The sequence below is a fragment of the Plastoroseomonas hellenica genome (genome assembly GCF_018129085.1).
GTDB lineage: Bacteria > Pseudomonadota > Alphaproteobacteria > Acetobacterales > Acetobacteraceae > Plastoroseomonas > Plastoroseomonas hellenica.
Map to the genome: position 1 here is coordinate 1 of NZ_JAAGBB010000021.1, position 56215 is coordinate 56215.

48 protein-coding genes and 1 pseudogene are annotated in these 56215 nt (G+C 69.8%); 17 read left to right on the forward strand and 32 right to left on the reverse strand.

What is annotated here, in order from left to right; genetic code table 11:
- Positions 1-254 precede the first annotated feature (254 nt).
- The 11 genes from phnE (GXW71_RS17560) to GXW71_RS17610 form a co-directional block, all read right to left on the reverse strand.
- Positions 255-1085, reverse strand: coding sequence for a phosphonate ABC transporter, permease protein PhnE (phnE, locus tag GXW71_RS17560; RefSeq protein ID WP_211853851.1), 831 nt, complete (start codon positions 1083-1085; stop codon positions 255-257).
- Positions 1082-1990 carry a phosphonate ABC transporter, permease protein PhnE gene (gene phnE / locus GXW71_RS17565; RefSeq protein WP_367617324.1) on the reverse strand — a complete coding sequence of 303 codons (909 nt, stop codon included), beginning with the start codon at positions 1988-1990 and terminating at the stop codon, positions 1082-1084. Before phnE (GXW71_RS17565) ends, phnE (GXW71_RS17560) begins: the two co-directional genes overlap by 4 nt.
- Entirely contained in the window at positions 1987-2973 is a 987-nt protein-coding gene (gene phnD, locus GXW71_RS17570) for a phosphate/phosphite/phosphonate ABC transporter substrate-binding protein (RefSeq protein ID WP_211853852.1), read from the reverse strand. The genes phnE (GXW71_RS17565) and phnD overlap by 4 nt, the downstream gene beginning before the upstream one ends.
- 25 nt (positions 2974-2998) lie before the next feature.
- Positions 2999-3778 (reverse strand): phosphonate ABC transporter ATP-binding protein, encoded by a 780-nt coding sequence (gene phnC / locus GXW71_RS17575; RefSeq protein WP_211853853.1) that lies wholly within the window; start codon positions 3776-3778, stop codon positions 2999-3001.
- 86 nt (positions 3779-3864) lie between these two features.
- Entirely contained in the window at positions 3865-4524 is a 660-nt protein-coding gene (locus tag GXW71_RS17580) for a DUF1028 domain-containing protein (RefSeq protein ID WP_211853854.1), read from the reverse strand.
- A gap of 169 nt (positions 4525-4693) precedes the next feature.
- A complete protein-coding gene (locus GXW71_RS17585; RefSeq protein ID WP_211853855.1) occupies positions 4694-5704 on the reverse strand; it encodes a dimethylarginine dimethylaminohydrolase family protein in 1011 nt (336 codons plus the stop codon).
- Positions 5705-5717: 13 nt separating this feature from the next.
- Positions 5718-6506 (reverse strand): ABC transporter permease, encoded by a 789-nt coding sequence (locus tag GXW71_RS17590; RefSeq protein ID WP_211853856.1) that lies wholly within the window; start codon positions 6504-6506, stop codon positions 5718-5720.
- Between the two features lie 223 nt (positions 6507-6729).
- Positions 6730-7659: an ABC transporter permease gene (locus GXW71_RS17595; protein ID WP_211853857.1), complete on the reverse strand. Its 930-nt coding sequence runs from the start codon at positions 7657-7659 to the stop codon at positions 6730-6732.
- Positions 7652-8749, reverse strand: a complete 1098-nt coding sequence (locus GXW71_RS17600; RefSeq protein WP_211853858.1) for an ABC transporter ATP-binding protein — start codon at positions 8747-8749, stop codon at positions 7652-7654. The genes GXW71_RS17595 and GXW71_RS17600 overlap by 8 nt, the downstream gene beginning before the upstream one ends.
- Positions 8746-9516 (reverse strand): class II aldolase/adducin family protein, encoded by a 771-nt coding sequence (locus GXW71_RS17605; RefSeq protein ID WP_211853859.1) that lies wholly within the window; start codon positions 9514-9516, stop codon positions 8746-8748. Before GXW71_RS17605 ends, GXW71_RS17600 begins: the two co-directional genes overlap by 4 nt.
- A gap of 82 nt (positions 9517-9598) precedes the next feature.
- Positions 9599-10720: an extracellular solute-binding protein gene (locus tag GXW71_RS17610; protein ID WP_211853860.1), complete on the reverse strand. Its 1122-nt coding sequence runs from the start codon at positions 10718-10720 to the stop codon at positions 9599-9601.
- Between the two features lie 110 nt (positions 10721-10830).
- Between GXW71_RS17610 and GXW71_RS17615 the strand changes: the two genes are divergently transcribed.
- A complete protein-coding gene (locus GXW71_RS17615; protein WP_211853861.1) occupies positions 10831-12153 on the forward strand; it encodes an NAD(P)/FAD-dependent oxidoreductase in 1323 nt (440 codons plus the stop codon).
- A gap of 11 nt (positions 12154-12164) precedes the next feature.
- Here the strand turns inward: GXW71_RS17615 and GXW71_RS17620 are convergent, their stop codons facing one another.
- Positions 12165-12626, reverse strand: a complete 462-nt coding sequence (locus tag GXW71_RS17620; RefSeq protein ID WP_211853862.1) for a hypothetical protein — start codon at positions 12624-12626, stop codon at positions 12165-12167.
- Positions 12627-12751: 125 nt separating this feature from the next.
- On the opposite strand from GXW71_RS17620, the gene GXW71_RS17625 reads away from it, so the two are divergent.
- Positions 12752-14359 carry an amidohydrolase gene (locus GXW71_RS17625; protein WP_246526670.1) on the forward strand — a complete coding sequence of 536 codons (1608 nt, stop codon included), beginning with the start codon at positions 12752-12754 and terminating at the stop codon, positions 14357-14359.
- Here the strand turns inward: GXW71_RS17625 and GXW71_RS17630 are convergent.
- The 11 genes from GXW71_RS17630 to panC all read right to left on the reverse strand — a co-directional run bounded on the left by GXW71_RS17630 (position 14356) and on the right by panC (position 32201).
- Complete coding sequence (locus GXW71_RS17630; RefSeq protein ID WP_211853864.1) at positions 14356-16596, reverse strand: N,N-dimethylformamidase beta subunit family domain-containing protein; 2241 nt, start codon at positions 16594-16596, stop codon at positions 14356-14358. The genes GXW71_RS17625 and GXW71_RS17630 overlap by 4 nt on opposite strands.
- A 3-nt stretch (positions 16597-16599) precedes the next feature.
- Positions 16600-18189, reverse strand: coding sequence for an ABC transporter substrate-binding protein (locus GXW71_RS17635; protein WP_211853865.1), 1590 nt, complete (start codon positions 18187-18189; stop codon positions 16600-16602).
- A gap of 88 nt (positions 18190-18277) precedes the next feature.
- Entirely contained in the window at positions 18278-18766 is a 489-nt protein-coding gene (locus tag GXW71_RS17640) for a hypothetical protein (protein ID WP_211853866.1), read from the reverse strand.
- Between the two features lie 59 nt (positions 18767-18825).
- Positions 18826-20676 carry a monovalent cation:proton antiporter-2 (CPA2) family protein gene (locus GXW71_RS17645; protein WP_211853867.1) on the reverse strand — a complete coding sequence of 617 codons (1851 nt, stop codon included), beginning with the start codon at positions 20674-20676 and terminating at the stop codon, positions 18826-18828.
- 59 nt (positions 20677-20735) lie between these two features.
- On the reverse strand, positions 20736-21494 hold the full coding sequence (locus GXW71_RS17650) for an SDR family NAD(P)-dependent oxidoreductase (RefSeq protein ID WP_211853868.1): 759 nt from the start codon (positions 21492-21494) through the stop codon (positions 20736-20738).
- Entirely contained in the window at positions 21491-23827 is a 2337-nt protein-coding gene (locus GXW71_RS17655) for a xanthine dehydrogenase family protein molybdopterin-binding subunit (protein ID WP_211853869.1), read from the reverse strand. Before GXW71_RS17655 ends, GXW71_RS17650 begins: the two co-directional genes overlap by 4 nt.
- Positions 23828-23833: 6 nt before the next feature.
- Positions 23834-24817, reverse strand: a complete 984-nt coding sequence (locus GXW71_RS17660; RefSeq protein ID WP_211853870.1) for a tripartite tricarboxylate transporter substrate binding protein — start codon at positions 24815-24817, stop codon at positions 23834-23836.
- Positions 24818-24823: 6 nt separating this feature from the next.
- Entirely contained in the window at positions 24824-25387 is a 564-nt protein-coding gene (locus tag GXW71_RS17665; protein WP_211853871.1) for a cupin domain-containing protein, read from the reverse strand.
- Positions 25388-25477: 90 nt separating this feature from the next.
- Positions 25478-30370: an error-prone DNA polymerase gene (locus tag GXW71_RS17670; protein WP_367617328.1), complete on the reverse strand. Its 4893-nt coding sequence runs from the start codon at positions 30368-30370 to the stop codon at positions 25478-25480.
- Between the two features lie 194 nt (positions 30371-30564).
- Positions 30565-31308, reverse strand: coding sequence for an ImuA family protein (locus tag GXW71_RS17675; RefSeq protein ID WP_211853873.1), 744 nt, complete (start codon positions 31306-31308; stop codon positions 30565-30567).
- A gap of 62 nt (positions 31309-31370) precedes the next feature.
- Entirely contained in the window at positions 31371-32201 is an 831-nt protein-coding gene (gene panC / locus GXW71_RS17680; RefSeq protein WP_211853874.1) for a pantoate--beta-alanine ligase, read from the reverse strand.
- Between the two features lie 64 nt (positions 32202-32265).
- Here panC and GXW71_RS17685 point away from each other — a divergent pair, with 64 nt between their 5' ends.
- Together GXW71_RS17685 and GXW71_RS17690 are read left to right on the forward strand one after the other, a co-directional pair.
- Positions 32266-33450 (forward strand): class I SAM-dependent rRNA methyltransferase, encoded by a 1185-nt coding sequence (locus tag GXW71_RS17685; protein ID WP_211853875.1) that lies wholly within the window; start codon positions 32266-32268, stop codon positions 33448-33450.
- Positions 33447-33854: a DUF3293 domain-containing protein gene (locus tag GXW71_RS17690; protein WP_211853876.1), complete on the forward strand. Its 408-nt coding sequence runs from the start codon at positions 33447-33449 to the stop codon at positions 33852-33854. Before GXW71_RS17685 ends, GXW71_RS17690 begins: the two co-directional genes overlap by 4 nt.
- On the opposite strand, the gene GXW71_RS17695 is transcribed toward GXW71_RS17690, so the two are convergent.
- Positions 33805-34614, reverse strand: a complete 810-nt coding sequence (locus GXW71_RS17695; RefSeq protein ID WP_211853877.1) for an AraC family transcriptional regulator — start codon at positions 34612-34614, stop codon at positions 33805-33807. The two genes, GXW71_RS17690 and GXW71_RS17695, sit on opposite strands and share 50 nt — an antisense overlap.
- 368 nt (positions 34615-34982) lie before the next feature.
- Here GXW71_RS17695 and GXW71_RS17700 point away from each other — a divergent pair, with 368 nt between their 5' ends.
- Entirely contained in the window at positions 34983-35753 is a 771-nt protein-coding gene (locus GXW71_RS17700; RefSeq protein WP_211853878.1) for a siderophore-interacting protein, read from the forward strand.
- A 10-nt stretch (positions 35754-35763) separates the two neighbouring features.
- Here the strand turns inward: GXW71_RS17700 and GXW71_RS17705 are convergent, their stop codons facing one another.
- From GXW71_RS17705 to GXW71_RS17715, 3 genes are all read right to left on the reverse strand, one after another.
- A complete protein-coding gene (locus GXW71_RS17705; RefSeq protein WP_367617325.1) occupies positions 35764-36813 on the reverse strand; it encodes a patatin-like phospholipase family protein in 1050 nt (349 codons plus the stop codon).
- A complete protein-coding gene (locus GXW71_RS17710; protein WP_211853879.1) occupies positions 36810-37604 on the reverse strand; it encodes a 3-hydroxybutyrate dehydrogenase in 795 nt (264 codons plus the stop codon). Before GXW71_RS17710 ends, GXW71_RS17705 begins: the two co-directional genes overlap by 4 nt.
- Positions 37605-37794: 190 nt before the next feature.
- Positions 37795-39225 (reverse strand): dihydrolipoyl dehydrogenase family protein, encoded by a 1431-nt coding sequence (locus GXW71_RS17715; RefSeq protein WP_211853880.1) that lies wholly within the window; start codon positions 39223-39225, stop codon positions 37795-37797.
- A 235-nt stretch (positions 39226-39460) separates the two neighbouring features.
- On the opposite strand from GXW71_RS17715, the gene rpmH reads away from it, so the two are divergent.
- The 10 genes and pseudogenes from rpmH (at position 39461) to ppdK (ending at position 49430) form a co-directional block, all read left to right on the forward strand.
- Complete coding sequence (rpmH, locus tag GXW71_RS17720) at positions 39461-39595, forward strand: 50S ribosomal protein L34 (protein ID WP_211853881.1); 135 nt, start codon at positions 39461-39463, stop codon at positions 39593-39595.
- A 28-nt stretch (positions 39596-39623) separates the two neighbouring features.
- Positions 39624-39998 (forward strand): annotated as a pseudogene (gene rnpA / locus GXW71_RS17725) (ribonuclease P protein component); the annotation flags it as partial.
- 209 nt (positions 39999-40207) lie between these two features.
- A complete protein-coding gene (yidD, locus tag GXW71_RS17730) occupies positions 40208-40468 on the forward strand; it encodes a membrane protein insertion efficiency factor YidD (RefSeq protein ID WP_211853883.1) in 261 nt (86 codons plus the stop codon).
- Positions 40469-40478: 10 nt separating this feature from the next.
- Positions 40479-42260, forward strand: a complete 1782-nt coding sequence (yidC, locus tag GXW71_RS17735; RefSeq protein WP_211853884.1) for a membrane protein insertase YidC — start codon at positions 40479-40481, stop codon at positions 42258-42260.
- Positions 42261-42289: 29 nt separating this feature from the next.
- Entirely contained in the window at positions 42290-42937 is a 648-nt protein-coding gene (gene yihA / locus GXW71_RS17740) for a ribosome biogenesis GTP-binding protein YihA/YsxC (protein ID WP_211853966.1), read from the forward strand.
- 71 nt (positions 42938-43008) lie between these two features.
- Entirely contained in the window at positions 43009-43878 is an 870-nt protein-coding gene (locus tag GXW71_RS17745; RefSeq protein WP_211853885.1) for a glycine--tRNA ligase subunit alpha, read from the forward strand.
- Positions 43868-44197 (forward strand): type II toxin-antitoxin system VapB family antitoxin, encoded by a 330-nt coding sequence (locus GXW71_RS17750; protein ID WP_211853886.1) that lies wholly within the window; start codon positions 43868-43870, stop codon positions 44195-44197. The genes GXW71_RS17745 and GXW71_RS17750 overlap by 11 nt, the downstream gene beginning before the upstream one ends.
- On the forward strand, positions 44194-44583 hold the full coding sequence (locus tag GXW71_RS17755; protein ID WP_211853887.1) for a type II toxin-antitoxin system VapC family toxin: 390 nt from the start codon (positions 44194-44196) through the stop codon (positions 44581-44583). Before GXW71_RS17750 ends, GXW71_RS17755 begins: the two co-directional genes overlap by 4 nt.
- A gap of 3 nt (positions 44584-44586) precedes the next feature.
- A complete protein-coding gene (gene glyS, locus GXW71_RS17760; protein WP_211853888.1) occupies positions 44587-46746 on the forward strand; it encodes a glycine--tRNA ligase subunit beta in 2160 nt (719 codons plus the stop codon).
- A gap of 11 nt (positions 46747-46757) precedes the next feature.
- Positions 46758-49430: a pyruvate, phosphate dikinase gene (gene ppdK, locus GXW71_RS17765; protein ID WP_211853889.1), complete on the forward strand. Its 2673-nt coding sequence runs from the start codon at positions 46758-46760 to the stop codon at positions 49428-49430.
- A gap of 365 nt (positions 49431-49795) precedes the next feature.
- On the opposite strand, the gene GXW71_RS17770 is transcribed toward ppdK, so the two are convergent.
- The 3 genes from GXW71_RS17770 to dapD are packed head-to-tail and all read right to left on the reverse strand — an operon-like array spanning position 49796 to position 52333.
- Complete coding sequence (locus GXW71_RS17770; RefSeq protein WP_211853890.1) at positions 49796-50317, reverse strand: hypothetical protein; 522 nt, start codon at positions 50315-50317, stop codon at positions 49796-49798.
- 38 nt (positions 50318-50355) lie between these two features.
- Positions 50356-51492, reverse strand: coding sequence for a succinyl-diaminopimelate desuccinylase (gene dapE / locus GXW71_RS17775; protein WP_211853891.1), 1137 nt, complete (start codon positions 51490-51492; stop codon positions 50356-50358).
- A gap of 1 nt (position 51493) precedes the next feature.
- Positions 51494-52333, reverse strand: a complete 840-nt coding sequence (gene dapD, locus GXW71_RS17780) for a 2,3,4,5-tetrahydropyridine-2,6-dicarboxylate N-succinyltransferase (RefSeq protein WP_211853892.1) — start codon at positions 52331-52333, stop codon at positions 51494-51496.
- A 258-nt stretch (positions 52334-52591) separates the two neighbouring features.
- Between dapD and GXW71_RS17785 the strand changes: the two genes are divergently transcribed.
- The gene (locus GXW71_RS17785; RefSeq protein WP_211853893.1) at positions 52592-53767 is read left to right on the forward strand and encodes a DUF2336 domain-containing protein; all 1176 of its coding nucleotides are present in this window, start codon (positions 52592-52594) and stop codon (positions 53765-53767) included.
- A gap of 153 nt (positions 53768-53920) precedes the next feature.
- Here the strand turns inward: GXW71_RS17785 and argB are convergent, their stop codons facing one another.
- Positions 53921-54805: an acetylglutamate kinase gene (argB, locus tag GXW71_RS17790; protein WP_211853894.1), complete on the reverse strand. Its 885-nt coding sequence runs from the start codon at positions 54803-54805 to the stop codon at positions 53921-53923.
- Between the two features lie 67 nt (positions 54806-54872).
- The gene (locus GXW71_RS17795) at positions 54873-55682 is read right to left on the reverse strand and encodes a S49 family peptidase (RefSeq protein ID WP_211853895.1); all 810 of its coding nucleotides are present in this window, start codon (positions 55680-55682) and stop codon (positions 54873-54875) included.
- A 53-nt stretch (positions 55683-55735) separates the two neighbouring features.
- Here GXW71_RS17795 and GXW71_RS17800 point away from each other — a divergent pair, with 53 nt between their 5' ends.
- A complete protein-coding gene (locus GXW71_RS17800) occupies positions 55736-56089 on the forward strand; it encodes a hypothetical protein (RefSeq protein ID WP_211853896.1) in 354 nt (117 codons plus the stop codon).
- Positions 56090-56215 lie beyond the last annotated feature (126 nt).

Here is a 56215-nt window from a genome sequence, read left to right on the forward strand (position 1 = left end):
GGCCGCCGCAAACGGCAGGAACAAAACAAGGAGACTGTCAGCCATGTCTCCGGTCCAAACTGTCAGTGATGTCCCCGGCTAGACAGGGGCTTTGCCCCTCCCGAACCCACCCCACCAGGAGGATAGATCCTCCTGGACCTGCTTCACTTGGTGCCCTGCCTCCCCTTGGCAATCAGGGCTCCAAAAGTGATCGGGGTGCAGGGGCCCTAGGCTCCTGCCGGGTGGGGTCCGGGGAGGGCAGCGCCCTCCCCGGGTCACCGCCCGATCAGGCGCTGCCGCAGGGCTGCGCTCACGCGGTCGATGACGGCGACGGTCACGATCATCACGATGATGATGAAGGCGACTTCGTCCCAGTGGCGCACCCGGATGCGTTCGGAGATCTGCAGCCCAATGCCGCCGGCGCCGACCACGCCGAGGATGGTGGCGGAGCGGGTGTTGCTCTCGAAGAAATAGAGCGCCTGGGCGAGCATCAGCGGCAGCACCTGGGGCAGCACGCCGAAGCGCAACGCGGCAAGGCGGCTGCCGCCCGCGGCGGTGACACCTTCGACCTGGCGGCGCTCGGCGGTCTCGATCGCCTCGGCGTAGAGCTTGGCGAGAACGGCGATGTCGGCGGTGAAGATCGCCAGCACCCCGGCGAGCGGGCCGAGGCCGACGGCACGCACATAGGCCAGCGCCCAGATGAGCTGGTCGACGCCGCGCATGCCGTCGAAGACGCGGCGGATCGAGAAGCGCAGCAGCGTCGCGGTCACGACGTTGCTGGCGCCCATGAAGCCGAGCGGCACCGCGACCAGCGCGGCGGCGAAGGTGCCGAGGAAGGCCATGGCGACGCTTTCCGCCATACCCTGCAAGATATCGAGCCAGAGCTCGCCCGGCGCAGGCGGGATCATCAGCCGCAGGATCACGCCGAGGCCGGACAGCCCGTTCCAGATCCGCTGCGGCGTGACGTCCAACCACCAGAGCGAGAAGCCGAACCAGGTGAAGAAGACCGCGGCACCCAGAATGCGCAGCGCACGGCCGAGCGGGGAAGGCGCGAAGGCACGCGGCAGCCGGGCGCGCCAGATGTTGGGATCGATGGTGGCGCTCATAGCGCACCCGCCAGGCGATGACGGATCTGCTCGGAGGTGAGATCGATCGCCATCACGGCCAGCATGATCAGCACGATGATCGCGCTGATCTCCTCATAGTAGTTGAAGGAGATCACCTTGTAGAGTTCCTCACCGATGCCGCCGGCGCCGACGAAACCGATGACGCTGGCCGAACGCAGGTTCTCCTCGAAGCGGAGCAGCGAATAGGAGAGGATGGAGGGCAGCGCCTGCGGCAGCGCGCCGAAGCGGCAGCATTCCATCCAATTGGCGCCGGCCGCGACCATGCCGTCCCAGGGGCGGTGATCGCCGTTCTCGATCGCTTCGGCGAAGAGCTTGCCAAGGGCGCCGGTGGTGTGCAGCGCGATCGCCAGCACGCCGGCCAGCGCGCCGACGCCGAAGGCCCAGACGAAGATCAGCGCATAGACGACGCTCGGCACCGTGCGCAGCGCTTCCAGGAAGCGGCGCGCAAGCGTCGCGGTCCAGGGCGTCGGCGCGGTGTTGCGCGCGGCCAGGAACGCGAGCGGCAGCGCCGCGACGATGCCGCCGAGGGTCGCGACCGCGGCCATATTGGCGGTTTCCGCCAGCAGCAGCAGCCAATCATCGATGCGGTAGAACCAGAAGGCGAGGCTGCCTTCGGTCTCGGTCCCCGCGAACAGCGTGCTCCAGTGCAGCGTCGGCAGGATGCGGGCGAAATACTCGCCGATGCGCGGCAAGCCTTCGGCGAGGCGCACGGGATGCGCCTCGCTCATCCAGGCCGAGACCAGCAGGCAGAGCGCCAGCACCGCCATGGCGAAAAGCGTCGCCCTGCGGCGGCTGCGGCGGGCGGCGTGGAACGCCTCCTCGCCACGGATGACCGCCGGGCGCGCGCTGCGCCAGGCGGCGGTGTCGGCGCCCGTTACGCTCACGAGCGGCGACGGCGCTCGGTGGCTTCCTCGCGGCGGAGGTCGACGATCATCTGGAACATCGCGTGGGTCGCCTCACGGTAGCCGGTGCCGCCGCCGCGCTCGACCTGCTGGTAGATCTCCGGATGGGTCTTCGGCAGCGCCAGGTGGAAGAGCTTCATGTCCTCCTTGAAGGACGCCGGCAGGGCCGTGCGCACCGCGAGCGGGCCGTTCGGGATCGGGTCGGAGGTCCAGAGGATGCGGATGTCGCTCATGTTGAGCATGCCTTTCTCGACCATCGCGCGCAGGTTGCCGCGCGAATAGCCCTGCGCGACATCGCCCTGGCCCGAGGCCCAGGTCACAGCCGCGTCGTACTGGCGCTGCAGCACCGCGACCACCGCCTGCTCATGCCCACCGGCGAAGCCGGTGCGGGAGAAGTAGGGGCCGCTCTCCGGATTGATGCCGGCGCGGCGCAGTGCGAAGCGCGGGATCAGGTAGCCGGAGGTTGAGTTCGGGTCGGCCCAGGCGAGGGTCTTGCCGCGCATCTGCTCCAGGTTGGTGATGCCGCTGTCAGTGCGGGTCACCATGACAGAGACGTAGGCGATGGAGCCGTCATTCTCCTCCGGCACCACCAGCGGCTCGATGCCGCCATTGGTGTCGAGCCAGGCGCCGGCATAGCCGGAGGCGCCGAGCGAGGACATCTCGATTTGCGCAGCGCTGAAGGCCTGCAGCACGCCGGCATAGTCGCTGGCCGGGAACAGGCGCACCGGCACCTTGAAGGTGTCTTCGAGGAGCTGGCGATAGGCGCCGAAGCGGCCGAGACGGTCGCTCTCATTCTCGCCGCCCAGCAGGCCGATGCGAAGCTGCGGGATCTGCGCCTTCCAGGCGCGGTCGCCGGCGGGCGGCATCGCGGTGGCGGCGTCGAGGGTGCGGCGCTGGGCGATGGCGGCGGCGGGCAGCAGCGCAGCGCCGGCGGCGAGCGCCGCGAAGTGACGACGGGTCAGCATGACGATGTCTCCTGTCAGGGGAACTTCAGGCAACCAGGGCGGGTTCGTCCGCGCTCTCGTGGAATTCCTCCTCCGCGACGCCATAAAGGGTGCGCACGCGGTCGGAGGTGAGCTCGGCAGGCGTGCCGTCGAAGACGACGCGGCCCTGCGACATGCCGATGATGCGGCCGCAATAGCGGCGCGCGATGTCGAGGTGATGCAGGTTGACCATGACGGTCAGCCCGTCCTCCCGGTTCACCCGGGCGAGCGCGTCCATGACGACCGTCGCGTTGCGCGGGTCGAGGCTCGCGACCGGCTCGTCCGCGAGGATCAGGCGCGGGCGCTGCATCAGGGCGCGGGCGATCGCGACCCGCTGCTGCTGCCCGCCGGAGAGGGTATCGGCGCGCTGCAACGCGGCCTCGGCCAGGTCGAAGCGGTCGAGTGTCGTCAATGCCTCCGCCCGCTCCTCGGCCGAAAAGCGCTTCAGCAGGGAGGAGACGGTGCCGCGGTGATAGAGGCGGCCGATCAGGACATTGGTCAGCACGTCGAGGCGCTGCACCAGGTTGAACTGCTGGAAGATCATGGCGCATTCGGCGCGCCATCCGCGCAGCGCATGGCCGCGCATGGTGGTGACGTCGCGGCCGGCGGCCAGGATGCGCCCCTCGCTCGGCTCGGTCAGGCGGTTCAGCATGCGCAGCAGCGTGGATTTGCCGGCACCCGAGCGGCCGATCACCCCCACCATCTGCCCGGCGGGGACGACCAGCGACACGCCATCCACCGCCGTCCGGGCGCCGAAGCGCCGCGTCAGGCCCTGCAGTTCCAGCATCCCTGCGCCTCTCTTTGCAGCGCAGCGATTAGACCTCGGTCCGTGACAGTGGGATGACGGATCAAGGACGTTGATGTTTCGTCGCCCTAGGCGACCGGTTTGGCCGCCTCCGGATCGGTGGCACGCACAACATACTCACGCATCTCCGGGCGATAGCGGTCCCAGAGTGCACGCAATGCGGGAATCGGTGCGTCCGCCCAGTCGACTCGCAGGTCGACCAGAGGGAAGATCTCCTGCTCCACCACGATGAGCACGGCCGAGCGCACCTCTCCATGCTCGCCGCCCGCGGCTTCCCCAGCTTCGAGGCCGCGCAGCAGGCGTTCGGCGAGCGGTTCGTCGAGCGCGGCGAGGAAGGCATCGGCCATCGCGCGCGGCACCAAGTCATTGGCCAGGATATTGCCGATCGCGACCACGTCCTTGCCATGGGCGTCGTTGTGGAAGGGCTTCACCGCGGCGCCGTGGAAATGCGCGGTGCGGCCGGCCGCGTCGATCGCTGCAAGCTGGCGCCAACGGTGATGCGGGGTGGAGGCGGCGAGGGCAGCCACCGTTTCCGCCGCCGTGCAACCGGAGCGCAGCAGGGCGATGCCGCGCGGCCCGAGCCGCGGGTCGGTGCGGTGCTGGGTCAGCACCGCACCGATGCCAGGTGCGCAGAAAGGCACCCGGCTGCCGACGGCAATGGAGGAGGTGGTGACGGCGGCGCCGAAGGCGCCGGTCTTCGCGCAGCGGCCGATCAGGGAGAAGGTCATGGTGTCAGAGCCCGTTTGAGAATGGTGCGGAGGAGGAGCCGGCGAGGGATTTTTCGTCCCTGGTACGGCGGAAGACGCAGCCGATGCTGGTTGCATCGGCGAGGAGGCCGGCGTGCCGGGGGCGGAAAAGACCAGCCGGGCCGACCCGCAGCCATTCTCAATCGGGCTCTCATTCCGGGTCCCGTATGAGCGGGCTGGTCGAGCAATGGATGCCGCCGCCGCCGAGGCACACCTTGTCATAGGGCACCAGCCGCACCGTAACGCCGGCTTTGTCCAGTGCCTCCTGCGTGCGGGGACTGACCTTGTCGCTCATCAGCACGCGGCCGGGCGCGACGGCGAGGCAGTTCACCGCCCAGGACGGATCCTCATGATTCACCGGGACCATCCGGATGCCGAGGCGCTTCAGCTCCTCCATGAAGACGAAGGGCAGCGTCGCCGGATTCACGATGGCGACGTCGCGATGGACCATGACGAAGCCGCCGTCGATATGCAGGCGATAGCCCGGGATCTGCACGCGGATCAGCCGCGTGCCCTGCACCGCCAGCACCTCCTCCAACTGACGCGCGCCTTCCTCGTTGACGCGGGAAGAGACGCCGACAACGGCGACGTCGGGCCGGATATAGGCGAAGCTGCCGCCTTCCATCAGCCCGCTGCCATGGATGGTGCGCAGGATCGGCGCGCCGAGTGCGGCCAGCGTCTCCGTCACCGGTGCCTCCTCGCCGCGGCGGATGCGCGGGCCCATGCGGGTGACGACCATGCCGCCCTTCACGCCGATGCAGGAATCCCGGGTGTAGACCGATTTGTGCCGGCCGGGCGCCGCGCGTCTGAGATAGACGACCTCGACGCCCTCGTCCCGCAGCGCGCCGGCCAGCGCATCATGCTGGGCCTGCTGCTCGGCAAGGCTCGGGATCACCTCGCCCCGCCAATAGGCGCCGGTCTTCGGGTCGCCATAGGCGCCGAGCTCCGGGATCAGCGGCAGGTCTTTCAGGATCTGCTGCTCCTCGCCGGGCCGGTGCATCAGCACCACCCGCAACCGGCCGACATCGCTGTTGCAGCCCCAGGCGCGGCCCCAGATGAAGCGCTGCTGCTCCTCCGTCTCGAAAGCCGGCTCGGGCTCCGAGGCGAAGCGTTCGATCAGCATGTTGTAGCGATGGTCGAACTCGCTCATGGCTTTGGCCATGGTTCGTTTCCTCCTAGGATTCGCGGCGCCTTCTAAATGCGCCGTCGAGGAACAGCAGCAGTACGGTGAAGAGTATCAAGAGCACAGCGACCGCCGCCATCGTGGGATCGAGATTCTCGTTGATCCCGTCCCAGATCTTGCGCGGCAGGGTAAAGACCTGGCGGCTGGCGATGAAGAGCACGATCACCAGCTCATCCCAGGAATGAATGAAGGCGAAGATCGCACCGGAGGCGATCCCCGGCATGATGCGCGGCAGGATCACCCAGCGCAGCGTCTGCGAGAGCGAGGCGCCCATGCCGCGCGCCGCCTGTTCCAGCCGCGGATCGAAGGCGGCGAGTGCTGCGGAGACCGTGATCACCACATAGGGGATGCCGGTGACGCCATGCGCGATGGTGGCGCCAAGGAAACGGTCTAACAGCCCGAGCGGTCCGAAATAGCGGTAGAGCCCGATCGCGTAGACGATGGAGGGAATGATCAGCGGCAGCAGCATCAGCGCCCGCAGCAGCTCCGTGCTGCGCCGCCCGATGCGCCAGCAGCCGATGGCGCAGAGTGTTCCCGCCACCACCGCGAGCAGGGTGGAGGCGACCGCGATCATCGCACTCTGCCCGATCGCCGAGAGCCAGGCCTCGGAGCCGAAGAGGTTGGCATAGTGGCGGAGGCTGAGCGTCTCCTGCGGGAGCGAAAGGAAGCGCTGGTCGGTGAAGGAGACCGGGATCACGATGGTGATCGGCAGCACGAGGTACAGCACCGTCGCCCAGGCGAGCGATCGTGCGAAGGGACCAGGCCCATACCCGCCGGTCATGGCGTCGGCCCTTCGGGCCGCGCCGGCCGATTCAGATTTCCGCGCACCAGTGCGCTCCAATCATCGGATACAGTCGTGCCGGCCCTCCGGGCCGGAGCCGGCCGATTCAGATTTCCGCGCACCAGTGCGCTCCAATCATCGGACACAGTCGTGCCGGCCCTCCGGGCCGGAGCCGGCCGATTCAGATTTCCGCGCACCAGTGCGCTCCAATCATCGGACGGCATCACGCCCCTGCCCCGAACACGCGCTTCAGATTCACGACGCGTGAGAAGATCGCGAGCGTCACCAGGATCGCCACCACCAGCACGGTCGCCAGCATGGTGCCCATGCCCCAGCGCACGATGTCGAGGATCTGGATCTTGATCCACTCCGCCGCCATCAGCGTCTTGCCGCCGCCGAGGATCGCCGGCGTGATGTAGAAGCCGAGCGAGAAGATGAAGACCAGCACCCCGGCCGCGATCAGCCCAGGCGTCGAGAGCGGCAGGAAGATGCGGCTGAAGGCGGTGAAGCGGGAGGCGCCCAAGCCGCGCGCCGCGGCCAGCAGGCGCGGGTCGATCTCCCGCATCGAGGCCAGCATCGGCAGCACGGCATAGGGCACCATGTAATGCACCATGCCGACGACGATGCCGAACTCGTTCCATACCAGCTCGAGCGGCGCGTCGATCGCACCCAGCGAACGCAGCCCTTCATTCACCAGCCCCTGCCGGCGCAGCAGGGTCACCCAGGCGAAGGCCCGCACCAGCACGCTGATCCAGAGCGGCACCAGGACGCCGAGCAGCCACCAGCGCTGCGCGCGCGGCGAGGCCAGCGCGATCACGTATGACAACGCATAGCCGAGGAAGAGCGCGATCGCGGTGGTGATGATCCCGATGCGCAGCGTCGTGACGATCGCCCGCTGCACGCCGGCATTGGTCAGCAGCCGCTCATAATTGTCGAGGCCGACTGTGGGCTCGGTCACCGAGATCGCCAGCACCTGCAGGATCGGCGCGATGTAGAAGCCGGTCATCAACAGGAAAGCAGGCAGGATCAGCATCCACCAGCCGGCGTTGCCGGAGGCGCGCGCGGCCTTGGAAGATGGCGCGGCCGATTCACGCCTCCGGTGCTCGGTGGCTTCGCCACCTCCGCCCTCCGGCGATCGGACGCGCTCACGCATCTTCGTCATCCGCGACCGGGGCGGCGGCGTCGGCGGACCAGCCGAGACGGAGCGGCACCCCTTCCTCCGGCGCCACCGATGCCTGCCAGGTGGGTATGGTGACCCGGAGCCGGCCGAGATCGGCGGTCTCCACGGTCACCGAATGCCCTGCGCCGAGGAAGGCAGCGGAGGCGATCCGCCCATCCACGACATTCTCCGCCGTCTCGCCGGCGGTGAGCACGGTAATGCGCTCGGGGCGGAGCGAGAGCAGCACGGCCTCGCCGGCGCGCGCGCCGTCCATCGCCTGCACCAGCCGCGTGCCGCCCGCGGTGAGCACGGCGCCACCCTGGCGCGCCTCGGCGACCCGCGCCGAGATCATGTTCGACTTGCCGAGGAAGTCGGCCACGAAGCGGGTGCGCGGCCGCTCATAGAGTTCGACCGGCCCGCCCATCTGCACCAGCTTGCCGTGGTTCAGGATGGCGACCCGGTCGGAGAGCGACATCGCCTCCTCCTGGTCATGGGTCACATTGACGAAGGTGCGGCCGATGCGCCGGTGCAGGGTCTTCAGCTCCTCCTGCAACTCGGCGCGCAGCTTCTTGTCGAGGGCGGAGAGCGGCTCGTCCAGCAGCAGCAACGCCGGGTCGAAGACCAGCGCGCGGGCCAGCGCCACGCGCTGCTGCTGGCCACCCGAGAGCTGCGTCGGGCGCCGTTCCGCGAATTGCGTGAGCTGCACGAGGTCGAGCGTGGCGCGCACCCTGGCGTCGCGATCGGCCCGCGCCAGGCCGCGCACCCTGAGCGGGAAGGCGATATTCTCGGCGACCGTCATGTGTGGGAACAGCGCATAGCCCTGGAAGACCATGCCGAATTCGCGCTTCTCCGGCGGCAGCACGGTGATGTCGCGCCCATCGAGCAGGATGCGCCCTTCACTCGGCGCCACGAAGCCCGCGATCATCATCAGGATCGTCGTCTTGCCGCTGCCCGAAGGGCCGAGCAGGGTCAGGAACTGACCCTGCTCCACCGTCAGGGAAGCATCCACGACCGCGGTGAAGCCGCCATAGCGCTTGGTCAGCCGCTCCAGCGTCAGGGCATGGCCCGGAACCGCACCGTTCACGCGCGGTAGCCCGGCTGCTCGCGGTCGAGCTTGCGGCGCAGCGCCTGCCAGGGCAGCCAGCCCTTGGTCGCCCCGGTGTCGAACTGCACGCGGGTGCGCGCGACCACCGCAGGTGGCGGCAGGTCGAGCGGGGCGCCGGAGGATTGCGCGGCGATCTGGATGCGGCAGGCCTGCTCCAGATAGTACATCCAGTAGAAGGCCTCCGCGACGGTGCGGCCGACCGTCAGCAGCCCGTGATGCTTCAGGATCATGCAGGGGGCGTCGCCGAGGTCGCGCACCAGCCGCTCCCGCTCCGACAGGTTGTCGTCGGCGGCGACGCCTTCGTAGTCATGCGTCACCACACGGCCATCGAATTCCATGGACATCTGGTTGAGCGGCAGCAGCCCGCCCTTCTGCGCCGCGACCGCCATGCCGGCGAGCGTATGGGTGTGCATCACGCAGGCCGCGTTTGGCTGCCCGCGATGCACGGCGGAATGGATGACGAAGCCCGCCGGATTCACCGGCCAGGTGGTCTCCTGCAGCGGTTCCCCCTCGGCGTCCACGATGACGAGAGAGGAGGCGGTGATCTCCTCGAACAGCATGCCGTAGGGATTGACCAGGAAACGATGGTCCTCGCCCGGCAGCCGCAGCGAGAGATGGGTGAAGACCAGGTCGGTCATGCCGAATAGGGCGATCAGCCGGTAGGCGGCGGCGAGATCCTCGCGCAGCTCCTGCTCGGTCGGGATGCGATCCGGGTCCGGGCGTTGCGGCGGGGGCGGCAGGGCCATGTCATATCCTCCACGCGCGGATATCCTCCGCGCGGTCCAGAGCAGATCCCGTTCGGGTGCGATCACCCGAACGGGCATCGCGTCAGCCGGTGATGGTGTCGATGTAGTCGGCGTTGACGCTCTGGTAGTTCTCGCCCCACCAGACGCCGTCCATCGGCACCTGGACCCGCGCATTGGCGGGGTCGGTCGGGTTGAAGCGCTTCAGCGCCTCCGGCACCAAGGCCGCGGCACGCGGGTTGGTGGGACCGTTGCCGAGGAATTCCAGCAGCTTTACCTGCGGCTCCGGCTTGCCCAGCATGCTGGCGAGCAGCCGCTGCACCATGGCGCCGCCGGGATTGCCGCGCGGGATCACGAAGATGCCGGGCTGCAGCAGCGCCTGGTTCCAGATGAACTTGAGGCGGCCGTTGCTCTCCTGCTCCAGCACCTTGGCGCGGGTGTGCCAGATCATGCCCATCACCGCCTCGCCGGTGCGGAGATACTGCTCGCTCTCGCTGCCATTGGTCCAATAGACGCAGTTGCGGCGCAGCTCCGCGACGCGGCGCAGACTGGCGCGGACGTCAAGCGGGTAGAGATTCGTGATCTCCTTGCCGAGCGACATCTGCGCGGCGTCGAGCGAGGCGGTCGCATCCCGCCGCAGCAGGCGGGTGCCGGGAAAGCGGCGCAGGTCCCAGAAATCCGCCCAGTTCTGCGGCGGCGTCGGGAACTTGCTGCTGTCATAGACAAGGACGGAGCTGAAGGAATAGGGCGCCGCGCCATGGTCCATGGTGAAGACCGGGGCGATCACGTCATCCCGCTTCACGACGCTGTAGTCGACGCGCTCCAACAGGTTCTGTCGCCCGAGCAGGATCGCCGAGGTCGCGGAGCTGTCGCAGAGATCCCAGGTCACGCGGCCGCTTTCGACCATGCTGCGGATGCGGCCGGCCGAGGGCCCGGTACTGTCCTGGGAGACGCGCCAGCCCGGATTCTCGGCGAGGAAGGGGGCGCCGTAATTGTCACCGAAGCCCTGGTTGGCGACGCCGCCCCAGTTCACCATCACCAACTCACGCGTGCCCTGCGCCCGGGCCTCCTGCGCGAGCAGCGGCGCGGCGCCAAGGGCCATCAGCGCCTGCAGCATCGCGCGGCGGCTGATCTCGCCGCGCGCCAGCTTCTCCTGCGCAAGCGCGACGCAGTCTTCTTGAAATGATTGAATCCCGGTCTGGCGCATAAGCGCACTCTCCCCCTTGCAGCTTGTGCCGCAGGCGTGAACCTTCCCTGCAGCGGATTGAAGCGCGCCGCGCCCGGCAGGTGAAGGCAAAATCGCGCAGGAGGACGATCTTGGCGGGATCCATCTTCGCAGCGGGGTTTCAATCCAGGCCCTGGTGGTGGGAAGCGGCCGAGCCGGCGGCGCGAGGACATGACCTGCCGGGCACCGCCGATGTCGCGATCGTCGGCGGCGGCTATGCCGGGCTTTCCGCCGCGCTGACCTTGCGCCGCCTGGGCCACACACCGGTCGTGCTGGATGCGGAACGCATCGGCTGGGGCGCATCGTCACGCAATGGCGGCATGGTCTCCGGCGGGCTCAAGGTGGCGTCCGGCGCGCTGGAGCAGACCCATGGCAGGGAAGGCGCGCGCCGTATCGCCGATGCCGCCGCCGCCAGCTTCCCCTTCATCGAGGAGACGATCGCGCGCGAGGGCATCGACTGCGACTACGTCCGCTGCGGCCGCTTCGTGCCGGCCTGGACGCCGAAGCACTACGCGGCGCTGGAGGCGAAGGCCGGCTTCCTCGCGGAGATCACCGGCCTGCCCACCGCCATGCTGCCGCGCGCGCGCCAGCGGGAGGCGCTGGGCAGCGATCTCTATCATGGCGGCATGACGGCCGCGGCCTCCGGCAGCCTGCATCCGGGCAAATACGCGCGCGGCCTGGCTGCCGCCGCCGAACGCGCCGGGGCGGCCCTGGTCGATGGCGTGCGCGTGCAGCGCATCGCGCGGGAGGGTGACGGCTTCCGCCTGGTCACCGATCGCGGCGAGATCCGTGCCCGCGCGGTGCTGGTCGCGACCAATGGCTACAGCCTGGACAAGGAGAAGGGCGCCGCCATGCCCTGGCTGGCCCGGCGGCTGGTGCCGCTCGCCTCCTACATCATCGCGACTGAGGAATTGCCGGAACAGACCATCGACCGGCTTTTCCCCGGGCGGCGCATGATCTCCGACACCAAGCGAGTGCTGAACTACTTCCGCCCCTCGCCGGACGGCACGCGCGTGCTCTGGGGCGGCCGCGCCTCCTTCCGGACAGTCAGTGCGGAGCAGGCGGCGCCGGCGCTGCGCGCCGCGATGGTGGAATGCTTCCCGGAACTCGCGCCGGTGAAGATCACCCATGCCTGGACCGGCAATGTCGCCTTCACCTTCGATTACCTGCCGCATATCGGCGTGCAGGAGGGCATCCACTATGCGGCCGGTTGCCAGGGCAGCGGCGTCGCGATGGCGACCTGGCTCGGCCATCAGGCGGCGCTGAAGATGGCCGGCGCCTCCAACGAGGCCTTCGCGCTGGACGGGCTGCATTTCCCGACCCGCCCGTTCTATCGCGGCGATCCGTCGCTGGTGTTGCCGGTGATCGGCGAATGGTACCGGCTGCGCGACCGGCTCGACCGGATGGCCGCGTAAAGCCGGCGCGGCTATCGCCGGCGCTGGAAACGGCGGTCGAAGCGCTGCGCGATATCGAGCGGATAGGATGCGGCGACCGCGAGGCCGGCGCCCTGCATGGGCCGCCGTAGGTAGAGAACCCACTCCTGCCCGGCGGCGGGCCGCGCCACCGGCTCCGCATGTGCGCAGGGATGGAAGGGCCCTATCCTCTCGAAGCTGTAGTTCGGGGCATCGGCGCGGCCGGCCACGGCGCTGCCCGCCCGGGCCGTCGCGCGCCATGGACGCCAGTCCGGGTGCTCGACGCAGCCGCGTTGATCGACGCAGTCCGGCCCTCCGACGTCCTCGGCGCTCTCGATAACCGCGATGATGATCGCATCATATTGGCGGGCCACGACGTTGTTCTCGTGCGAGACGGCGCAGGCGACGGCCCTCGCTGACGATAGCGAGCAGGCGGCGGCGATGCCGGCAATGGCAAGTACGCTGCGTCGCATCATGGCAGAGGATGGCTCCATTCGATATCCATCCGCTTCCTAGCACGCCGTGGACGATGGCCATGTGCTGCCTGGTCTGAGATGATCGCCTCGTGATCGCGAAGGGCCAGAGGATGTCAGCACCCGAGATGATCCTGCTCAACGCCCACATCGCCACCATGGCGGCACCAGGCGCAGAGCAGCAGGCCCTCGCCGTGCAGGGCGGCCGCATCGTCGCGATGGGCGACAACGCCGCGATGCGCGACCTCGCCGGCGCTGGCACCCGCGTGGTCGATGCCGCAGGGCAGCGCGTCATCCCCGGCATCGTCGACAGCCACGCGCATCCGGATGCCTATGCGGTCAGACTGCAGGGCTGGGTGCTGCTCTCGCCCGACCACGTGCGGACGCGGGACGAGGTGCTGAGCGCGATCCGCGCGCGCTGCGCGGCGCTGCCGCCGGGACGCTGGGGCAGCTTCTACCGGCTGAACGAGCGCGCCTCCGGCGGCTATCCGACGCTGGTCGAGCTGGATGCGGCCTCCGGCGGCCGGCCGATCTTCATCCTGCGCACCGACGGGCATCTCGGCCTCGCCAATTCCGCCGCTTTCGCGGCCTGCGGCATCGGGCCGGGCGCCACCGACCCGCCCTTCGGCCGCTTCGACCGCGACCCTGTCACCGGCGGCTTCACCGGCCTGGTGCGGGAGACTGCGGCGCATGTCTTCCTGGGCGCGATCCACGGCGCCGACACCGAGGCCGACATCATCGCCGGCATGGAAAAGGTGCAGGACGAGTGCCTCTCCCACGGCATCACCTCGGTCGCCAATTCGCTCTGCCCCTCGGTCGCGATCCGTGCCTATCAGCGCATGCGGCGGGAGGGGCTCTGGCGCATGCGCATGGGCATCATCGCGAGCGGGCGAGAGGAAGCGCTGATCCCGCATCTGATCGGCGCCGGCATCCAGTCCGGCTTCGGCGATGAATGGCTGCGGCTCATCGGCGTGGAATGGTGCCCGGACTGCTCCACCTCCGGCCGCACCGCCGCCTATTGGGAGCCCTATCGCGGCACGCCGGTTCCCGGTGAGCCAGTGCCGAACACCGGCATGCTGCTCTACGACAAGGACGACCTGACGGCGCGCGCGACCGCCGCGCACAAGGCCGGGCTGCAGGTCATGATCGAAGGTGTCGGCGACCGCGGCATCGACTTCGCGCTCGATGTCATGGAGGCGGCACTGACCGCGCATCCCGTCACCGATCACCGGATGCGGGTCGAGCATTGCTGCCACGTGACGCCATCGATCCTGGCGCGGCTCAAGGCCGGCGGCTTCGTCGACAGCTCGGCGACCGGCTTCATGGACGAGTTGGGCGAGGCCTACGTCGCCAATCGCGGGCAGGAGGCGATGCAGCACATGTGGCCGCACCGCAGCCTGATCGATGCCGGCATCCCCGCCCCCGGCCATTCCGATTTCGCGGTCTGCCGGGTGAACCCCTTCACGGCACTCGCCGCCATGGTCGGCCGCCGCAGCGGCAGCGGCGCCGACCTCGATGCGCGGGAGGCGGTGACGCCCTACGAGGCGCTGACCGCCTATACCCGCCTCGGCGCCTGGGCGCAGCGGGAGGAGATGGAGAAGGGCACGCTGGAGATCGGCAAGCTCGCCGATTTCGTCATCCTCGACCGCGACATCCTGGCAGCACACGCCGAGAGCATCCGCGAGACCCGGGCACTCGCGACCTATGTCGGCGGGCGGGAGGCGTTCAGCGCCTAGCCTCGCCCCGGCGGCGGAAAGGGCGTCGGGTCGGCGAAGCGTCGCACGAGATTCTCGACCAGCCGCGCCACCGGATTGGCGTAGCCGTCTACCGGCAAGGCGCCGATGAAGTTCATCGAGCCCACCGAGAAGACCGCGCCCTCATTCGGCGTCTCGAAGAAGGTCAGGTCCGAGCGGATGATCTCCTCCCGTGGGCCCGGCCAAGTGTGGTCACGCCGCTCCTCGTTCACCGGCTGGTAGCTCGGGTCCTCCACGACGGCGCTGGCGATGACGAGGGCATGGCGCGGCGTGCCGAGCGTCACATCGGCCCGGTCCAGCTCATGCCCCGCCGCGCCGCCGCCCATGAGGCCACGCTCGCCGAAGACCCCGCCGGGCACCGCGACGCCCTCGAGCCCCTCTCGCAGGAAGGCGACGCGGGGATCGAGAACCGCGTCGGCGAAGGTATAGGGGAAACCCTTGTAGACACCCTGGCTGCTGAAGCCGACGCCGACCAGCGCCTGCGGCGGCCGCCCGAGCCGCCGCCACAAGCCGCCATAGCTGCCGTCGAAGGCGTGATAGCTTTCGCCCGGCAGCGCTTCCCAAAGCCGGATGCCGCCTTCCGCGCGGCGGACCTCGAGCGCCCAGGGACCGTCGGGATGCGGCGCCACGCGCCAGTAGAAGCCGTTGCCGCCGAAATAGACGAAGCGTCCGCCGGTTTCGAGATAGGTGGCGATCGCGTCCAGAGTCTCGACGCTGTGGTATTCGGGGTGCTGCCCGGTCAGCACGACGTCGTAGCGTGACAGCAGCGCCGCCCCTTCCGCGTGGACATCGTGGTCGGTGATCACCTCGAAGCCGATGCCGCGGCGGTCCAGCAGATCCGTGATGTAGCTGTCGGCGGCGATCCAGTAAGTGCCGGAGCCCGCGGGGTCCGGGTCCATCAGGTGGAACTGGCCGACGCGCTTGTCGATCATCGGGCGGCGCATGCTGGCCATGGCGACGCCGCTGCCATCGGCATGGAAATTGTAGGTCGACAGGCCGTATTCCGGATGCCCGTCCGGCGCCTGCGGCAGGGAACCCCAGGCGGCGGCCCGGGCTGCGATCTCCCGCTGCCGCCCCGGCCGCACAAACTGGCCATAGATGGTGTAGCTGAAGGTCGGGGCCAGGAAGGCGACGCGCGCCTGGCGCCCCGGTACCCGAGCGCGGACGTAGAAGACGATGTTGTCGCGGCCCGCATCCGTCTCCAGGTGCAGCGCATAGACGCCGCTCGGCCAATCCTCCGGCACCGCGAGCGTCAGCGACGGCGTCCAGCCGGCATCACCGATATCGTCGGCATGGAAGTGGATAGCGTCGTATTCGCGGGGCGACTCGGTCCAGCGATGGACGGCGCCGCTCCAGCCCGGGCCGGTCATGGCGCGCATTGGCAGGTTCACGCAGCGCCCATGCCAGCGCCCCGGGCCGATGTCGGCCACGGTATCGGTCGGGATGCCCAGGCTGAAATCCCAGTCCGCGACGGTTTCGGCCGGCACCGGAGCGGCACCGGATGCCTGCAGGTGGAGCAGGGACAGAAGGCCGGCCTGGCTGCACAGGATCCGCGGGCGCGCGATCTTGCCGTCGAAGTGCCGGTCCACCTGACCGCCATGGCGGCGGGCGGCGATCGTGGCGGCGCCGAGCCCGGCCGGCATGCTGTCAGCCGGGATGGCGACGGCACGCTCCGCCCGCTCCTCGCGGTCGAGACGCGGCCGCCGCGGCGCCTGCGCCAGCTCGAGCATGCCGCGCGCCGGGTCGATGCGGCAGGCGATGTCGTGCCAGCAGCGTTCGGTCAGCGGCGTCTCCGCCGTGAGCGACACCGTGCGGCCCGCGGCTTCGAGGCGGCAGGTGGCGCCCTCTGGGCCGAAGCCAAGGGTCAGCGTCACGCCGCCCCCGCTCCAGGACAGCACCGCCTGCTCTCCCGCGTCGGGGCGCGTCGGCCAGATCGTCGCCAGCAGCGCGACTGGCGCAGCACCTGCCCCGAGGTCGAGCGCCGGCACATCGACGCAGGAGCCGAGCCGGATCGGTTGCTCCACTCCGGCATGCTCGCCCTCGGCAGCGCAGGGCACCGGCACCTCACGGTAACCCGGTCCCGCGGGATTCGGATCGCCGCAGAGGATGCGGGCGACGCGGGCGCGGTAGGCGCCGCCGCCCGCGACGCTGATCATGAAGCGGATCGTCTCGCCCTGGCGGACGCTCCAGCGGTCGGCATAGCCGGTGACGGGCAGCATGGTTCAGCCCCGCCGGACATTCCAGAAGAGCGCGAGGCCCTTCAGGACACCGGACAGGTCCTCGCGATAGGCGGTCGGTTGGTAGAACTGCCCGAGCGGCACATAAGGGACATCGGCGAAGGCCTGGCGCTGCATGTCGCGCCCGATGCGGCGGCGCGTCTCGTCATCGCCGGATTGCAGCCATTCATTGCGCAACTCCTCGAGCCGCGCGCTGGTGGACCAGCCGAAGGTCGCGGTCAGGCCGCTGCCGCGGATGAAGTTATGCGCCGCCGGGTTGAACTGGTTGATGCCCGCCGTATAGGTGCAGAAGGCGCTGTAGCCGCCACGCTCGACCGGCTCGCGATTGGCCTGGCGCGTCAGCGCGCTGCCCCAGTCCATCGCCGCATAGTCGAGATTCAAGCCGAGCCGGCGGAACACGTCGCCCACCACCTCGCTCATCGCGTTGATCGCGGGGAAATCGGTCGGCGCCATTAGCAGGACCTTCTCGCCCTTGTAGCCCGCCTGTTCCAGGGCGCGCCGGGACGCGGCGAGGTCACGCGGCCCGGTGAGTGCCTGCATGCCCTCGTCGCTGGCCATGATCGATCCCGGCGCGAAGAAGCCGACGCCGTCCTGCCACAGGGCGCGGTCGGTGCCGGCGACCGCGGTCATCACATCGGCCTGGGACACCGCCCCCAGCACCGCTCGGCGGATGCCGACATTGTCGAAGGGCGGGTGCAGGTGGTTGAAACGCAGCATACCGATAGCCCCGGTCGGGTCGAGGGTCTCGATCTTCAGCCCGCGCCCGCGCCGCAGGACGGGCAGCAGATCGACGGTCGGTTGTTCCCACCAATCGATCTCCCCGCGCTGCAAGGCTGCCGCGGCGGTGCTGGCATCGGGGATCGTGAGCCATTCCACCCGGTCGAAATGCGCGAGCTTGGGGCCGGCGAGCAGGCTCGCTGCCCCCTGGGCGCGCGGCACATAGCCTTCGAAGCGCGCATAGACGTTGCGCGAGCCCGCGACCCGCTCCTGCGCCACGAAGCGGTAGGGCCCGCTGCCGACCATCTCGCTGATCGGCTGCGCGGCATCCGTATCCGCCAGCCGCTCCGGCATGATGAAGGCGACATTCGCGCCCACCTTCGCGAGCGCGTCGGGCAGCAACGGAAAGGGCTGCTTCAGCCGCCAGCGCAGGACGCGGTCGGATGTGGCGGTGACCTCCTCCACCACGGCCATCAGGGCCAGCCCGAACTGGTCCCTGCGGCCCCAGCGCCTGAGGCTGGCGACGACATCGCGGGCCCGCACCGGCTCCCCATCATGGAAGCGCAGCCCTTCGCGCAGCGTCATCGTCCAGGTGCGCCCGTCATCCTCGACGGCATGACCTTCCACCATCTGCGGCTGCGCCCGGTATTGCTCGTCCCAGCCATAGAGGGTGTCGAACACCAGGAAGGCATGGTTCCGCGTGACGAAGCCGGTCGTGGTGATCGGGTCGAGGATCGCGAGGTCGGCCTGGGGCGCGAAGCGAAGCACCCGCTGCCCCTGCGATGCCGCGAGGTGCGGTGCACCCAGGATGCCGGCGCCTGCTGCGGCCGAAGCTTTCAGGAAGTCGCGTCGCTGCATGAGCCATCCCCTCCCGCGCATCTTCGCGCCGCCGGAGGACTGTGCCGCGCAGCGCAGCGCAGTGACAAGATGGCTGCCGCCGGGCCGATCAGGCCGCGGCGGGAATGGCGGGCCGGAAGCGCCGCGAGGCCAGTACGCCCAGCACCACGAAGACCAGCAGCGCGATCCCCTGCGCGATGGCGAAGGGCGGCTCGGACTGGGTGGGAGCGAGGGCGTTCAGCGCCGGCACCTTCCCGAAGAGCTGCGCGATCAGGACGAAGATCAGCAGGTAATGGCTGATCACCATGCCGATCGCATAGACCCCGCGCCAGGCGCCAGCGAGGCGGTAGCCGTAGCGTGCGATCAGCACCAGCGCGAGCACGACGAGCGCGATGGCGCCGACGATATGGGAGGGCAGCAGGCGGTGGAACGGGAAACCGTAGCCCGTCACGCTGGTCAGGATGGCGGTGACCAGGAACAGCGCGGTCGGCAGGGCCCGCACCCGGCCCGCGACCAGATCGGCGATCACGGGAATGCCGACCACGATCGCGATCAGGCTGAGCGCCGTGTGCAACGAGGTGAAGGGGTCGACGAACATGGTCCGGCTTCAGCTCCGTTGCGATGGCGCAAGACCATCCCGCAACGCAGCAGGCGCCGTCAAGCACCTTCCCGTGCCGCGGCGCGGTCCAGCAGATCGGCGGTCTCGACGCTCAGCGGGCGCGCCTCGCGGCTCGGCCTGGCGAGCGGGGTCGGTTGCGGCGTCTCCATATTGCCGCGGATGAAGGACCGGCCGGCCGTGATCCCGCCGACGATCTGCTCCTCCAGCCGCTGCTCGTCCCGGCGGCGCACATCGGCGACGAGCTCATCGGCCTCGCTCTCCTCGACACCGAGCCCGACCAGCGTCGCCCGGCTGAACACCAGGGCGGATTCCAGGGTCTCCCGGATCTGGTAGTCGACGCCAGCCTGCACTAGGCGCAGCACATGGCCGCGGTCGAAGGCGCGGACATAGAGCTTGGCCAGGGGAAACTCGGATTTGCAGAGTGCGACGATGCGGTCCGTCACCTCCGGTTTGTCGACGCAGACGAGGATCGCCTCCGCGGTCTCGGCGCCCGAGGCGCGCAGCACATCGAGCCTGGTGCCGTCGCCATAATAGACCTTGAAGCCGAACTGGCCGGCCGCCTGGATCATCTCCACATCGGGGTCGATCAGGGAGACGTCGCAGCCGCGCAGCAGCAGGGGCTGGCTCACGAGCTGGGCGAAGCGCCCGAAGCCGATGATCAGGACGCGCCCGGCGAGGTTCACCGGCGCTTCCACCCCATCCAGCGATTCCGCTTCGGGCGGCGGCAGCATCCGCTCCGCGGCCATCGCCAGCAGCGGCGTCAGCGCCATGGAGAGGATGACGATCGCGGCCATGGCGGCACCGGTGCGTGCATCGAAGATCCCCGCCGTGAGTGCCGCCGTGTAGAGCACGAAGGCGAATTCGCCGCCCTGCGCGAAGAGCGCCGCGCGCTTCCAGGCCTCGCGATGATCCGCGCCGAAGAGGCGGGCGACGCCGTAGATGCCGATCGCCTTCACCAGCATGAAGGCGATGACGCCGGCCGCGACCAGGCGCCATTCCGCGGCCACGACGGCGAGGTCGAGCGACATGCCGACGCTCAGGAAGAAGAGCCCGAGCAGGATGCCGCGGAAGGGTTCCACATCGGCTTCGAGCTGATGGCGGAAGGTCGATTCCGAGAGCAGCACGCCGGCGAGGAAGGCACCCATAGCCATCGACAGCCCACCCCATTGCAGGAAGAGCGCGGCGCCGAGCACCACCAGCAGGGCAGCCGCCGTCATCACTTCCCGCGCGCCGCTCTGCGCCAGGATGCGGAACATCGGGTTCAGCAGCCAGCGCCCGGCCGCGACCAGCAGAGCGATGGAGCCGAGGCCGAGGCCGATCGCCAGCCAGGCGGGGCGCTGCTCCCCGGTCGCGGTACCGGCGAGGGATGCGAGGACGGCCACCAGCGCCAGCAGCGGCACGATGGCGAGGTCCTCCAGCAGCAGCACCGCGACCGCGCGCTGGCCACCAGGGGTTGCGATCTCCCCCCGCTCCTCCAGCATCTGCATGATGACGGCGGTCGAGGAGAGCACGAAGCCCATGGCGCCGATCATCGCAGCCGCCGGCGGCAACCCGCCCAGCAAGGCCACACCCGACAGCAGCGCGCCGCAGGTCAGCACCTGGACGACGCCGAGGCCGAAGATCGCGCCCCGCATCGCCCAGAGGCGCGATGGCCGCATCTCCAGCCCGATGAGGAAGAGGAAGAGCACGACGCCGAGTTCGGCCACATGCAGGATCGCGACCGGATCGTCGACGACGCCGATGCCGAAGGGGCCGATCGCCAGGCCCGCGGCGAGGTAGCCGAGCACGGAGCCGAGGCCCGCCTTGCGGAACAGCGGCACCGCCACCACCCCCGCCGCCAGCAGCGCCACCGCCTGGCCCAGACCCAATCCTGCCGATTCCGCCGCCATCGCCATACCCTTCCCGATTCTGCCCCCGTTCTACAGGGGCGGCGGCAAGGGGGCAGCCTTCAGGCTGCGGTCAGGCCGCCATCGACCGCCAGAATCTGCCCGGTCACCGAGGCAGCCTCGGCGCTGCCAAGATAGCGCACCGCCGCCGCCACCTCCTCCGGCAGCGGGAAACGCCGCTGCGGAATGCGGGCCAACATGCCATCACGCCGTGCCGGGTCGGCCAGCATGGCGGCGCGGGACGGGGTGATGATGGTGCTGGGCGCCACCGCATTCACCCGCAGCCCCTGTTCCGCCCATTCGATCGCCAGCATGCGCGTCATCTGCACGATGCCGCCCTTGGCGATGCCATAGACCGAGCGCCCGGCGAGGCCGGTCAGGCCATGCGTGGAGGCCATCATCACCACCGCCCCCTGGCGCCCTGCCGCGAAGCAGCGGCGAGCGTAGTGCGTGGTGAGGAAATAGGTCCCCTTCAGGTTGACGTTCATCACCGCGTCCCATTCCCCCCACGCAAAGTCGGTCGCCGGGCGGTTCAGGGTGAAGGCAGCATTGTTCACCAGCAGGTCGATCGGGCCGAGCGCTGCTTCCGTCGCTTCCAGCGCTGCCGCGATCGAGGGCTCCTCCCGCAGGTCGAGCGCCACCGCCAGGCCGCGGGCACTGGCGGCTTCGATGCCGGCGATGGTGGCCGCCAGCGGCGATGGCGACAGCTCCGTCACGGCGATGTCGTAGCCATGCTGGGCCAGGTCAAAGGCGACGGCCTGGCCGAGGCCTTCCGTGGCGCCGGTGACAAGCGCGACGCGGCGTGCAGCGGTGCCGCTCATGCCACGCGCGCCTGGCGGATGGCGCGCCAGAGGCGCTCCGGCGTCGCCGGCATATCGACATGGTCGATACCGAGCGGCGCCAAGGCGTCGGCCAGCGCATTCACGACGACGACCAGCGCGCCGACCGTACCGGCCTCGCCAGCGCCTTTCGCACCCAGGGGATTCATGGTGGTCGGCACCTCGTTGCTCTTGCAGGCGATGAAAGGAAGATCGGCGGCGCGCGGCATCTGGTAGTCCAGGAAGGAGCCGCTGAGGCACTGCCCGGCCGCGTCATAGCGGATCGCCTCGCCCAGGATCTGGCCGACGCCCTGCGCGACGCCACCATGGATCTGGCCCTTGACCAGCTTCGGATTGATGACCCGCCCCACATCGTCCACGACCGTGTAGCGCGTGATCTCCCAGAGGCCGGTTTCCGGATCGATCTCGACCTCGCAGACATGGCATCCGTTCGGGAAGCTGGGGCCATCGGGTGCGACGATCGCCTTCTCGGACAGGCCGAGGCCGCCTATGGCGCCGGGCGGCAGGCGGAAGGCCAGCCGCGCCACGTCCCGCGTCGATAGCCGACGATCAGTGCCGATCACGTGGAAGCCGTCCGCGTCGAAGCCGACATCATTCTCCGCGCATTCGAACGCCACCGCCGCGATACGCCGGCCGCGCGCGACGATCCCCTCCGCCGCGCGCGCCAGCGCCGCGCCACCGGCGACAACGGAACGGGAGCCAAAGGTGCCGGTGCCGTGCTCGATCTGCTCGGTGTCACCGAAGCGCACCCGGATCTCCTCCGGCGCCAGGCTGAGCAGGTCGGCGGCGATCTGCGCGAAGGTGATCAGGTGCCCCTGCCCTTGCGAATGCACGCCGAGCGTGACGGTCGCGGCGCCCGTCGCGTCGAAGCTGACATCGGCACTTTCGGTAAAAGGACCAGTGACCGGGCCGTTGGCGATTTCGATCGCATTCGCGACACCAATGCCGAGCAGCTTGCCGCGCGCCTGCGCATCGGCACGCCGCGCCTCGACCCCGCGCCAGTCGGCGAGCGCCAGCGCGTCGTCCATGTTGCGCTCGAACTCGCCGGAATCGTAGGTGAAGACGAAGCCGGTAGCCCACGGCATCTGCTCCGGCGCGATCAGGTTGCGCCGGCGCAGCTCAACCCGGTCGATGCCGAGCCGAACCGCTGCCAGGTCGATGGCGCGTTCGATGGCATAGGTCGCTTCCGGCCGGCCAGCCCCGCGATAGGGGGAGGTCGGCGGCGTATGGGTAAAGACGCCCCGGACCCGAGCATGGATGCGCCGGCAACGATAGACGCCGGAGAGACCGCCCAGGTTGTTGGTCGGCACATGCACGCCATTCCAGGAGAGATACGCGCCGAGATTGGCGAGCGTTTCGATCCGCAGCGCCTGGAAAATGCCGTCCTCGTCGAGCGCGAGGGTGACGCTCGAATGCATGTCGCGGGCATGGTGGTCGGCGATGAAGCTTTCGCTGCGTTCACCGACCCAGAGCACGTCGCGCCAGATGCGCCGCGCCGCGATCAGCGCCAGGCCGTATTCCGGGAAAGGCGATTCCTTCAGGCCGAAGGCGCCGCCGACATCGGGGGCGATCACCCGCAGCCGGTGGCCGGGAATGCCGAGCACGCGCTCCGCATATTCCTCGCGAATGAAATGAGGGTTCTGCAGCGGGGCGGTCAGCGTGAACCGCTCCTCCGCCGCGTCCCAATGCGCGAGCGCTGCGCGCGTCTCCATCGGTGCCGCGATGACGCGGCTGATCGGGTAGGTGATGCTGACGCGATGCCGTGCCCCGGCGATGGCGTGCTCGACCTCCGCTACAGGGCCCTGGTCATGCAGGAAGCAGACATTGCCCGGCGCTTCTGCCCAGACCTCCGGCGCGCCGGGGGCAACAGCGGCGCGGAGATCGGTGACCGCAGGCAGCGGTTGCCAATCGATCGCCAGCGCCTCCGCCGCATCCTTCGCTTGAGCGAGGGTATCCGCCACGATCGCAGCCACCGCGTCACCCACAAAGCGCGCCGCGCCGACCGAAAGCGATCGGTAGGACGGCACGAAGTTCGGCGTCCCATCCGGCGTCAGTCGCGACACACGGGAGGTGAAATCACCGAGCCGCATGAGGTCCGGATCATCCGGCGTCAGCACCAGCCTGACGCCCGGCATCGCCGCCGCGACGCCCGCATCGATGCCCGCGATGCGCGCTGCCGCATGCGGCGACCGCACGATAAAGAGCCGACAAGCATCCGGTGCCACGAGATCGGCGGTGTAGCGGCCGAGGCCGGAGAGCAGCCGCCGGTCCTCGCTGCGCGGCAGCGACTTGCCGACAAAGCGCCAGGTCGTCATCGGCCGTTACTCGACCTTCCCGATGCGCTGAATGGCTGCTTCCACGCGCTGCCGGTCGGCATCCAGGAAGGCCTGGAAGGCGTCGCCCTGTCGCAGGTCGATCTCCATGCCCGTGGTCTCGAGCTGGCGGCGCATCTCCGGTTCCTGTGTCGCGGCCGAGATCCCCTCCCGGAGGCGTCGCTGGATGTCTGCCTCCACCGTCGCCTGGGTGAAGAATCCGACCCAAAGGTAGAACTCCACACCGCGGAAGCCGAGTTCGATCGCGGTTGGCAGATCGGGCAGCAGCGCCACGCGGCGGGCGCCGGTCTGCACCAAGGCGCGCATCTCGCCGGAACGGATATAGGGCGCGACGACGGAGGGCGTGCTTGCGGTCATCGCCACCTGGCCGCCGAGCACCGCGGTGATCGCCGGCCCGCCGCCGGAATAGGGCACGTGATTGAGCTGGAACTCACCGGCTTGAGCGAGCATCTCGAAAGGCAGGTGCACGGCGCTGTAGGGGCCGGAGGAGCCATAGGCGATGTCACCCGGCCGCCGCCGCTTCGCATCCGCGACCAGATCGAGCCAACTCCGCCAGGGTGCATCGGCCTTCACCACCATGACCTGCGGATCGGCGGTCAGCAGGGAAACCGGTGCCAGCGCCGCGCGATCGAAGCTCGGCGCCCGGCCGAACAGCGCATCCGCCGCCGGGATCGAGGAATAGGCGACATGCGCGATCAGGCCGGTATAGCCATCGGGCCGCGCCATGGCGGCCGCTGCCATGCCGATGCTGCCGCCGGCGCCGCCGCGGTTCTGCAGCACCACGCTTTGGTTCCAGACGCGCTGCAAGGCAGCGCCGAGCGGTCGCGCCACCAGATCGGTAGCGCCGCCCGGTGGGAAGGGCACGATCACGGTGACCGGCCGGTTCGGGAACGGCTGCTGGGCCAGGGTGCCGCGCGCGGCGGCGAGCATGGGCAATGCCAGTGCCGCACGGCGTGTGATATTGCGCGTCATGGCCGGTCAGCCGGCCTTGGCCAGGCCGTGCACCTGCCCGTCGGCACCGCGGGAGACGCCGATCGCGGCCGCCTTCTCCAGCACGCCCGGCTCCCAGGTGACCTTGCCGGCATCGGGGCCGCCGATCAGGGTCAGCAGCGTGCCGCGGCCTTCGCCGACATAGCGGAAGCCGCGATAGACGCCGGTCGGCACATGGATGCAGTCGAAGGGCTGCAGCACGATCTCCTTCTCACCCTCCTTCGTCATCCAGAACACTGCCCAGGGGCCGATCAGCGGCATGAACACCTCCTCCGTCGTGTGGGCGTGGAGGGAGGCACCGTTGCCATGCTCGGCCTGGATCATGCCGAGGTTGAAGCCATGCGCGGGCAACGGGATGTTCGGCTTCAGGTCGGGCAGGTCCTCGCGCTCGACCACGCCCATGCCGACCAGGTTGATCTTGAAGCGGCGGGCGCCGGGAAGGTTTGAATCCACGAAGGCTTCTTCTGAGCCGCGCAACGTGGCGAAGCGGGCGACGAAGCGCTCCATTTCAGCAATGGAAACGTTTTCAGGATCGATGCTGCTGTTGGGCATGGGGACGGCTTCCTCTCGTTGTACGCAGGATTGTTGACGATAGGCTGGCAAGCAGGGCCTGCACTGTCAACGCAACGAGAGTCCCGGTCGTTATCGGAAATCGCGGCTCGGCGGCATGCGGGCGCTGCGCGCAGCGCCTTCAAGTTCCGCTTCTTCCGGCTGCAGCAGCCCGTCGAGCAGGTCAGAGCGATCGGTCAGGCTGCGGATGAGAAGATGGGTGATCGGCACCTCGGCATGCTCGATGACGCGTTCCACCCGGCCTTCGGCCAGCAGCAGCCGGCTGGAGACCAGCGCAGCGCGGTAGCGCATCGCGACATCCGGATAGGCGACGAGATTGGCGACGCCATGCTCGTCCTCGACGGTCAGGAAGATCACGCCCTTGGCCGAGCCGGGGCGCTGGCGCATCAGCACCAGCCCAGCGAGACGCAGCGAGGATCCCTGCCCTGCCTCATGGAACTGGCGCGTATCGGCGCAGCGCAGCGCCATCAGCGCCGGGCGCAGCAGCGCCATCGGGTGGCGGCGGAGCGTCAGGCCGGTGGCGCGGTAATCCTCGACCACCGTCTCGCCTTCCGTCGCAGGGACCAGGGCCGGCGCGGGCTCCGCGATCAGCGGCGGCTCATCGGCCAGAGGATCGGCGGCAGTTGCGAAGAGCGGCAGGTCATGCGGCCCGGCAGAGACGCCGCGTGCATCCCAGGCAGCGCGGCGACGCTCGGCGCCAAGTCCAGCGAAGGCATCGGCGGCGGCCAACGCATCGAGCGCGCGGCGGCCGACACCGCTGCGCCGGGCGAGTTCCTCGACCGAGGCGAAGGGGGTGCCGTTACGCGCATCGCGCGCTTTGACGATCGCTTCCGCCTCCTCCTGCGACAGGCTCGCCACCATCCTGAGACCGAGCCTGAGCGCCAGGCCATTGGCGCTCTCGACCTCCGGCTCCAGCGTGCAGTCCCAGGTGCTGGCATTGACGTCGATCGGGCGGATCGCGACGCCATGCTCCCGCGCATCGCGCACGAGCTGCGCGGGCGCGTAGAAGCCCATGGGCTGGCTGTTGATCAGTGCGCAGGCGAAGACCGCGGGGTGGTGGCATTTCACCCAGGCCGAGGCATAGACGAGCAGCGCGAAGCTCGCGGCATGGCTTTCCGGGAAGCCGTAATCGCCGAAGCCCTCGATCTGGGAGAAGAGCCGTTCGGCGAAATCCTGCTTGTAGCCGCGGCGGACCATGCCGCTGACCAGCTTGTCGCGGTAGCGGTCGACCTTGCCGTTCATCTTGAAGGTGGCCATGGCGCGGCGGAGCTGGTCGGCCTCATCCGCCGTGAAGCCGGCTGCGACCATGGCGATGCGCATCGCCTGTTCCTGGAACAGCGGTACACCGAGCGTCTTGTCGAGCACCTGCTGTAACTCGTTTGGCGGACCATGCTCAAGCGATGGCGACGGGTAATCCGGATCTTCCAGCTTCGCCCGCCGCCGCAGATAGGGATGCACCATGTCACCGGCGATCGGACCCGGCCGCACGATCGCAACCTCGATCACCAGGTCATAGAATTTCTCCGGCCGCAGCCGCGGCAGCATGTTCATCTGCGCGCGGCTCTCCACCTGGAAGACGCCGATACTGTCGGCCTGGCGCAGCATCTCATAGGTCTTCGGGCATTCCGGCGGCAGCGTACGCAGGCCGACATCGAGATGCGCGTGCTGGCGCAGCAGATCGAAGCAGCGCTTCAGGCAGGTGAGCATGCCGAGCCCCAGCACATCCACCTTGAGGATGCCGAGCGCCTCGACATCGTCCTTGTCCCATTCCAGGACGGTACGGTCTTCCATCGCCGCGTTCGAGACCACCGCGAGCTCCACCAGGCTACCGCGGGTGATGACGAAGCCGCCGACATGGGTCGCGGTATGGCGCGGGAAGCCGATCAGCTCGGCCGCGAACTGCATCGCCAGGGCGAGGCGCGGATCACTGGCATCCAGCCCCTCTTCCGCCGCGATCTCGCCGGGATCGCGGTCGCCCTTCGGCCCCCAGCTCGCCTTGGCGAGGCGCGCGGTGACGTCTTCCGTCAGCCCCATGGCCTTGCCGACCTCGCGGATCGCGCTGCGGCTGCGGTAGCAGATCAGGGTGGCACAGATGGCGGCGCGGTGACGGCCGTATTTCTCATAGAGGTGCTGGATCACCTCTTCCCGCCGCTCATGTTCGAAATCGATGTCGATATCGGGCGGCTCGCCGCGGCTCGCGGAGATGAAGCGTTCGAAGAGCAGGTCGTGCTTGGTGGGATCGGCCGCGGTGACGCCGAGCGCATAGCAGACCGCCGAATTCGCCGCCGAGCCACGGCCCTGGCAGAGGATGCCCTTCGACTCCGCGAAGCGCACGATCTCCTGCACGGTCAGGAAATAGGGTGCATAGCCAAGCTTGCGGATCAGCTGCAGTTCCTGTGCGACCCGCTTCCGCACATCTGCCGGCGCACCGCCGACCCAGCGCGTCTCCAGCGCTTCGGCCACGCGCCGCTCCAATGTCTCCTGCGCGGTGTAGCCTTCCTCCAGGATCTCGTCCGGATATTCGTATTGAAGATCCTCGAGCTTGAATCCCTCCGTCGCATCCAGCACGCGGATCGTGTTCGCCAGCGCTTCCGGGTAGCGCGCGAAGAGGCGCGCCACTTCCGCCGGCGGCTTCAGGTGGCGCTCGGCATTCGGCTCCGCGTGATGCCCCAGCGCATCGACCGTGGTGTGCAGCCGAATCGCGGTCACCACATCCGCGAGCCGCCGCCGCGCCGGATCGTGGTAGCGCACGTCGCCAGTGGCGAGCAGTTCCGCCCCCGCCTGCGCCGCCATGCTGGCCAGAAGGTCGAGCCTGGCTTGGTCATCGCCGCGATAAGTGCACGCCGCCGCCAACAGCAACGGCATCGCCAGCCGCCCACGCAGCGCCGCCGCCGCTTCCCGCAGCCCTGCCGCGAAGGCTTCGTCGGGATCGGCCGGCGGTATCACCGCCAGCACCCAGCCATCGGCCACCGCGAACATCGCCGTGCGGTCGATGTGGCATTCACCCTTCGGCGCCTTCTCCCGCATCCGTCCTGCGGAGAGCAGCGCAGTCAGTCGGCCATAGTTCTCGCGATTGGTCGGCCATACCAACCACTCGCTACCGTCAAGCAGCAGCAGGCGGCAGCCGACCCGGTAGGGAATGGACCTATCGTCGGCATCGGTCGGATCAGCCTTTGCTGCGACATGCCCGCGCACCACCCCGGACAGCGAATTGGTGTCGCAGATACCAATGCCGGCATAACCTAATCTCTTCGCGCGCTTCACCAACTCATGCGGATGCGACGCTCCGTCGAGGAAAGTGAAGTTCGAACGCGCGGCTAGTTCTGCGAAACCCAAATGTATTGGCTCTCTCCAATTCAACCCTGTGGAGCTCTCGTGCACACCACGCGTTGATGCTCCCTGGATTTGCTTCACGCCTATGCATGATGGGGCTGCCATCCCGTGAAGCAGCCAGCGCGCCCTTTCCAAAGAGCCCTCGCGATAAACCCAGAGCCGGGCACCGGAAGCGAGCTCCAGCCGGTAATAGTCACGCCGCGCCGGCAGCGTCCCCATGCGCCACCACTCCGGTTCCAGCCGCCGCGGGCCCTGGACCTGCGCCACGCGATGCGCCACCCCTCGCCAGCACAGCAGCGCGGGTGGCCCGTCCGGCAGCAACGCCACCACCTCCACCGGCTCCGGCCGGCGCCGCAGCAGCACCGGCGCCCAGAGCCCGCCCCAGCCCGCGGGCATCGCCGGCGGCACGGCCTGCGCACCGAGCGATGCCACCATATGCTCCGGCCAATGGCTCGCCACCGGTGCCACCCGCCGCACCTCCACCCGCTGGCCCAGCCGGTCGAGGAGCTGCGCCAGCGCCATCGCGGCGCTTTCGTCCCGCCGCCCCGCAATCCGCATCACCGCCTGCGCGCCGGCCGGCATCGGATCCGTGGCGCGCGCCTCCAACGCCAGGCGTTCGAACCCCAGCCCCGGCGCCAGCCGCTCCAGCTTGTCGCGAAACAGGCGCCGCAGATGCGCCGGCGCCCGGCTCGGCTGGCCGGTACCGATCACGACCTCCTGCACATCCCCATCCACCCGCCAGGCCAGCAGCGCCAGCCGCCGCACCCCGACCCCGGCCCGGAGCAGCTTCGCGCAGAGCCCATCCAGCAGCCGGTCGAGCACCGCATCGATGCCGGCGCGCGCGATGACCGGTTCCATCGGCTCCAGCGCCACGGCAAGCTCCGGCGGCGGCTGCAGCGGCCGGATCGCCTGCCGCCGCGCCCCGGTCACCGCATCCAGCCGGTCCAGCAGATCCTGCCCGAAGCGCCTTGCCAGCGGTGCCCGCAGCAGGGCCAGCAGATCCCGCACCCGCCGCAGCCCGAGCCGCACCAGCGGCGCCAAATCCTCCGCCCCCAGCCGCAGCGCCAAACCGATCGGCAGCGGCCCGACCGCCGCCACCTCCTCCCCCGACACCACTACCGGCTGATCGGACCGCGCCCGCGCCAAGGCACCCGCCGTCGCCGCCGCGCCCGCCACCGCCCCCCGCGCCGCAAACCCCGCACGCCGCAGCCGCGCCAGCGCATCCCGCAGCAGCGCTGCCTCCCCGCCCCAGAGATGATCGCAGCCGGTGATGTCGAGCATCACCCCATCCGGCGCATCCTCCGCCGCCAGCGGCGTGTAGCGCCGTGCCCAGAGCGCCAGGTCCCGCAACACCCGCGCCGCCGCCCCCGGCTCCTCCGGCTGCAGCAGCAGATCCGGCGCGATCGCCTGCGCATCCGCCAGGCTCTGCCCCACCGCCAGGCCGGCCCGCGCCGCCACCGGATCCACCGCCACCAACACCCGCCGCGGCCCCTCCGTCGCCCAGACAGCCAAAGGCCGGTCAGCGGGCAGGTCCATGGTCCGGCGAAGGCGGTCGGTCGCGAGATCGGGCAGGTGCAGGGCGAGGTAACGGCGGTCTGCCCCGGGGAGGGCGCTGCCCTCCCCGGACCCCACCCGCAAGGAGCCTGGAGGCTCCTTGACCTGCTTCACTTGGCGCCCTGACTGGGAAGGGGGATGCCCGGCGCGATCGCGCCGGGCATCCCCCTTCCCAGTCAGGACATCAAAATGATCGGGGTCCAGGGGCCCTAGGCTCCTGGTGGGGTGGGTCTGGGAGGGGCAAAGCCCCTCCCAGGGCAGACCCTCCGTCATCACGCCCCGTCCCGCTCGATCTCGCCCGCCGCCACCCGCCAGGTCACGGCCCAGCCGCTGTCAGCCTTGCCGCCGCGGGCGCGCAGCAGGTCGAGTTGCCAGCGGGGATCGCCGAAGCCGTGGCCGGCGCCGGCGGCGTTCAGGGCGCTGATGCGCCAGCGGGTGGTGGCAGCACTCGGTGGGGGGCGGGCGATGTCGGGGCGGAGCAGCAAGCCGACGCCACCGCCGGCTTCGGCGGCGAGCTGCAGGCGGCGGCTGGCGGTGAGGTCGAGTTGGGTGTCAGCCGGATCGGCCTCCCAGTCCGGGGCCAGCAGGGCGCCGGCGACAGCGGGGCAGCGCAGTGCTTCCTCCATGGCCCAGAGGGCGTCGGACCAGTGTTCGGCGCGCAGCAGGATGAGGTTGGCGGGCGTGAGGCCGCAGCGCGCGAGGCCGGGGGGCCAGGCGGTCAGGGCGTCGCTGCCGGCGGCGATCCAGAGCACGGTGCCGCCGGCACGGGCCAGCAGCACCGCGGCGAAGGCAGCGCCGCAGCCGGGCTCCTCGGCCAGGATCTCGTGCAGGGCGGCGCGGGCGAGGCCGCCGCCGGGCAGTTTCGGACCGTCGAAGAGTGGGATGGGTGCGGCGTCGTGCCGCGCCCGGCCAGCGCCTTCCAGCCGCGCCACCCGGGCACGGAGCGCGGCAAGCAGGGCTGGCTGGTCGATCGGGGGGCGGTCAGCGGCCGCCAGCGCGAGGTGCCGGTCCGACATGCGCCGGACCCTGACTCACCTTGGTGAACAAATCAAGAACGAGAACGCAGCTCCGAGTCCCGTCAACCGACGGGCATGTTGTCCAGCAGCCGGACTGGGCCGAGCTTCGCGGCGGCGATCATACGGGCCGGCAGCGCATCGGTCGGTCGCAGCGTTTCGGGCTCGACCAGGGCCAGATAGTTCACGTCGAAGCCGGCCGCGTTCAGACCGTCCCGCGCGGCATCGAGCGCGCTCTCGATCGCGGCGCCGTGCAGCATGGCATTGGCGGCTTCGCGCATCGCCTCCGGCAGCATCGCTGCCTTGGCGCGCTCGGCCGGGCTCAGATAGCGGTTGCGGGAGGAGAGCGCGAGCCCATCGGCATCGCGCACGATCGGGTGGCCGAGGATGTCGAGCGGCAGGTCCAGATCCGCGACCATCCGCCGGATCACCTGAAGCTGCTGCCAGTCCTTCTCCCCGAACACCGCGACATCGGCCTCTGTCTGGGAGAAGAGCTTGCAGCAGACAGTCGCGACGCCGCGGAAATGGCCTGGGCGCGCCGCGCCTTCGAAGCCTTCGGTGGGGCCGGCGACTTCGATCACCGTCGCGGCGCCAGGGGGATACATGACCTCCACCGTCGGCAGCCAGGCGATGTCGCAACCGGCCGCTTCCAGCGCCGCGAGATCGGCTTCCTCGGTGCGCGGGTATTTGGAGAAGTCTTCGTTGGGCCCGAATTGCAGCGGGTTGACGAAGATCGAGGTGATGACCCGATCCGCCTCCCGCCGTGCCGCCTCGACCAGGGCGAGATGCCCGGCATGCAGCGCGCCCATGGTGGGCACCAGCGCGACGCGTTCTCCGGCGCGGCGCATCGTCTCCGTCGCCGCGCGCAGCGCGGGCAGGTCCCGAACGATCCTCATGGGTATCGCGTATAGGAAGGGGTCAAGTTGCGCGCAATGACGGCTTGCGACTATCAGCCCCGTCATGAGCACAGATGCAGACCGTCCGCTGATCCGCCTGCTGCCGGGCCGCGACAAGCGGGTGAAGGCGGGCCACCCCTGGGCCTTTTCCAACGAGATCGCGATGACGGCGGCGGCCAAGGCGCTGCCGCCGGGCAGCGTCGTGCGCCTCGAGGGCGATGACGGCGTGAAGCATGGCGCCTGGCATTTCAACCCGCACAGCCTGATCGCGGCGCGGCTGCTGACCCCGGATCCGCAGGCGGCGATCGACGCCGGCTGGTTCCGCGCCCGCCTCGGCGCCTGCCTGGCGCTGCGCCAGCGGCTGTTCGATGCCCCCTTCTACCGCCTGGTGCATGCCGAGGCGGATGGGCTGCCGGGGCTGATCATCGACCGCTACGGTGACGCCATTGCCCTGCAGGCCAATACCGCGGGCATGGAGGCGGCGACGCCGCTGCTGGTGGAGGCGCTGCGCGCATTGCTGAACCCTGACCTCATTGTCGGGCGCAACGATGCCGGCGTGCGCGTGCTGGAGGGCCTGCCGGAGCAGGTCGTCACGCTGCATGGCGAGCCGCGCCGCGTCTTCGCCGAAGAAGGCGGGCTGCGCTTTCCCGTCGACCTGACGGAAGGGCAGAAGACCGGCTGGTTCCATGACCAACGCGAGCACCGGGCACGCGTCGCGCGGCTGGCCAAGGATGCGACGGTGCTCGATGCCTTCTGCCACACCGGCGGCTTCGGCCTGCAGGCCGCGGCAGCGGGGGCTTCGCGCGTGACCTTGCTCGACCGCAGTGCGCTGGCGCTCGAGCTCGCGATGGAAGCGGCGCAGGCGCATGGCCTCGCCGATCGCGTCGAGACCCGGCGCGGCGATGCGATGGAGGAGCTGGCGCGCATCGAGGCGCGCTTCGATATCGTCATCGCCGATCCGCCGGCCTTCGCCAAGGCGCGCAAGGACAATCCGGCGGCGCTCCGCGCCTATGGCAAGCTGGCGCGGCTGGCGGCGGAGCGCGTGGCGCGCGGCGGCTTCCTGTTCATCGCTTCCTGCTCGCACCATGTCGCCCCCGGCGAATTCGCCGATGCGGTGCTCTGGGGCGTCGATCGGGCGCATCGCCGCCCGCGCATCCTGCATCAGGGCGGCGCCGGCCCCGACCATCCGCTGCACCCGATGCTGCCCGAGAGCGCCTATCTCAAAGGCATGCTTCTCCACCTGCCATGAGCCTCGCCGCCTACCGGCGCACGGCCTATGAAGCGGCCGGCGCCGTCGCGCATGTCGGGCGGCGGAGTGCGGCGGTGGATGCGCTGCTGGCGAAGCTCGGCGCGCGGCGTGGCGGTTTCATCACCGCCGAGAACCCGTTCTCGCGCCTGACGCCGCCGGGCTGGAACGCGCGCGCGATGCGGCGCTTCGATGAAGCGATCCGCCGCCTGCCGAGTGCCGCCGGCCATGGCGGCTGGCGCCGCTGGCGGGAGGCGCATCGCCTGGTCGCCGCCGATCCTCGCCGCCTGCTGGTGCTGGCGCGGCGCTTCCGCCAGCGTGCGATCGTCGTCGTCGCACGCGGCGCGCCGGCGCGCCTCACATTCTCCCTTGCTCCTGCAGGTAGCGGCCGGGCGGCTTGCCCATAGCCTTACGGAACATAGTGACGAAGCTGCTGGCGCTTTCGTAGCCGAGATCGATCGCGACGGCCTGCACGCTCTCGCCCGCGGCCAGGCGCTGCAGCGCCAGCATGACATGGAGTTGACGGCGCCATCGCCCGAAGCTCATGCCGACCTCCTGCGCCAGCAGACGGCTCAGGCTGCGCTCGCTGAGCGCGACCCGGGATGCCCATTCCTGCAGGGATGCGTGATTGGCCGGCCCGGCCAGCAGCATGCCGGCCAGCGCCCGGAGGCGTGGATCCGCCGGCATCGGCAGATGCAGATTCTCGACCGGTGCTGCCGCCAGCTCATCGAGGATCACCGCGACCAGCCGCCCATCCGCGCCGTCGGCGTCATAGAGCTCCGGCAGCCGGGCCGCGCGCCGCAGCAGCTCACGCAGCAGCGGCGAGATCGACACCGTGCAGCAGCGCTCCGGCAGGCCCGGCGCGGCGTCGGGTTCGACGAAGAGACAATGGCACTCGATATCGCCGGAGCCGAAGGCGCTGTGCGGCAGGTCGCTCGGGATCCAGACCGCGCATTGCGGCGGTACGATGCGGATCCCGTCCTCGGTCTCGCAATGGATGGTGCCGCGGAGCGTGTAGAGGAGCTGCGCCTTGCGATGGTGATGCCAAGGCAGGCGCTCTCCCTCCTCCAGGATGACCGCGGGGCAGATCGCGACGAAGGGCCGCGGCACCGCGTCCGGATGCGAAAGCTGGCCGAATCGATGGGCGAAGCTGCGCGCGAGATCCATCCTGACGACAGCCCCCCTGCATCCAGCGTCCTGGCCGGATCAGACCATAATCTGGCGATCTTGCGCAATGACGCCACCTGCACCGGCGCCTAGCCTCCAGCACAGGACAAGCCTGCCGCCGGAGCGCGGCCCGTGAGCATTCGGCCAACGGATCACGCCCGGCGGCCGAACACGGGGATATGCGCGATGATGCTGGATGCATCCACCTTTCCGCTCGTCTGGATGCGACAGGATGCCGAGCCTGACGAAACACCTCGCGGTGCAGGCCTGTGCCACCATGTTCACGAAATTCTTGGGCTGTCCGCTGCTCTGAGCCGACACTCGCGAAGCCGCGGCCCAGTGACATGGCAGGGCGATCGGATCTCGACATGACCGGCTTCATGCCACCGGCGGACACGTCGCCGGATTCGGCCGACCGTCGTGAGGCCGGCCGCCTGGCGGCGCTGGTGATGCGATGGTTCTTCCGCCAGGCCAGCATCGCCAAGGTGGACGCGTTGTCGGAGGGGTTCCGCCTGATCACCCTCGCCGGGCCCGGGCTCAGGGACGTCGCGTGGAAGCCTGGCCAGAAGATCCAGATCGATGTCGGCGCCGGCGCCAACCGCACCTACACGCCGCTCTCCTGGGATGCCATTGCCGGCGAAGCCCGCATCCTGGCCTTCGCGCATGGCGACGGACCCGGTGCGGCCTGGGCCTTGAACGCGCGGGCCGGGGACGCCTGCCAGTTCTTCGGGCCGCGGCGCTCACTCGACCTGGAGGGCGTGGATGATGATCTGCCAGTCCTCTTCGGGGACGAGACGTCCTTCGGTCTCGCCCAGGCGCTGAGCGCCCGCCTGGGTGCGTCGGGGGCAGCCGTGTTCCTGTTCGAGGTGTCCTCGGTCGAGGCCTCGACGCAGGCTTGGCGATCCTTCGGGACGCAGCGTGCCATCTTCATCCAGCGTGCGGAGGCCGATGCGCATCTGGAGGAGGTCGAAGCCAGGATGCTGCAGATCCTCGACGAATGGGCGCCGACGCCCTTCGTGCTGAGCGGCAAGGCGACATCGATCCAGCGGCTCCGCCGAGTGCTCGGCAGCCGCGGGGTCGCCTCGTCGCAACTCCGAACCAAGGTCTATTGGGCGCCCGGGAAGACGGGACTGGATTGAGCGCCGTCCATCACAGATACATCGCCCGCACATCGGCGCTGCTCTCGCGCCCGAGCTTGTCGAAGTTCTCGGCCAGCCAGCGATCCGCCGCCTCCCGCCCGTATTGGCGGAGCGTGCTGAGGAAGTCCCAGTCGCCGTTGAACTTGGTCGCGAGCTTGAAGCCGCGCAGGCGCGCCTCGTCCTCGATCACATGGATGAAGAGGCGCCGGTAGCGCGGCTGCTCCAGCCGGCCGGCATCGAGCAGGCGCTGCACGAAGTCGATCGCGCGCATCTCCGCCATCAGGCTGCCGTTGAAGGTGATCTCGTTCAGCCGGTTCACGATGTCGGAGGTGCTGGTCGGGATCTCCTCCCGCACCAGCGGGTTCAGCATCACCAGCACCAGGTCCGGCGGCCCGCCCTGCTCATAGAGCGGCCAGAGCGCGGGGTTGCCAAGATAGCCGCCATCCCAATAGGGCTCGCCGTCGATCTCCACCGCCTTGAACACCTGCGGCAGGCAGGCGGAGGCGAGCAGCGCATCCGGCGTGATCTCCTTGCGGGTGAAGACGCGCGGCTTGCCGCTGCGCACGCTGGTCGCGGAGACGAAGAGGCGCGGCGCCTTCGCGGCGCTGCGCAGCGCCGCGAAGTCGATGCTCTCCTCCAGCGCCTGGCGCAGCGGATTCCACTCGAAGGGAAAGGGGTTGAGCTGATAGGGCGACAGCATGCGCGCCATAATGTCGAAGGTTTGGTAGGCCAGCGAATAGGTCAGGTCGTGGCCCCAGATCGCCTTCTCGAAGGGCGTCGAGCGCACCGGGCTGAACAGCAGCTTGGTCGCGACGCTGCGCCAAAAGCTGTCGAGCGCGCGGATGGCGCCGGCGGCGCCATCCTCGATCAGCCCCTGCACCACCAGCGTCGCGTTGATCGCGCCGGCGGAGGTGCCGGAGAGGCCGTCGATCTCCAGCCTCTCCTCTTCCAACAGCCGCTCCAGCACGCCCCAGGTGAAAGCGCCATGGGTGCCGCCGCCCTGGAGTGCCAGGCTGATGCGCTTCCTGGGTGGCGGCGGCAGGCCTCCGGCGTCGTTCACGCCGAGGTCCAGCCGCCATCGATCGACAGCGCCGTGCCGGTGACGCCGCCCGAGCCGGGACCGCAGAGATAGAGCGCCATGCGCGCCACTTCCTCCACTTCGATCCAGCGCTTGGAGGGCTGCTTCTCCAGCAGGTAGTCGGTCAGTGCGACCTCCTCGCTGACGCCGTGCTGCTTGGCGAGCGGGCCGATCTGCGCTTCGGCAAGCGGCGTGCGCACGAAGCCCGGGCAGATGGCATTGACGGTGATCGGTGTCTTCGCGACCTCCTGCGCCACCACCTTGGTCATGCCGACGACGCCGTGCTTGGCGGTGACATAGGCGACCTTCTCCGGGCTGCCGCGCAGGCCATGGGCGGAGGCGATGTTGATGATCCGCCCCCAGTTGCGCGCCTTCATCCCCGGCAGCGCCGCCTTGATGGCGTGGAAGTTGCTGCTCATGTTGATCGCGATGATCGCGTCCCACTTCGCGTCCGGGAACTCCTCGACGCCGGCGACGAACTGGATGCCGGCGTTGTTGACGAGGATGTCGAGGGTGCCGAGTGCGGCTTCGGCATCGGCGACCATCTGCCGCACCTGTTCGGGCTTCGAGAGGTCGGCGCCGGAATAGGGCGCTTCGGCCGTGCCCATCGCGGCGCCCGCCTCAGCGCGGGCGCGGGCGATCTCTTCCGGCTTGCCGAAGCCGTTCAGCATCACCTTGGCGCCGGCCTCGGCCAGCAGCAGGGCGATGCCATGCCCGATGCCGCTGGTCGAGCCGGTGACGAGCGCGCCGCGTCCCGCGAGAAATTTGTCCATATCGCCCTGTCCTTCGTCTGAAGCGCCACCCGGCCGCAGTGACCGGGGACACCCGAGAGATGGTGCGCCGCAGCAAAGGTGAAACGGCACAGCGCCTGTGATCCCTAGAGCAGATTGCCGCAGGGCGGAATTAGCCGAAGACGTAATCTGCCCGAAAGGCAGATGTCATCTGCTGGCAGCAGCCAGAGGTTCAGGGCAGATGCCGCAGCCATCCCGCTAGGCCCTTGACGAAGGGCGACAGCAGCTTCGGGGTATAGAAGCCCTCCGCCGCCCGCTTCCCCGCCTCGGCCAGGGTCGGATAGGGCAAGGCGAGGCCGGTGAGCGCAGAGAGCGGCAGCTTTCGCCCGATCAACAGCCCGTAGATCCCCGCCATCTCGCCGGCATGCGCGCTGAGCAGGGAGGCGCCGAGCAGCCGGCCCTGCGGCGTCGCGACCAGCTTCACGAGCCCTGCCGGCCGTCCCTCCGCCACGGCCCGGTCGTTCTCGGACAGCGGCCAGCGCAGGATCGACAACTCGGCATGGCCGGCGGCGCGCGCCTGCTCTTCGGTCAGGCCGACCTGGGCGAGCTCCGGGTCGGTATAGGTCACCCGGGGCAGGGCGGCGGCGTCGAAGCGGGCCGGCAGGCGGAACAGCATGCGCTTCGCCAGGACCGCGGCGTGCTGGGTGGCGGCATGGGTGAAGCTGCGCGGGCCGGTGCCCTCGGGATCCGCGATGTCGCCGGCCGCGAAGACCCGGCGATTCGTAAGGCTGCGCAGGCCGGCATCGGTCGCGATGCCGCGCTCCGTCGCCTGGACCTGCCCCGCCACCAGGTCGAGCGAGGCGAGGCGCGGCACCCGCCCGGCCGCCAGCAGCAGATGCGTCGCACCGAAGCGGTCGCCGTCGGAAAGCTCGAGCGTCATCCCCTCCCAGTCCCGGGCCACGCGGGTAAGCTGCACGCCTTCCCGCAGGGCGATGCCGTCGACGGCCAGCGCCTCCCGCAGGCCCTCCGCCATCTCGGCATCCTCCTGCCCGGCGATGCGGCCGGCCTCGATCACCGTCACCAAGCAGCCGAGGCGGGCATGGGCCTGCGCCATCTCGAGCCCGAGCGCCCCGCCGCCGAGGATCGCGAGGTGCCCCGGGGGGTCCGCCAGGTCGAACAGCGTCTCACTGGTCAGCCAGGCGATCTCGCCGAGGCCCGGGATGTTCGGGACGAGGGGCGCGCTGCCGGCGGCGATGACGCAGCGTCGGAAGCGGATCCGACGGGTGCCGGCCTCGATCTCGTCCGGCGCCGTGAAATGGGCGGCCGCCTCGATCACCTCGACACCCATGCCCCGCAGCCGGGCGGCGCCGGCATTGGGGGCAGCCCGGGCGATCGCCCCCCGCACATGGGCGCGCACCGCGGCCCAGTCGATCTCCGGTGGCGGCAGGCGGATGCCGAAGCGGTGCGAATCCCGCACGCCGGCGGCCGAGCGGGCGGCCGCGAGCAATGCCTTGGAGGGGATGCAGCCGGCGTTCAGATGGGTGCCGCCCATGCGTCCGCGCTCGGCCAGCGCGACCTTGAGGCCGAGCCCGGCCGCGATGGTCGCGACCGCCAGCCCGGCGGCCCCCGCGCCGATCACCGCCACATCCACCGGGTCCGTCATGCCGCACCTGCTCGCCTGGGACCTCCGAATAGGGCAGGATGGGCATCGCAGCCAGGGTTGGGAGACCGCCTGGGAATAGCGGCGGCATTCCCAAACGGTCTCCGCGGCCCCGTTGCGGTTGACGGGCTGCCCCCCCTCTCCCTATACGTCCCGGCCTTCGCCGGACCGCCCCAGGGGGCCCGGCCGCCGCGCGTCCGCTTGCCGGACGGGCGGGTGATCTCAGGAGAGTATTGTCGTGAAGCGTACCTATCAGCCGTCGAAGCTCGTCCGGAAGCGCCGCCATGGCTTCCGGAACCGCATGGAAACCGTCGGCGGCCGCCGGATCCTGGCCAATCGCCGCGCCAAGGGCCGCAAGCGCCTCTCCGCGTAAGCGGCGCGCGGCCGGAGACGCCCCGACCATGGCGGCACGGCCCGACACACCCCCGACAGATGCGACGCCGGTGCGCCTGAAGCGCCGGCGTGATTTTCTGCGCGTGGCCGCCCGCGGCAAGCGCGCGGCGCGGCCGGGGCTCGTGCTGCAGGCCATGGCTGCCGACGCCCCGGCGCCGCGCATCGGCTTCACCGTGACCAAGAAGGTCGGCAACGCCGTGGTGCGCAACCGCGCCAAGCGGCGCCTGCGGGAGGCCGCGCGGCTCGCCATCCCGGCGCTGCTCGCCGAGGGCGCGATGGCGCCCGGCTGGGACCTGGTGCTGATCGGACGCGACGCCACGCCGACCCGCGATTTCCGCACCCTACTGGGTGACCTCCGCGGCGCGCTGCGCCAGGCCGGCGTCATCGAAGGGGATCAGACCAACACCCCGCGGCCACAGGCCGCCACTGGTTCCAGCGGGGCGAGCGCAGCGATGCCCCGGGGCCGCGAAGGCGGCCCCGCGCGCGACCGACTGATGTCGCCAGTGCGCCCCGACAGCGCGCAAGCCAAGCGGCCGGAGGCCGCGCCGGCGCCTGAGGCCGAAAAAAAATCAGCGGCGCCTGAGAGCAGCCCATGACCATCGCGCACGACATTGACGGCGCGGCAGCGCTCGCCCTGAAAGGGTGTGTCCACACCTACCGCTATACGCTCCGCGGCGTGATCGGCAGCCATTGCCGTTTCCATCCCCATTGCAGCGACTATGCGCTGGAGGCCCTTTCGGCGCATGGCGCGCTGCGCGGCAGCCTGCTGACGGCGCGGCGCATCCTCCGCTGCAATCCCTGGCATCCGGGCGGCTACGACCCGGTCCCGCCCACCCCGACGCCCAAAGGCTGACACGCCCGCCATGGACCAGAAGCGCCTCCTCGCGGCGATCGCACTCTCGATCGGCATCCTGCTGCTGTTCGACGTCTACAACCGCGGCAACCGCCCGCCCGCGCCGCCGCCGCAGACCACGCAGCAGGCAGCCCAGGCGCCGACACCCGGGCCGACCGCACCGGATCCGTCCGGGCAGGCGGTGACCACGGCGCCGGGCGATGCCCCGGCCGCAGCACCCCGCGGCCCCGCCCCGCGCCTGCCGGTCGCGGGTCCGCGCGTCGAGGGCAGCATCAACCTGCGCGGCGCGCAGCTCGATCAGCTCGTGCTGCGCGACTACCGGGAGACGATCGAGCCCAATTCGCCGCTGGTGCAGCTCTTTGCGCCACGCGAGACGGCGGAAGGCTATTACGCGCAATGGGGCTGGACCGCGGCCGACGGCCGCACCCGGGTGCCCGACGGCAACACCGAATGGCAGGCGAATGCGCCGCGCCTCTCGCCCGACAGCCCGGTCACCCTCACCTGGGACAATGGCCAGGGCCAAGTCTTCGAGATCGGGCTGACGCTCGACGCCAACTACATGGTCGGCGTCGAGCAGCGGGTGCGCAACAGCGGCGCCGAGCAGGTCTCGGTGCTGCCCTGGGCCCGCATCCGGCGCGAACGCACCCCGCACCTCGCCGGCTACTACGTGCTGCATGAAGGCTTCATCGGCGTGCTCGATGGCCGCCTGCAGGAAATGACCTATGCCAATGTGAAATCGGAGGGCGAGAAGCGCCGTGGCGCCGGCTTCGAGCAGGATGCCCGTGGCGGGAGCTGGGCCGGCTTCACTGACAAGTACTGGCTCGCCGCCCTGATCCCGGCGGAGCGGGACACCGTGATGCGCACCTCCTTCCGCCATGTGGCCGAAGGTGGGCAGGACCGCTGGCAAGCCGACATGGCACCGAACGCGCCACAGATCGTGGCGGCCGGCGCCACCGCCCAGCTCGCGACCCGGCTCTTCGCCGGCGCCAAGGTGGTCAGCATCCTGGACGACTACGCCACCCGCCTCGGTATCACCGATTTCGACAAGGCGGTGGATTTCGGCTGGTTCTACTTCCTCACCAAGCCTTTCTTCTACGCCATCCATTGGATCAACGGCCTGGTCCATAATTTCGGCGTGGCGATCCTGATCTTCACGCTCGCCATCAAGCTGCTGTTCTTCCCGCTGCAGAACAAAGCCTATCATTCGATGGCCAAGATGAAGATCCTGGGCCCGAAGATGCAGGAGATCCGGGAACGCCATAAGGAGGATCCGCAGAAGGCGCAGACCGAGATGATGGCGCTCTACCGGTCGGAGAAGGTGAACCCCGCCTCCGGCTGTCTGCCCATCGTCATCCAGATCCCGGTCTTCTTCTCGCTCTACAAGGTGATCTTCGTCACCATCGAGATGCGGCACGCGCCCTTCGTCGCCTGGATCCGCGACCTCTCGGCGCCGGATCCGACCAATCTCTTCAACCTGTTCGGGCTGCTGCCCTTCGACCCCATGCAGTACAGCCATTTCCTGCACATGCCGGCGCTGGCGCTGCTGATGGGTGCGACGATGTGGGCACAGCAGCGGCTCAACCCGCAGCCGCCCGACCCGATCCAGGCCAAGATCTTCGCCTGGATGCCGGTGATCTTCACCTTCATGCTGGCGAGCTTCCCGGCGGGCCTCGTGGTCTACTGGACCTGGAACAACCTGCTCTCGATCGCGCAGCAGTCCTACATCATGCGTCATGACCGCGCGAAGCTGAAGGCCGAGCGCCGCAACGGCGCCCTCGCGAAGAAGGGGTGAGTGGCGCTCCACTCCCGGCGGGCGGCCTCATCGAAGCGAAGGATGATGCCACCCGCGCGGCGCTGATCGAGGCCGGGCGGCTGCTCTTCGCCCGGCCCTGCCAGTTCTTCTACGCGTCGCAGCGGATCGACCAGTTGCCGCCCGTCGGCCTGCCGGAGATCGCGCTCTGCGGCCGGTCGAATGTCGGCAAGTCCTCCCTGGTGAATGCGCTGACTGGGCAGAATGCGCTCGCCCGCGTTTCCAACACGCCGGGACGGACCAAGCAGCTCAATTTCTTCGACCTCGGCGAGCGGCTGACCATCGTGGACATGCCGGGCTACGGCTATGCCCAGGCGTCGAAGAGCGTGAAGGCCGACTGGCAGGGACTGATGTTCGACTTCCTGCGTGGGCGCCCGACCTTGCGCCGCGTCTTCCTGCTGCTCGATGCGCGGATCGAGACCAAGCCCGCGGATCACGCGGCGATGAAGCTGCTGGACGAGGCCGCGGTCGGCTTCCAGATCGTGCTGACCAAGGCCGACGACGCCAAGCCCTGGTGGCTGGCCAAGCGCCAGGAGGAAGCCGAGGCGCTGGCCCGCAAGCATGTCGCGGCGCATCCCCTGGTGCTGACCACCAGCAGCCAGACCGGCGCCGGCATTCCGGAGCTGCGGGCCGAGATCACGACCCTGGCCGCCGCCTGACGCGGCTTCCTTGCCGGGCTCCGGACCGCTGACTATGGTGCGCCGCATCACGGCCAGAACAAGTCGACGACATGACCATCACGGGGAAGCCGCCGAGCTTCCAGGAAATGATCCTGCGGCTCCACGCTTTCTGGGCCGCGCAGGGATGCCTGATCCTCCAGCCCTATGACATGGAGGTCGGCGCCGGGACCTTCCATCCGGCGACGACCTTGCGCGCCCTCGGCCCCGCGCCCTGGAAGGCCGCCTATGTGCAGCCCTGCCGCCGCCCGTCCGACGGGCGCTATGGCGAGAACCCGAACCGGCTCCAGCATTATTATCAGTACCAGGTGATCCTGAAGCCGACGCCCACTGACCCGCAGGCGCTGCTGATCGAGAGCTATCGGGCGCTCGGCATCGATCCCGCGCTGCACGACATCCGTTTCGTCGAGGATGACTGGGAGAGCCCGACGCTCGGCGCCTGGGGCCTCGGCTGGGAAGTCTGGTGCGACGGGATGGAGGTGACCCAGTTCACCTATTTCCAGCAGGTCGGCGGCATTGCCTGCGAGGTGCCGTCCTGCGAACTGACCTATGGGCTGGAACGGCTGGCCATGTACATCCAGGGGGTCGAGAACATCTACGACCTCGACTTCAACGGCCAGGGCGTGACCTATGGCGAGGTCTTCCTGCGTGCCGAACGCGAATACAGCGCCCACAACTTCGAATACGCCGATACCGCGATGCTCTTCCGCCATTTTGGGGATGCGGAGAAGGAGTGCCAGTCGCTGCTGGCGCATGGGCTGGCGCTGCCCGCCTATGACCACTGCATCAAGGCGAGCCACCAGTTCAACCTGCTGGATGCGCGCGGCGCCATTAGCGTGACCGAGCGCGCCGCCTATATCGGGCGCGTGCGCGCCCTGGCGAAGGGCTGCTGCGAAGCCTGGATCGCAGGGGATGCGCGGTGAGCTTGCGATCCCACCGCCATTCTACCATATCTGGCGCTCCTTATACCAGGGACACGCCATGGGCCAGTTGAACATCAAGGACGACGCCTTGATTGCCGAGGCGAAGGAACTGGCGGCCCTGCTCGGCACCAGCACCACCGCGGCGCTGCGCGAGGCGGTGCATGAGCGGCTGCTACGGGAGAAGGCGGGGCGCGAATCGGAGCGGAAGCGGCGCTACGACGCGATCATGGCGATCGCCGAGCGAAGCTGGAAACTCTTCCCGCCGGGCACGAGCAGTGACCATTCCGATCTCTATGACGAGAATGGGCTGCCGAAGTGATCATCGACACCTCCGCGATCATGGCGATCCTGCTGCGCGAGCCGGACGCCGCGCGCTTCGGCGCCGCGCTGAGTGAGACGGCCGCTACCGCCATGTCGGCGGCGACCCTCGTCGAGCTGACCATGGTGGCGGAGGGGCGCGCCGGCGCCCCGGTGCGTCCCGTGCTCGACGCCCTGCTGATGGAATCAGACATCGAGGTGGTGCCCTTCACCGCCGAGCATGCGGCGCTCGCCGCCGATGGCTGGCGCCGCTTCGGCCGTGGCCGCCATCCGGCCGCATTGAACCTGGGCGACTGCTTCGCCTATGCGCTGTCGAAGGCGCGCGACGAACCCCTGCTGTTCAAGGGCGAGGATTTCGCCCGGACCGATGTGAAGGCGGCGCTCTAGATCATGGCCGAACTGCTGCTCGAACTCTTCTCCGAGGAGATCCCGGCGCGCATGCAGGCGCGCGCGGCGGAGGATCTGCGCACCGCCTTCCTGGAGGCTTTCGGCACCTTGATCGACGGCGGCCAGGCGCGCGCCTATTGGGGGCCGCGCCGGATCGCGCTGCATGCCGACGGCATGATCGCCGAGACCCCGGGTGCAACCGTCGAGGAGCGCGGGCCGCGCAGCGCGGCGCCAGAGGCAGCGCTCGCCGGCTTCCTGAAGAAGCATGGCGCCGCCCGCGAAGAGTTGGCAGAGGAAAGCGGCTACTGGGTGCTGCGCCGCACCCGCCCGCCTTTGCCGACCGCGGAGGCGCTGGCGGCGCGCCTGCCGGCGCTGATCCGCAAGCTGGCCTGGCCGAAGAGCATGCGCTGGGGCGTGAGTCCCTTCCCCTGGGTGCGGCCGCTGCGCCGCATCCTCTGCGTCTTCGACGGCGCGGTGGTGCCCTTCGCGCTCGCCGAAGGCGCGGATGACGCGCATGGCCTCGCCAGCGGCGACCTGACCGAGGGCCATCGCATCCAGGCACCGGGCGCCTTCGCGGTGCGCGGCTTCGCGGACTACGCCGCGAAGCTGCACGAGCGTTTCGTGGTGCTGGACGACGCCGAGCGCGAGCGGCTGGTGGAGGAGGGTGTCACCCGCCTGGCCGCCGCCGAGGGTTTCACGGTCATGCCGGACCGCGGGCTGGTGAGCGAGGTCGCCGGCCTCGTCGAATGGCCGGTGCCGCTGCTGGCCAGGATCGACGATGCCTTCATGGATCTGCCGCCGGAGGTGATGCGCACCACCATGCGGGTGAACCAGCGCTACTTCACGCTGGTGACGACGGATGGCAGGGCCGCGCCGCGTTTCGCGCTGGCCGCGAACATCGCGGCATCGGATGGCGGCGCCGCGATCGCCGCCGGCAATGAGCGCGTGCTGCGCGCGCGGCTGTCCGACGCACGCTTCTTCTGGGACCAGGACCGCAAGCAGCGGCTGGAGGATTTCCTGCCGAAGCTCGATGCCGTGGTGTTCCACGCCAGGCTCGGCACCCAGGGCCAGCGGGTCGCGCGGCTGGAGAAGCTCGCCGCGCTGATCGCGACGCGGATCGGCGCCGATGCGGCGTTGTCGGCACGTGCGGCGAAGCTCGCCAAGGCGGACCTCGCTTCCGGCATGGTCGGTGAGTTTCCGGAATTGCAGGGCGTGATGGGGCGCTACTACGCGCAGGCGGCGGGCGAGGATGCGCGGGTCGCGGAGGCGATCGGCGCGCATTACCGCCCGCTCGGCCCGGGCGATGCGGTGCCGGCGGAGCCGATCGCGATCAGCGTCGCGCTGGCCGACAAGATCGACCAGCTCGTCGGCTTCTTCGCCGCCGATGAGCGCCCGACCGGCAGCGGCGATCCCTTCGCGCTGCGCCGCGCGGCACTCGGCGTCATCCGGATCATCAGGGAGAATGGGCTGCGCCTCGCGCTCGCCGACATCTTCGCCGAGGCCTTCTTCCTGTTCCCGGCCGCCACCGGCAGCACCGCGGTGCCGGAGTTCGGGATGACGGTCGCTGCCGAACGGATGAAAGCGGGCTTCGTGCCGCCCGCCGGCAGCCCGCATCCGCCGATGGTCGCCGCCTTCGCCGCCGGCCTGCTCGACTTCCTCGCCGAACGGTTGCGCGTGCAGCTCCGCGCCGAGGGCGCGCGGCACGACATCGTCGCCGCGGTGTTCAGCGCCGGCGCCGATGACGACCTGAACCGGCTGCTGGCGCGCGCCGATGCGGTGCGCGACTTCCTCGACAGCGACAACGGCGCCAACCTGTTGGCCGCCGCCAAGCGCGCGCAGAACATCCTGCGCATCGAGGAGAAGAAGGACGGCGCGGCGTTCGAGCCCGAGTTCCAGGTGCATCACAATGCCCCGGTGCAGGAGACGGCACTCTGCGCTGCCCTGGATAGCGCTCGCCACTCCGTGGCAGAGTGCCTGCCCCGGGAGGACTTCGCCGGCGCCATGGCCGCGATGGCGACGTTGCGCACGCCGCTCGACGCCTTCTTCGAAGGCGTGATCGTCAACGACCCTGATTCGCAACTCCGCCGCAATCGTCTGCGTTTGCTGGCCGGCCTGCGCGCGGTACTGGATCAGGTGGCGGATTTCTCGAAGATCGAAGGCTGAGGAGCTTGGCGATGAGCAAGTGGGTCTACAGCTTCGGCGCTGGCCGCAACGAAGGCAGCGCGCAGATGCGCAACCTGCTCGGCGGCAAGGGCGCCAACCTCGCCGAGATGGCCTCGATCGGCCTGCCCGTGCCGCCCGGCTTTACTATCACGACCGAGGTCTGCACCGCCTATTACGAGAATGGCCGCCAGTACCCGGCCGAGCTCCGGGAGCAGGTCGCTGAGGCGCTGGCCCGCGTCGAGACCGCGGTCGGCCTCAAGTTCGGCGACCACCAGAAGCCGCTGCTGGTCTCGGTCCGCTCCGGCGCCCGAGTCTCCATGCCTGGCATGATGGATACGGTGCTGAATCTCGGCCTCAATGACCAGACGGTCGACGGGCTGGCCAATGCCTCGGGCGATGCCCGCTTCGCCTGGGACAGCTACCGCCGCTTCATCCAGATGTTCGGCTCCGTCGTGCTCGACGTCGATCACCACCGCTTCGAGGAGATCATCGAGCATGTGAAGCTCGACCGCGGCGTGCTCGAGGACACCGAGCTCACCGCCCAGGACTGGCACCGCGTGGTCGCCGGCTACAAGGACATGGTGGAGGAGGTAACCGGCGAGCCCTTCCCGCAGGATCCCGAGGCGCAGCTCTGGGGGGCGATCGGCGCGGTCTTCGGGTCCTGGATGAACCAGCGCGCCAATACCTACCGCCGGCTGCACGACATCCCCGAGAGCTGGGGCACCGCGGTCAACGTGCAGGCCATGGTGTTCGGCAACATGGGCAGCGACTGCGCGACCGGCGTCTGCTTCACGCGCGATCCCTCGACCGGCGAGAACATCTTCTACGGCGAATACCTGATCAACGCCCAGGGCGAGGACGTGGTCGCCGGCATTCGCACGCCGCAGCCGATGAGCGAGGCGCGCGCCAAGCCCGGCGAGCGCAGCATGGAGGCGGCCATGCCTGCCGCCTATGCCGAGCTGGTGCAGGTGCGCGCCACGCTCGAGAAGCACTACCACGACATGCAGGACATCGAGTTCACGGTCCAGCAGAACAAGCTCTACATGCTGCAGACCCGCAACGGGAAGCGCACCGCGGCGGCCAGCCTCAAGATCGCGGTCGACATGGCGCGCGAGGGGCTGATCGACGAGAAGGAAGCTGTGCAGCGCGTCAATCCTGCGGCGCTCGACCAGCTCCTGCACCCGACGCTCGATCCCAGCGCGAAGCGCAGCGCGATCGCCAAGGGCCTGCCGGCTTCCCCAGGCGCCGCCTGCGGCGTCATCGTCTTCTCGGCCGATGAGGCGGAGGCGCGAGCGCAGAAGGGCGAGGCGGTGATCCTGGTCCGCATCGAGACCAGCCCCGAGGACATCCACGGCATGCATGCCGCGAAGGGCATCCTGACCACGCGCGGCGGCATGACCAGCCACGCCGCGGTGGTCGCGCGCGGCATGGGCCGCCCCTGCGTCGCGGGTGCCGGCTCCATCACCGTGGACTACGCTTCCCAGGCGCTGATGGCCGGCGGCCGCACCTTACGCGGCGGCGAGACCATCACCTTGGACGGCGCGACCGGCGAGGTCTTCGCCGGCACGGTCGCGATGATCGAGCCGAAGCTCTCCGGCGATTTCGCCACCCTGATGGAATGGGCCGACAAGGTCCGCCGCCTCAAGGTACGCGCCAATGCCGAGACGCCGGTCGATGCCGACACCGCGCGCAAGTTCGGCGCCGAGGGCATCGGCCTCTGCCGCACCGAGCACATGTTCTTCGATCCGGAGCGCATCGGCGCGGTGCGCCAGATGATCATGGCGGAGACCGAGCAGGGCCGACGCGCTGCCCTGGCGCGGCTGCTGCCCTTCCAGCGCGCCGACTTCCTCGACCTGTTCCGCATCATGGCCGGGCTGCCGGTGACGATCCGGCTGCTCGACCCGCCGCTGCATGAATTCCTGCCGCATGCCGAGCATGAGCTGGCGGAGGTGGCGGAGACGCTCGGCGCCGATGTGGAGGCGATGAAGCGCCGCGCGGCGGAGCTGTCGGAAGCCAACCCGATGCTCGGTCACCGTGGCTGCCGCCTCGGCGTCACCTTCCCAGAGATCTATGAGATGCAGGCCCGCGCCATCTTCGAGGCGGCGGTCGCAATCGGGAAGGAGACCCACAAGGCGCCGGTGCCGGAGATCATGATCCCGCTGGTCGCGATGACCCGCGAGCTCGAGATCACCCGCGCCATGGTGGACAAGGTCGCGCAGCAGGTCTTCGCCGAGAGCGGCTACCACGTCACCTACCAGGTCGGCACCATGATCGAGCTGCCGCGCGCCGCGCTGATCGCCGATCGCATCGCGGAAGCCGCGGATTTCTTCAGCTTCGGCACGAACGACCTGACGCAGACAGTGTTCGGCCTGTCGCGCGACGATGCCGGCAAGTTCCTGCCGACCTACGTCGAGAAGGGCATCCTGCCGAAGGATCCCTTCGTCTCGATCGACATCGATGGCGTCGGCGCGCTGGTGCGCATCGCCGCCGAGAAGGGCCGCGGCGTGAAGCCCGACCTCAAGCTCGGCATCTGCGGCGAGCATGGCGGCGACCCGGCCTCGATCCATTTCTGCGAGAGCGTCGGGCTGGACTACGTCTCCTGCTCCCCCTACCGCGTCCCGGTCGCAAGATTGGCGGCGGCGCAGGCAGCGTTGGCGAGCGGGGGTGGCGATCGCACGGCGTAAGCCTGTGCTGCGGCCGCGCCGCCTTTTTTCATGGTCCTCAAACGCCGGCGCGCGCATCCGCGCGCTTGGCTTGCGCGCCGTCGGGCCAGTTCTGGCGGCGGCTGTCAGTCGCGCGCGGGCCGCATTCGCGGCCTCGGCCTGCATCGGCTGACGCCTCGCAGTCCGGCCTTTCCAGTGGCGGCCTGCGGCCGCGGCTTTGGAGCCAACCCCACGGCCGCAGGCCGCCACTGGCTTCTGCGGAGCGAGGCAAGGCCGATGCTCCGGGGCCGCGAATGCGGCCCCGCGCGCGACCGACCGATGTCGCCAACGCGCCCTGACAGCGCGTAAGCCAAGCGCGCGAATGCGCGCCGGCGTCTGAGGCCGATTTAACGCGACAGGGCGGCGACGACCTGGGAGACGAGGATGCCGGTCGCCACGTCGATCAGCACGAAGCCGATGGCGTTGAAGCCGTCCAGCGCCAGCGCGTGCCGGGTCAGGAACCAGCCGAGCCAGAGCGCGTAGCCCAGGATGGCGAGGCTGAGCAGCGTCGCCAGGCCGGCGGGCAGGCCAAGGGCAGAGGCCAGGCTCAGCAGCACCAGCGTCGCGTATTGGACGACGTTGCACCAGTTCCAGGCGGCCACGAAGAGCGGCCAGCGCAGGCCGCGCCCGCCGGCGATCGCCATCCGCCGCGCCAGCAGCGGAAAGGCGGTCCAGCCGATCACGTAGCCGGCCAGCTCCGCGGACAGCGCGCGGGCGGTGAACGGCGCGTCCTCGCCGAGCAGCCGCAGCGCCAGGAAGGGCGGCAGGCAGATCGCCGCCGCCCAGAAGCTGCGCGCGGCGCCATCCAGTGTCGTCTCCATCGCGCGCAGCCCGTCGGCGCGCCCGGTCGCCAGGCGCAGGGCTCCCATCAGCCCCGCGGCGATCGCGAGTCCGGTGGGCAGGCCGCTCAGCCCAGGAACTCCTCGAGTACGTGCCGGTAGAGCACCGCGAGATCGCGCAGCTCCGCGACCGGCGCGCTCTCATCGACCATGTGCAGCTTGGCGCCGACCGCGCCGAGTTCCGCCACCGGGCAATAGCGCGCGATGAACCGGGCATCGGAGGTGCCGCCGCCGGTGTCGAGCTTCGCCTCCCGCCCCGTCGCGCGGCGGATCGCGTTCTGCAACCCGTCCACGAAGGCACCGGGCTCGGTGAGAAAACTTTCCCCGGAGCAACTCACCTCGAGATCGGCGCGCGCCTCCTCGGCCGCCAGCGCCGCCTGGATCCGCTCGGTGAGCGAAGCCGAGCTGTGCAGGTCGTTGAAGCGGATGTTCACCATCGCCCGCGCCACGGCCGGGATGACGTTGGAAGCGGTATTGCCGACATCGAAGCCGGTGACCTGCAAGGTCGTCGGTTCGAACCACTGGCTGCCCTGATCGAGCGGCTCCGCGGTCAGCCGGTGCAGCACCCGGACCAGGCGGTGGATCGGGTTGTCCGCCTTCTGCGGATAGGCGCTGTGACCCTGGATGCCGTGCAGCGCGATGCGCGCGGTCATGGAGCCGCGGCGCCCGATCTTCAGCGTATCGCCGAGCATGGTCTGCGAGGTCGGCTCGCCGACCAGGGCCATGTCCGGGATCTGGCCGTTCGCCTCCATCCATTCCAGCACCTTGGCGGTGCCGTTGATCGAAGGGCCTTCCTCGTCGCCGGTGATCAGCAGGCTGATGCTGCCCTTGGGGTTCGGGTTGGCGCGCAGGAAGTCAGCGAGGCCGGCAACGAAGGCGGCAATGCCGCCCTTCATGTCGCAGGCGCCGCGGCCATGGAGCACGCCGTCGCGCACCAGGCCGGAGAAGGGGTCGTCGCTCCAGCCGGTCTCCCCGGGCGGCACCACGTCGGTGTGGCCGGCGTAGCAGAAATGCGGGCCTTCGGTGCCGATGCGCGCGAAGAGGTTGTCGACCTCCGCAAAGGGCAACCGCGTGCAGGTGAAGCCGAGCGGCCGCAGCACCGCTTCCATCACGCCGAGCGCGCCGCCCTCGGCGGGCGTCACGCTCGGGCAGCGGATCAGCGCCTGCGCGATCGGGATCGGATCGGCGGGCTGGTTGCTGGCCATCTCAGTCCCGCAGCAGCTCGTTGATCGCGGTCTTGGCGCGGGTCTGCGCATCGACGCGCTTCACGATCACCGCGCAATAGAGCGAGGGCCCGGGCGTGCCGTCCGGCAGCGGCTTGCCCGGCAGGTTGCCCGGCACCACCACCGAATAGGACGGCACGCGGCCCACGAAGATCTCACCGGTGTTGCGGTCGACGATCTTGGTGGTGGCGCTGAGGAAGACGCCCATGGAGAGCACCGAACCGCGCTCCACGATCACGCCTTCCACCACTTCGGACCGCGCGCCGATGAAGCAGTCATCCTCGATGACGACGGGGTTCGCCTGCAGCGGCTCCAGCACGCCGCCGATGCCGACGCCGCCCGAAAGGTGCACGTTCTTGCCGATCTGCGCGCAGGACCCGACCGTCGCCCAGGTGTCGACCATGGTGCCCTCATCCACATACGCGCCGAGATTCACAAAGGAGGGCATCAGCACGACGTTGCGCGCGATATAGGCGGAGCGGCGCACGACCGCGCCCGGCACGGCGCGGAAGCCGGCTTCCCGGAAGCGGTTCTCGCCCCAGCCTTCGAACTTCAGCGGCACCTTGTCATAGGCGCCGGCGGCGGTCGCCATCGGCGCGCTGTCGGTGAGGCGGAAGCTCATCAGCACCGCCTGCTTCAGCCATTGGTTGACCATCCAGCCGCCCTTGCCGTCGGGTGCCGCGACGCGGGCGCGGCCGGAATCCATCAGTTCCAGCGCTTCCTCGATCGCCGCACGCTCCGCCCCCGCCGTCGCCGGGCTCAGGCCGTCACGGCGCGCCCAAAGGGCTTCGATGCTGGCCTGGAGGGAGGCGATGTCGGTCATGGCGCGTTTCCTGCTACTGGGCCTGCAACGGGGCCTGCCCCGCTCCTGATGGATAGCCTGCCCCGCTTCCTGATGGGGAGCCTGCCCCTTTGCGGCGCGCCCGATGCGATGTCAACGCGCCGCTTGGTTCGCGCTTTTCGGTTGATTGGCGAGCCCACGCTAACGGGATGTTCACCGGCCCCGAGGCCAGATGGCGACCATGTGGCCAGGCATCCGGATCCGGAACGTCATGCGGTGCGGGCGGGCGTCGGAGGGCGTGTGGCCTTGCTTGACCTGACCGATTCCGCGCCGCTCCGGCGCGCCGACATGGCCGCGAGCCGGGAGGCTTCGGCCGAGCAATTGCTGGCTTTCGCATCCGACCCCGATCCTTCGGTCCGTTCGGCGGTCGCGGCCCGCCGCGAAGCACCGGCGGCAGCGCGCGAGCTCCTGGCCGCCGACCCCGATCCCGTGGTCCGCGCCCTGCTCGCCGCGCGCATCGCCAGCCTGCCCGCAGCACCGGAAGGCGCCAGCCTCAATGCCGCAGCCAGGCACCTGCACCGGCTGCTGGCGCGGCTGGTCGAGGACACCGAGGTGCTGGTCCGCGCCGCGATCGCGGATGCGATCAAGGACCTGCCGGAGGCGCCCCGCGCGCTGGTGCTGCGGCTGGCCCGCGATATCGAGATGCCGGTGGCCGAGCCGGTCATCCGCCTCTCTCCGCTGCTGACCGATGCCGATCTGCTGGCCCTGATCGCGGCCCCGCCCGCCCCGGCCTCCATCGCCGCGGTCGCGCGGCGGCCGGCGCTCAGCGAGGTGATCTCGGAGGCGATCGTCGCCAAGCGCGACGGCACCGCCATCGCAGCGCTGCTCGGCAATGCGACGGCCGCGATCCCGGAAGCGACGCTGGATGCGCTGGTGGCGGAATCGGCCGTGAAGCTGGCCTGGCAGGCGCCGCTGGTGGCGCGCCCGCGCCTGACCGGCCGCGCCGCCATCGCGCTTGCGGAGTTCATCGCGACCGCGCTGCTCAGCCGCCTCGCCGGCCGCGCCGACCTGCCGCACGATGTCACCGAGACGCTCCGGGCCCGCGTGGCGGAGACGCTGGCGGAACCCCCGGCCGATGGCGAGACCGCCTTGGCCGCCATGGAACGCGCCGCCATGCTGCACCGCGCCCGCGCCCTGCGCGAGGCCGCCGTCGAGCGGGCGGCGCAGCGCGGCGAGGCGGATTTCGTGATCGCGGCGCTCTGCCTGATGGCCGGCATCAACCAGCTCGCGATCAGCGACCTGCAGGAAAAGCGGGACCGGCCGGGGCTGGCCGGCCTCTGCTCGCGGGCCCGTCTCGGCCCCACTGCCACGCGCCTGGTGCAGGACCTGCTGATCCCCGCGCCGGCCGTCGCATCCGGCGGCACGAGCCGCCCGCAGGGCTCCTGGGAAAGCGTGACGGACGCCAGGCCCCGCTAGCTCGCTTGCGCTCGCGGACCACGCCCTGGCCATTTGTTTGATCGCGTGATTCAGACTTTTCGGCAGACCCGGCCTCAAGTCATCACGCTCTAGCCATTTGTTTGATCGCGTGATTCAGACTTTTCGGCCGACCCGGCCTCAAGTCATCGCGCTCTAGGGCCGGATCAGGGTGCCGGCGCCGCCATCGGTGAACAGCTCGCGCAGGACGGCATGCGGCACGCGACCATCGAGGATGACCGCGCCCTTCACGCCCCGCTCGACCGCATAGATGCAGGTCTCGACCTTCGGGATCATGCCACCCGAGATCCAGCCATCGACGATGCCCTGCTTCACCTCGGCGACCGTCATCTCCGGGATCAGGCGCTTCTCGGCATCCAGCACGCCGGGCACGTCGGTCAGCATCAGCAGCCGCTCGGCCTCCAGCGCGCCGGCGACCGCGCCGGCCACCGTGTCCGCGTTGATGTTGTAGGTGTGCCCGTCGGCGCCGACGCCGACGGGGGCCACCACCGGCACGATGTCGGCGCCGATCAGCAGTTGCAGCACCTTGGGGTTCACGTATTCCGGCTCGCCCACGAAGCCGAGGTCCAGCACCTGCTCGATGTTCGAGCCGGGGTCTCGCACCGTGCGGGTCAGCTTGCGGGCGCGGATCAGGTCGCCATCCTTGCCGGAGATGCCGACCGCGGTGACGCCGGCGCGGGTGATCGCCGCCGCGACCTGCTTGTTGACGGTGCCGGCGAGGACCATCTCGACCACGTCGACCATCTGCGCATCGGTCACGCGCAGGCCCTGCACGAAGTTCGACTGCACGTTCAGCCGCTTCAGCATGGCGTTGATCTGCGGCCCGCCGCCATGCACGACGACTGGGCTCACACCCACCTGCTCCAGCAGCGCGATGTCGCGGCCGAAGCGCAGCGCCGTCTCCTCCTCGCCCATCGCATGGCCGCCATACTTCACGACGATGATCTCGTCATCGTAACGCTTCAGGAAAGGCAGCGCGCCGGCGAGGTTTTCCATCGGGTCGTACGGCGTGTCGGTCATCGATCCTGTCCGGGCATTCTGGCGGGCCGCATTTGCGGGGCGCGCGAGGCGGCGGTCAAGCATTCGGCTAGAGGCCAAGGCGGGCCCAGGCCGCGCGCTCCTCGACGGCGGCGGCGACCTGCTCCACCCCGGGCAACCAGCGGAAGGGGATCGGCGGGCGGCGCGGCCCGATCGGGATGATCCGCGCCGCCTTGCCGAAACGCTGCCGAATCAGGCCTTGCGCGTCACCGAGCGCATCGGCGATGCCATTCGCGACCGCGTCCCGCCCGGTCCAGAAGCGGCCGGAGAACAGCGCCTCCTCCGCCTCCTTCAGCCGCGCGCCGCGCCGGGCGCGCACCCATGTCTTGAATTCATCATGGAGTTTGGCGAGCAGCGCCTCCAACCGGGCGACCTCGGTAGGGTCTTCCGGGCGGAAAGGGTCGAGGAAGCTCTTCTCGCCGCCGGCGGTGCGCAGCCGCCGCTCGACACCGAGGCGCCGCATGGCGCCCTCCAGCCCGAAGCCGGCGCTGATGACGCCGATGGAGCCGATGATGGAGGCCGGATCGACCACGATCTCATCGGCCGCGCAGGCGATCCAGTAGCCGCCGGAGGCCGCCGCATCCTCGACGCAGGCGACCACATGCACCTTCTTCTCTTCCGCCAGGCGCCGGATGCGGTTGGCCAACAGGGCGGACTGCACGGGCGACCCGCCGGGCGAGTTGATCACCAGGAAGACCGATGTCAGCCGCTTCAGCGCGAAGGCACGCTCGATCAGCGGGCCGGTCGCCGCGTCGTTGAGGGCGCCAGCGCCGAGCGGCGACCCGCCGCGCGCCGCGATCAGGCCGGAGAGCCGCAGCAGCGCGATGCGGGGCGGGGAGCGCAGGAAGGGAATTCTCATTACTCTCAGATCGCCCGCCTTCCGCTCGCCATCAAGACTGGTTACCAAACGACATGACCCGCCGTGACTGGACCGGATTGCTGATCGCCCTCGCCGCCCTCGGCGCCATGGCCGCCTATCGCGCGGTCTGGGTGGAGCCACGCGCATGGGGCGGGCTCTGTGCCGTGGCCGGCCGGCCACTGGCCTGCGAGCCGCGCGCCCTGTTGCTCTGGCTGCAGCATTGGCAGCTCTGGGGCGGCGGCGCGCTGGCGCTCGGGGTCTGGAGCTTCCTGGGCGGACCGCATGCCGTCCGGGTGGCGGCGGTCGCCCTCGGGATGATCGCGACCATCAACTACAACGCGACCTGGGGCATGCTCGGCGCCGCGCTCGGCGCCTGGGCCTGGCTGGGCGCGACGCGACGCGCCTGACCGGCGCGCGGGCCGAGGGGCACTCGCCGGACGCCACCTGGGCGCGACGCAGACCGCCACTACCTGGTGCGCCGCCGGGAGATGATGCGCCTCGCGGCGAGCCGCATCTGGGAGCTCGCGCAGCGG

What these genes read in the sequence shown, in the direction of transcription:
- GXW71_RS17700 (WP_211853878.1), top strand. Translation starts at nt 34,983, where the DNA reads ATGACCGGCTTCATGCCACCGGCGGACACGTCGCCGGATTCGGCCGAC.
- GXW71_RS17585 (WP_211853855.1), bottom strand. Translation starts at nt 5,704, where the DNA reads ATGGCCAAAGCCATGAGCGAGTTCGACCATCGCTACAACATGCTGATC.
- GXW71_RS17770 (WP_211853890.1), bottom strand. Translation starts at nt 50,317, where the DNA reads ATGGGAGCCCTGCGCCTGGCGACCGGGCGCGCCGACGGGCTGCGCGCG.
- GXW71_RS17580 (WP_211853854.1), bottom strand. Translation starts at nt 4,524, where the DNA reads ATGACCTTCTCCCTGATCGGCCGCTGCGCGAAGACCGGCGCCTTCGGC.
- dapE (WP_211853891.1), bottom strand. Translation starts at nt 51,492, where the DNA reads ATGGCCAGCAACCAGCCCGCCGATCCGATCCCGATCGCGCAGGCGCTG.
- GXW71_RS17695 (WP_211853877.1), bottom strand. Translation starts at nt 34,614, where the DNA reads ATGGATCTCGCGCGCAGCTTCGCCCATCGATTCGGCCAGCTTTCGCAT.
- GXW71_RS17630 (WP_211853864.1), bottom strand. Translation starts at nt 16,596, where the DNA reads ATGCTGCCCGTCACCGGCTATGCCGACCGCTGGAGCGTCCGCCAGGGC.
- GXW71_RS17640 (WP_211853866.1), bottom strand. Translation starts at nt 18,766, where the DNA reads ATGTTCGTCGACCCCTTCACCTCGTTGCACACGGCGCTCAGCCTGATC.
- yidC (WP_211853884.1), top strand. Translation starts at nt 40,479, where the DNA reads ATGGACCAGAAGCGCCTCCTCGCGGCGATCGCACTCTCGATCGGCATC.
- GXW71_RS17675 (WP_211853873.1), bottom strand. Translation starts at nt 31,308, where the DNA reads ATGTCGGACCGGCACCTCGCGCTGGCGGCCGCTGACCGCCCCCCGATC.
- GXW71_RS17645 (WP_211853867.1), bottom strand. Translation starts at nt 20,676, where the DNA reads ATGGCGGCGGAATCGGCAGGATTGGGTCTGGGCCAGGCGGTGGCGCTG.
- GXW71_RS17715 (WP_211853880.1), bottom strand. Translation starts at nt 39,225, where the DNA reads ATGACGGACCCGGTGGATGTGGCGGTGATCGGCGCGGGGGCCGCCGGG.
- GXW71_RS17620 (WP_211853862.1), bottom strand. Translation starts at nt 12,626, where the DNA reads ATGATGCGACGCAGCGTACTTGCCATTGCCGGCATCGCCGCCGCCTGC.
- GXW71_RS17795 (WP_211853895.1), bottom strand. Translation starts at nt 55,682, where the DNA reads ATGAGAATTCCCTTCCTGCGCTCCCCGCCCCGCATCGCGCTGCTGCGG.
- GXW71_RS17655 (WP_211853869.1), bottom strand. Translation starts at nt 23,827, where the DNA reads ATGACGACCTGGCGCTTTGTCGGCAAGTCGCTGCCGCGCAGCGAGGAC.
- phnD (WP_211853852.1), bottom strand. Translation starts at nt 2,973, where the DNA reads ATGCTGACCCGTCGTCACTTCGCGGCGCTCGCCGCCGGCGCTGCGCTG.
- glyS (WP_211853888.1), top strand. Translation starts at nt 44,587, where the DNA reads ATGGCCGAACTGCTGCTCGAACTCTTCTCCGAGGAGATCCCGGCGCGC.
- GXW71_RS17745 (WP_211853885.1), top strand. Translation starts at nt 43,009, where the DNA reads ATGACCATCACGGGGAAGCCGCCGAGCTTCCAGGAAATGATCCTGCGG.
- GXW71_RS17605 (WP_211853859.1), bottom strand. Translation starts at nt 9,516, where the DNA reads ATGGCCCTGCCGCCCCCGCCGCAACGCCCGGACCCGGATCGCATCCCG.
- GXW71_RS17800 (WP_211853896.1), top strand. Translation starts at nt 55,736, where the DNA reads ATGACCCGCCGTGACTGGACCGGATTGCTGATCGCCCTCGCCGCCCTC.
- yidD (WP_211853883.1), top strand. Translation starts at nt 40,208, where the DNA reads ATGACCATCGCGCACGACATTGACGGCGCGGCAGCGCTCGCCCTGAAA.
- GXW71_RS17650 (WP_211853868.1), bottom strand. Translation starts at nt 21,494, where the DNA reads ATGAGCGGCACCGCTGCACGCCGCGTCGCGCTTGTCACCGGCGCCACG.
- GXW71_RS17610 (WP_211853860.1), bottom strand. Translation starts at nt 10,720, where the DNA reads ATGCGCCAGACCGGGATTCAATCATTTCAAGAAGACTGCGTCGCGCTT.
- GXW71_RS17665 (WP_211853871.1), bottom strand. Translation starts at nt 25,387, where the DNA reads ATGCCCAACAGCAGCATCGATCCTGAAAACGTTTCCATTGCTGAAATG.
- GXW71_RS17710 (WP_211853879.1), bottom strand. Translation starts at nt 37,604, where the DNA reads ATGGACAAATTTCTCGCGGGACGCGGCGCGCTCGTCACCGGCTCGACC.
- argB (WP_211853894.1), bottom strand. Translation starts at nt 54,805, where the DNA reads ATGACCGACACGCCGTACGACCCGATGGAAAACCTCGCCGGCGCGCTG.
- GXW71_RS17660 (WP_211853870.1), bottom strand. Translation starts at nt 24,817, where the DNA reads ATGACGCGCAATATCACACGCCGTGCGGCACTGGCATTGCCCATGCTC.
- GXW71_RS17750 (WP_211853886.1), top strand. Translation starts at nt 43,868, where the DNA reads ATGCGCGGTGAGCTTGCGATCCCACCGCCATTCTACCATATCTGGCGC.
- GXW71_RS17635 (WP_211853865.1), bottom strand. Translation starts at nt 18,189, where the DNA reads ATGCAGCGACGCGACTTCCTGAAAGCTTCGGCCGCAGCAGGCGCCGGC.
- GXW71_RS17690 (WP_211853876.1), top strand. Translation starts at nt 33,447, where the DNA reads ATGAGCCTCGCCGCCTACCGGCGCACGGCCTATGAAGCGGCCGGCGCC.
- ppdK (WP_211853889.1), top strand. Translation starts at nt 46,758, where the DNA reads ATGAGCAAGTGGGTCTACAGCTTCGGCGCTGGCCGCAACGAAGGCAGC.
- GXW71_RS17590 (WP_211853856.1), bottom strand. Translation starts at nt 6,506, where the DNA reads ATGACCGGCGGGTATGGGCCTGGTCCCTTCGCACGATCGCTCGCCTGG.
- phnE (WP_211853851.1), bottom strand. Translation starts at nt 1,085, where the DNA reads ATGAGCGCCACCATCGATCCCAACATCTGGCGCGCCCGGCTGCCGCGT.
- phnC (WP_211853853.1), bottom strand. Translation starts at nt 3,778, where the DNA reads ATGCTGGAACTGCAGGGCCTGACGCGGCGCTTCGGCGCCCGGACGGCG.
- panC (WP_211853874.1), bottom strand. Translation starts at nt 32,201, where the DNA reads ATGAGGATCGTTCGGGACCTGCCCGCGCTGCGCGCGGCGACGGAGACG.
- GXW71_RS17685 (WP_211853875.1), top strand. Translation starts at nt 32,266, where the DNA reads ATGAGCACAGATGCAGACCGTCCGCTGATCCGCCTGCTGCCGGGCCGC.
- GXW71_RS17625 (WP_246526670.1), top strand. Translation starts at nt 12,752, where the DNA reads ATGATCCTGCTCAACGCCCACATCGCCACCATGGCGGCACCAGGCGCA.
- dapD (WP_211853892.1), bottom strand. Translation starts at nt 52,333, where the DNA reads ATGACCGACATCGCCTCCCTCCAGGCCAGCATCGAAGCCCTTTGGGCG.
- GXW71_RS17595 (WP_211853857.1), bottom strand. Translation starts at nt 7,659, where the DNA reads ATGCGTGAGCGCGTCCGATCGCCGGAGGGCGGAGGTGGCGAAGCCACC.